The organism is Cellulomonas sp. SG140, from assembly GCF_025770785.1.
Taxonomy (GTDB): domain Bacteria; phylum Actinomycetota; class Actinomycetes; order Actinomycetales; family Cellulomonadaceae; genus Cellulomonas.
Genome location: NZ_JANZLA010000004.1, coordinates 1 through 57412, shown reverse-complemented (window position 1 = coordinate 57412; position 57412 = coordinate 1). Strand labels below are relative to the sequence as shown.

Here is a 57412-nt window from a genome sequence, read left to right as displayed (position 1 = left end):
CGCGTCGACCGCCGGCGGCTGCAACGTGCTGAACCTGCAGCTCGGCCCGCTGAACCTGAACCTGCTCGGCCTGAACGTGGCGCTGAACCAGGTGAACCTGGACATCACCGCGCAGCCCGGTCCGGGCAACCTGCTCGGCAACCTGCTGTGCTCGGTGACGCACCTGCTGGACGGTCCCGGCACCGGTGGCCTGGCCACGCTGCTGAACCACCTGCTGGGTCTGTGACCGTGACGCGCTGACGGCACCCGTCCGCGCGCAAGGAAGGAGCCGAGGGCCTACGGGTCCTCGGCTCCTTCGCGTTCCTGACCAGCTCGGACCCGAACCGCGCTCGCCACTTGATCACCGGGAATCTAGTGACGTGACATCATGTTGCGGTGAGCATGGACTTCTTCGACGTGCTGGTCCGCTACGAGACCACGCTCTGGAACCACCTCGACGACCGGCTCGCCGCCGCCGGCACCGTTCGGCTGGGGACCCTCTCGGCGCTCCGGGTGCTCCGTCGGCACCCGGGCACCGCGCGGGTCCAGGAGCTGCGCACCGAGCTCGGCATCACCGTGGGGGCGGCGAGCAAGCTCGTCGACCGCCTGGAGCGCGACGGCCTCGCCACGCGCTCCGCCCACCCCGAGGACCGCCGCTCTTCGCTGATCACCCTCACGGCCACGGGTGAGGCGGCGCTCGAGGAGGGGACGGCGGTCGTCGGCCGAGCGCTGCAGGAGCACCTGGGCGACGAGCCGGCCGCAGCCGCGGTCACGACGATCCTCGAGCACCTGCTCACCACGCTCGAGCGGGTCCCGGCGGCGACCCGATGAGCGGCACGATGCGCGCCGTCGTCGTCGACCAGCCCGGCGGCCCCGAGGTGCTCCAGGTCCGCGACGTTCCTCTGCCGCGCGCGGAGCCGGGGCAGGTGCTGACCCGGGTGCACGCCTTCGGCCTCAACCGCTCCGAGCTGCACTTCCGCAGCGGTCAGGCGTGGTCGGGGTCGTTCCCCCGCATCCCGGGACTCGAGGCGGCCGGCGTGGTCGAGGACGCCCCCGGCGGTGAGCTGGCCGTCGGCACGCAGGTGATGGCGATGATGGGCGGGATGGGCCGGACCTTCGACGGCGGCTACGCCGAGCAGGTCGTCGTCCCGGTCTCCCAGGTGGTGCCCTTCCGCAGCGACCTGCCGTGGGAGGTGCTCGGCGCCGTCCCGGAGATGCTGCAGACGGCGTACGGGTCGCTGGCCGTCGGCGTCCGGCCGTCCGCCGGGGACACCCTGCTGGTCCGCGGCGGCACGTCGTCCGTCGGACTCGCGCTGGCCGTCCTCGGCCGGCTGCAGGGCCTCACCGTCCTGTCCACCACGCGCTCACCCGCGCGCCGCACCCTGCTGGAGCAGGCCGGTGCCCACCACGCGCTGGTCGACGACGGTCACGTCGCCGAGCAGGTACGGGACCTGGTTCCCGGCGGCGTCGACGGAGCCGTCGAGCTGGTCGGTTCCGACGTGCTGCGCGACACCCTGCGCGCCGTCCGGCCCGGGGGCACGGTGTGCTTCACCGGCATGCTCTCCGACCGGTGGACGATCCCGGAGTTCTACCCGATGGACTGGCTGCCGAACGGCGTCCGCCTCACCGCCTACTCCGGCGACGCCGCCGACCTGCCGCCGGCCGTGCTGCAGGACTTCCTCGATGCGGTCGCGGCGGGCCGAGCCCGAGTCCCCGTCGGGAAGGTCTACGCGCTCGACGACATCGCCCGGGCGCACGCCGACATGGAGGCCGGCGTCGTGGGAGGCAAGGGAGTGGTGCTGCTGTCCGCCGGATGACCCGGCATCAGGCGCGCGGGCCGTGGACGGTCCACGAGAAGTCGAAGGACGCGCTCGCGCCGGGAGCGAGCTCGTGGAGCGGTGACAGGATCTCCAGCTCCACCAGCCGGGCCGACGGGTGCAGCCCCTCCAGCGAGCCGATCGGTGCAGCGGTGGGGTACTGCATCCACAGCTCCACCTGGCAGCCGCCGTCCGGGTACACCGCAGCCGGTTCCACGGGGAACACGAGGTCGATCCCGGCGCCGTCGGGGCGCCGGTAGCGGACGCAGCCTGTGGCGTCGGTGAACCCCACCTTGGCCACCACGTCGCTCACCTGCACGGCCCGGAACCCGTCCACCACGGGCCCGACGTCGATCGCGCCGTCCGACTCGACCATGGAGATCGGCGCCGCGCCGCCGGCCGAGCCGACCTCGACCGACCCCCCGGCCTGGTGCGCGAACGCCTCCGTGTCCACCTGGCACACCTCCCAGACGGACCACCGCACGGGTCGGTCGGACACGTTGGTGAACGTGTTGCGCTGCCGGACGGTGGTGCCCGAGCGGGGGACCACCAGCCGGCGCTCGACCCGCAAGCCGGTGCGCGCGTCGTCCGGGCTGGTCAGCCGCACCACGAGCCCGTCGAGCTCCTCCGACCACTCGTCGCTGACCGTCCACCGGCCGGAGTCGAGCACGCCGTCCGGCGGACCCGGCCACTCGTCCGGCGAGCCCCAGCCCTGCGGAGCGGGCCAGGTCTTCGAGCCGCCGACGTTCGCCCACGACCCCATGGCGTCAGTCAGCGGCGCCCAGGTGGTCCGGGGCCGCACCGTCGCCAGGTCGGCGTCCAGGTACTCCGGGTTGCGCCACAGCAGCTCGGCTCCGCCGCACCGCAGGGAGATCAGCCGGCCGCCGACGCCCGGCAGGAAGGCGAGCTCCAGCTCGTCGTTCGCCGCACGGATCACCTCGAGCCGGTCGTCGTCTCCCGTGGTCCGGGTGAGCTCGGGAACGCTGCCTCGTATCGACGCCGGCATCGATGATCACTGACCTCTCGTCGGAGTTCGCGTCGATGGTGGCAGATCGGCCGCTCGGTCAGCCGCGGTGGCTGACCCCGACGAGGGTGATGACCGGGGCCGCCACCAGCAGCACCAGGGGGAGGAACACCGCCCACATCGGACGCTCCAGGTCCGGCCGGTCCAGCAGCACCACGTCCGGCCGTCCGGGTGCCTGCACCACCGCGACCACCTGACCGGGCTGGTACTGGCCGTGCGGCACCTTCTGGTTCACCGGCACACCTCGCGGCATCGCCGCGGTGGCCACCACGACGGTGTCCGTCGGAGCCTCGGTGACCGACCGCTGCTGCCAGACCCCCGTCGGACGCACGTCCACCACCATCGCCGTGCCTCGCAGGCCGCGGGTGAACACGCGGTACCGCCGGTAGAACACGGCGAACGTGCCGACCAGCACACCGCAGAGGACCACCACGACCACCAGGACCAGGGCGGTGCCCGCCTGGCCGGCGAGCGGGCTGGGCGGCACCGTCAGCCCTCGAAGCGCAGCGTGCGCAGGATGGCGAACCCGGCGGAGCCGTCGAGCTGCCCGTGGGCGGCCTCCGCCGAGACGCCGACCGTCTTGGTGCCCTTGGCGTCCCGCACGGTGACCAGGATCGTGTCGCGCTTCGAGCCGTCGTCCTGGGTGAGGGTGGCGCGGATCGCCGTGGCGTAGGGCATGCCCTTCCAGGTCGCCGGCGAGAGGGAGACGTCGGACCAGCCGGGGGTGGCGGCGATCTGCGCCTCGGCCGTCTGCGACGACGCGTCCACCGCGGTGTCGTTCGCCCCGTGCCCCGGCGTCACCGTCACGGTGGCGACGGCGCGCTTCTGCGTCGGGTCGTGCACCACCAGCTGCTTGATGCCGTTGTCGAGGCTGCTCGTCGAGCTGGTGTCACCCGTGGGGACGTCCACCGTCACCCCGAGGACGGTCACGGGCGTGGTGCCCTGCGGGGTCGCCAGGCTGATGATGGTCACGCTGCGTCCCGTCGGCTGGACGCCGAACGCGGGCGAGCCGCCGGAGCTCGGGGCCTTGGGGGTCCCGGAGCAGCCCGCCAGGGCTCCCACCAGCACCACGACGACCGCAGCCGTCCGGGTCGTCGCACGCATCCTGGCAGCAGCTGGCAAAGCGAGCTCCCCCTGAAGTCGCTGACCAGTCAATCAACCGTCGCGGACTCTAGCAACGGCCGCAGGCGCCCGTCCGCGGGAGCTCACAGGTGCTCGACGCAGACAGCCAACAGGTGCACCCCTCCGGCCACTTCCGGCGGCAGGCGCCGCCGGTGCAGGGTGCTCCTGTGACGGTGCTGATCCTGCTGCGCAACGGAGAGAGCCACGCGGACGCCCGCCAGTCCTACGCGGGCCTGCTGGATCCCGGCCTGACGCCGACGGGGATCGCCGAGGCGCAGACGGTGGCCGACCTGCTCGCGAGCAGGGGAGTGCGCCCGGACGTCGTCGTGACGTCTCCGCAGGCCCGAGCCGTCGAGACGGCGGACGCCCTGCTGGCACGGCTGGGCCAGGCCGAGCTGCCGCGAGTGACGTCCTGGCGCCTGGCGGCCCGTGACCTCGGCTGCCTGACGGGCGTGGCGAAGCCGCGCGCCATCGACCTGTTCGGCGCCGAGTCGATGAGCGAATGGCGGTTCTCCCCCGGCGGCAAGCCACCGGCGGCCAGCCCCGAGCGGATCCGAGCACTGCCGTGGCGGCCGACGGCCGACCTCGTCCAGAGCCTGCCCTTCGGCGAGGGGGAGTCGCTGCGCGAGGTGGAGGACCGGCTGCGACCGTTCTGGGAGAGCCCGCTGCGCACGGCGCTCGCCGCCGGGCGGACCGTCCTGGTCGTCGCGCACACCGACTCGCTCCGAGCGCTGCGCCGCGTGATCGAGAGCTGCGGGCCCGACGAGGTCGACACCCTCCGCGTCGTGCCGGGGCAGCCGTTGGCCTACCGCACGGACACCTCCGGGAACGTCCGTCCACCGGCCCTGTACCTGGAGAACCACGCCGCCCTGTGAGCCGTTCCCGGCTCCGGCTCAGCCTGGCGTGCCGGCTCGTCGCGCGATGCGGCGGACCAGCCGCTCGACCGGTCCGGACGCGAACAGCAGGAGCAGCGCGTAGTAGTTGACCGCCGGCAGCAGCACCCCGACGGCGAACGCCACGAGGAGCACCACGCTCGCCGAGAGGGCCGCCCACGGCACCACGTCTGTCGCGGAGATCCCTTCCCGCCGGAGTGCGGGCCGGCGCCACACCAGGGCAGCGGCGGCGAAGAGGAACAGGGAGCCCGTGGCGAGGGTGCCCAGGTAGACGGCGAGCACGATGCGGTCGTGGCTCGGATAGGCGGAGGTCAGCTCCGTGGCGAACGGCAGGAAGACGACGGTGAGCACCCAGCCGAGGTTCACCATGACGAAGGCCCGGTCGTAGGAGCCGACCCGCTCGCTCATCCGGTGGTGCGCAAACCACAGCCGTGCGATCACCACGAAGCTGAGCAGGAAGGCGCCGAAGCGCGGAGCGTTCTGCGTGAAGACGTCGCTGACGCGCGCCGGCGGACGCGTCCCGTCGATCAGATCGGTGAGCGGCAGGACGAGCAGGGTCAGCGCGATCGCCACGACCGCGTCGAGGAACGTGATGAACCGGTCGAGGCCGCGGTCGCTGCGCATGGCGGGAGGCTAGACGCCGACCAGCACGCGACCCAGGCGAGAGCCACCACGGCCGACGAGACCGTCGCGCGCCACGCATACGGCGGAAGATCAGGGAACCCTGGTCGTGAACGTCCGAGGGAGGTGGCTCTGTCAACCTAGGTTGATATGACGACAATTGTCGAAAATGATCGCTGTGCGCGGACGGCGCGTCAGTTCTCGACTACTGCTGTTGCGCCGAAACGCGACGCAGAGGCCGACTGTGTGCGCGAGTCCAGTCCTTCGCCGCGGATTCGCCAGCGGCTGGCGACGGGGCCTCGCTCGGCCGTCTGAACTTGGGCGGTGGAGGACCGCAGGGTTGCGGCTTCATGTCCCATCCAAGTCAGGAGCTGCGCCCTGTCTCGTACATCAGGTGTCCAAGATCCTCGTGCTCCTGCAGGTATGCGGCCAGTTCTGCGGCGTGGCTGTGGTCCTTCGCGTCGATGGCGAGGAGGTTCGTCGACGACCACTCAATGAGCGCCCCGCGTGACTCCAGCTCCTGAGCCATAATGTCGCGCGGATAGTATGATTCGCCGAAGTAGGCGCGGAATACGTACCGGCCTGACGGCACGGACACCCTGGTTATCGTGAATCGCTCATCCGTTTCTACGATGTCTCCCAGCGCGATGTCGTAAGCGAAGAATGGTATGCAACATAGCTCGAAGCAGAGGTCATCTAGTCTCCGAGCCCACAACTGCTCGGAGTTGACCTTCGAGTTTGCAGAGTCGACGGCCACCGCGATGATGAAGTCCGAGCGCTCTCGCCATACTGGCTCACTGTGGATGGCTTCGTTCCTGCTCGTCATCACCAGTCGAGCCACCAGTCGGGCGGCCAGGGCCCACGGTATCCAGGGGCGGGATTCACAGGGAAATCCCTAGCGCCGTTGGAGGCATTACAGAAGGGACACGCACACAGCAGCATCGACACATCTCCCCCTGCTGGAATGCCTGCCCCAACATCAGCGGCGACCGCCAAGCGGTCGTCCCGGCGGACGCTACGCACCGGCAGAGCCCAGGAGGACGAGAACCGGTGCAGGTTCACCCGAACAGCCCTACGTCTCGAAGCCACGGAGGGGCCCGGGCCATCACGCTCCAGGTGCACCCCTCGGGCCGCGACCGGCCGCAGACGCCCCCGCGCGTCGTGCCTGGGCACCCTCGGGCCCAGCGGCCGACGCGTCGGGCAGTGTCGTCCCACGCGCGCGCTACCTCGAGAACCACGCCGTCACGTGAGCCGAGCGTCGGCTGCCCCTCGGGCCGGCGTCACGCCGCTGGCCCTCATCGTGAGCGACCCCCCGAGACGACGAAAGAGCCGGAGACCATCGGGTCTCCGGCTCTTCCCCTGTGCGCGAGGCGGGATTTGAACCCGCACGCCCTTTCGGACACTGGCACCTGAAGCCAGCGCGTCTGCCGTTCCGCCACTCGCGCGCGCCGGAGAACATTAGCACGGTGCCGGAGCCCTCCGACGCCACCGTCATGAGCCCCGGACGAGACCCGCGACTCCCCGCCGCGGGCGCCGCCGAGCGCTCCACACTGCCCCGTCCGGCGCCCGGAGCCGTCCCCGCGGACCCGGCACCAACGGCCCACACCAGCGCGCCGAGCAGCACCGACGCCGCGGCCCGGTGCCCACGCGGATACGATCGAGCCGGGTCGTCGCGCACCCACGCTCGCGCACACCCCCTCGCCTGGCCCCTCCGCCGGCGACGACCGGTGAAGGAGGTGGCGTGATGGGCATCCTCGACAAGTTCGAGAACGGGGTGGAGCGCGCGGTCAACAACGCCTTCACCCGGTTCGCCCGCAGCGAGGTCAAGCCGGTCGAGCTGGTCAGCGCGCTGCGCCGCGAGGTGGACGACCGGGCGGCGGTGGTGGACCGGGACCGGACCGTCGTGCCCAACGACTTCGTCATCGAGCTGTCCACGTCGGACTACGACCAGGTCGAGGCGTGGGGCGCCGAGACGCTGGCCGACGAGTTCGCGGCGAACGTCACGGACCACGCCGCCAGCCAGCGGTACGCCTTCGTCGGGCCGGTGACCGTGTCCTTCGCCGAGGACCCGGACCTGGAGACGGGCCGGTTCACGGTGAAGAGCTCGACGGTGCGCGGTGCGGTCGCCCCGGCCACCACGGCCGCGCCGAGCCCGCGGCACCCGCTGCTGGACATCGACGGTCAGCGGTACCTGCTGACCGGCCCGGTGACGGTGATCGGCCGCGGCTCGGAGGCGGACATCATCGTCGACGACCCCGGCGTCTCCCGTCGGCACCTGGAGATCCGCGTCACGCCGGACGGTGTGATCGCCACGGACCTCGGCTCCACCAACGGACTGTTCGTCGAGGGCCACCAGGTCCCCGCCGCCACCCTGCTCGACGGCAACACGCTCACCATCGGCCGCACCCGGATCCTGTTCTGGACCGGTGGCGAGCCGGAAGCGGACGGGTGACCCCGGCGCATGAGCGAGGTCACGGTCACTCTGCTGCGCTGGGGATACCTGGCGCTGCTGTGGGTCCTGGTGCTGTCCGCCATCTCGGTGCTCCGCCGGGACCTGTACGGCACCCGGATCGTCGACCGCCGACGCGCCGCGCAGGCTGCCCGCAGCCGGAACGCCCAGCCGGTACCCGCGTCCACCATCCCGGAACCGCCCGGCCCCGCGGCACCGGAAGCCGCCGCACCGGCCCGGCAGCCGCGTCGCTCGCGCTCCACCGGCGGCCCCACCCGCCTGGTGGTCACCGAGGGTGCGCTGCGCGGCACCATCCTCCCGCTGGGCTCGTCGTCCGTGCTCGTCGGCCGCTCGCCCAGCTGCACCCTGGTGCTGGACGACGACTACTCGTCCTCCCGCCACGCCCGCCTGTTCCAGCAGGGCGACCAGTGGTTCGTCGAGGACCTCGGCTCCACCAACGGCACGTTCGTCGGTGAGCGTCGCGTCGAGTCACCCACCCCCGTCCCCACCGGCACGCCGGTGCGGGTGGGCCGCAGCGTCCTCGAGCTGCAGAGGTAACCGGGTGAGCATCGGCCTGCGGTACGCGGCCCGGTCCGACGTGGGGCTGGTCCGCGCCAACAACCAGGACTCGGCCTACGCCGGTCCGCACCTGCTGATGGTCGCGGACGGCATGGGTGGGCACGCCGGCGGCGACGTCGCGTCGTCGGTCGCGGTGGCGGCGTTCGCGCCGCTGGACGACGAGGCGCACGGCCCGGACGACGCGCTCGCCGAGCTGGAGCAGGCGATGGAGTCCGCGCGCGAGGAGATCATCGCCCGCTCCGAGGCCGAGCCGGACCTGACGGGCATGGGCACGACCGTGACGGCGATCCTGCGCACCGGCAACAAGCTGGCGATGGCCCACATCGGAGACTCCCGCGGCTACCTGCTGCGCGACGGCGAGCTGACGCAGGTCACCACCGACCACACATTCGTCCAGCACCTGGTGGACACCGGCAAGATCACGCCTGAGGAGGCCGTGCACCACCCGCAGCGGTCGGTGGTGATGCGGGTGCTCGGCGACTTCGACACCGACGTCACCCCGGACCTGTCGGTGCGCGAGGCGCGCCGCGGCGACCGCTGGCTGCTGTGCTCCGACGGGCTGTCCGGGTTCGTCAGCGCGGACACGCTCGCCGAGACGCTGCGCGAGATCCCGGACGTGGACGCCTGTGCCGACCGCCTGGTGCAGCTGGCGCTGCGCGCCGGAGGCGGGGACAACATCACGGTGATCGTCGCGGACGTGGTCGAGCTGGACGACCTGCGGGACGGCACCGCCCCGGGCACCGCGACCACGGTGGTCGGCGCCGCCGCGAGCTCGCGCAACCGGCCCACCTCCGCGGCCGACGGTCCCGCGGCACGTGCGGCGAACCTGACCAAGCGGGCCGCCCGCGCCGTCGGGCTGGGTGGTGCGGCGCACGAGGCGGAGGACGACGACAACCACGCGGCCGCGGTGGACGACGAGGAGGCGGCCGACGAGCGCGCCGCGGAGTCGGGCCCGACGCGCCGGAGCCTGCTGGTGGTGTGGTCCGCGGCGCTCGGCCTGGTGCTGGTGCTGCTCGGTGCCGGCTACGCGTGGAGCCAGACGCAGTACTTCGTCGGCGACGACGGCGGCCGGGTCGGGGTGTTCCGCGGCGTGCCGTCGTCCGTCGGACCGCTGCAGCTCTCGTCGGTGGTGGAGCACAGCGACGTGCAGGTCAGCACGCTGCCGGACTACCTGCAGCAGCGGGTGCGGGCCACCATCCGGGCGACCTCTCTCGCCTCGGCGCGTGACCAGGTGTCGGCCCTGGCGCAGGCGGTGCCGACCCCCGAGCCGTCCGTCAGCCCGACGCCGACGGCATCGGCCACGCCGAGCCCGAGCGCGACGAGCCCGGACGCCACGTTCACCGCCTCACCGCTCCCGGCCCCGGTCCCCACCGTCGTCGGCCCGTGATGGCGACCGTCCAGCCCCTGCGGGTCCGCTCCGGCCGTGGCGTCGAGCTCGGCCTGCTCGTGCTCGCCCTGGTGCTCGGGGTGGCCGCGTACGCCCTGGTCGGCCTCGGGGTGAAGGACAAGGTCCCGTCGAACGTGCTCTGGTACGGCGTCGGCATGGCGGTGATGGCCGTCGGCATGCACCTGGTGCTGCGGTGGCGGGCGCCCTACGCCGACCCGGTGATCCTGCCCATCGTCGTCGCGCTGAACGGCATCGGCCTGGCGATGATCTACCGGCTGGACCTCGCCGCCGAGTCCAAGGGCCACCCCACCGACTTCGCCGGCAAGCAGCTGGTGTGGACGGCGATCTCCGTGGTGCTGGCCGCGGTCGTGCTGATCTGGCTGCGCGACCACCGCACCCTGCGCCGGTACACGTACACCGCGGGCGTCGCCGCGCTGGTGCTGATGGCCTCCCCGATGCTGCCGGTGATCGGCAAGGACGTGAACGGTGCCCGGATCTGGGTCCGGGTGGGCGGCGTCGGCCTGCAGCCGGCGGAGCTGGCCAAGATCGCGCTGGCGATCTTCTTCGCCGGCTACCTCGTCACGAACCGGGACACGCTCACGCTCGCCGGGCCCAAGGTGCTCGGGCTGCAGCTGCCGCGCGTCCGGGACCTGGGCCCGATCCTCGTCGTCTGGGGCGTCTCGCTCGCGATCCTGGTGCTGCAGAGCGACCTCGGCACGTCCCTGCTGTTCTTCGGGCTGTTCGTCGCGGTGCTCTACCTGGCCACCGAGCGGATCTCCTGGGTGGCGATCGGCCTGGTGCTGTTCGCGGGCGGCGCCGCCGCGGCGGTCGCGACGATCCCGCACGTCGCCGTCCGCTTCTCGGCCTGGTCGAACGCCCTGTCGAACGCCGAGTTCAACCGGCCCTTCGGCGGCTCCGGCCAGCTGGTGCGCGGCCTGTTCGGCATGGCCAGCGGCGGGCTGTTCGGCACCGGCTGGGGCCAGGGCCGGCCCGACCTGGTGCCGTTCGCCGAGTCCGACTTCATCGTCCCGTCGCTCGGCGAGGAGCTGGGGCTGACCGGCCTGCTGGCGATCCTCGTCCTCTACGCGGTGCTGACCGAGCGCGGGCTGCGCACGGCGATCGGCGTGCGGGACGGGTTCGGCAAGCTGCTGGCCGGCGGCCTGGCGTTCGTCATGGCGTTCCAGGTGTTCGTCGTCGTCGGCGGCGTGACGCGGCTGATCCCGCTGACCGGCCTGACCACCCCGTTCCTGGCGTACGGCGGCTCGTCGCTGCTGGCCAACTGGGTGATCGTCGCGCTGCTGCTGCGGGTGTCCGACGACGCCCGGCGGCCGGCCCCCGCCATGCGGGCGGTCGCCACACCCTCCGGCGGCACGCCCGCGGTCGGCAACCCGGCCGTCGGCGGCCCCGTGGTCCGGCGTCCCGCACCGCGCGGCGCCGAGCCGGACGAGAACCCGACGGAGCGGATCGGGGGACTGCCGTGAACACCCCGCTGCGCCGCCTCGCGACCATGATGCTGGTGATGTTCGTCGCCCTGATGGGCAGCGCCACCTGGGTGCAGTTCGTCCAGGCCAGCAAGCTGAACAACGACCCGCGCAACGTCCGCACCCTGTACCGCGAGTTCGGCAACCCGCGCGGGCCCATCGTCGCCGGCGGCACGGCGATCGCCTCGAGCACCAAGGTGAACGACGCCTTCGGCTACCAGCGGCAGTACGCCGCGGGCGACCTGTACTCGGCGGTCACCGGCTACTACTCGGTGGCCAACGGCCGCTCGCAGCTCGAGCTGGCGGCGAACTCCCAGCTGACCGGTCGCAGCGACCAGCTGTTCTTCACGCGCATCCGTGACCTGCTGACCGGCAAGGCGACCGAGGGCGCAGCGGTGGAGACGACGATCCTCCCGGCCGCTCAGCAGGCCGCACGCACCGCCCTCGGAAACCAGCGAGGGGCCGTCGTGGCCATCGAGCCGTCCACCGGCAAGATCCTCGCGATGGTGTCCACCCCCGGGTTCGACCCCAACGCCCTGGCCGTCCACGACACCGCCGCCGCCAACGCCGCCTTCCAGCAGCTGAACAAGGCGGACGGCAACCCGCTGCTGAACAAGGCGATCAGCGACCGGTTCGCCCCCGGCTCCACGTTCAAGCTGGTCACCGCGGCGGCGGCGCTGGCGAGCGGGAAGTACACCGCGCAGACGCAGGTGCCCGCACCCCTCCAGCTGACGCTGCCGAACACCACTGCCACCCTGAGCAACTTCGGTGGCGAGAGCTGCGGCGGTGCGACGGTCAGCCTCGCGGACGCCCTGCGGGTCTCCTGCAACACCGCGTTCGCGCAGGTCGGGCTCGACCTCGGCGCCGCGGCGATCAAGGCGCAGGCGGACAAGTTCGGCTTCGACGACCCGTCGCTGACCGTCCCGATGCCGGTCGTGCAGTCGGTGGTGCCGACCGGGCTGGACGCACCCGAGACGGCGCAGTCGGCCATCGGCCAGCGCGACGTGCAGGCGACGCCCCTGCAGATGGCGATGGTGGCGGCCGCGATCGCCAACGGTGGCGTGCTGATGCGCCCCTACCTGGTCCAGACGGTGCGCGCCGCCGACCTGACGGTGGTCAGCCAGGCGCAGCCCAGCACCTACTCCCAGGCCATGTCGTCCGCCGACGCCGCCACGCTGCGCGACATGATGCTCGGCGTCGTCAACAACGGCACCGGCACCGCGGCGCAGATCCCGGGCATGCAGGTGGCGGGCAAGACGGGCACGGCGGAGACGGCCGCCGGTCAGGCGCCGCACGCGTGGTTCGCCGCGTTCGCCCCGGCCGACGCGCCGAAGGTGGCCGTGGCGGTGTTCGTCGAGCACGGCGGCAGCCTCGGCAACGACGCCACCGGCGGTGCCGTCGCGGCGCCGATCGCCAAGGCCGTGATCAAGGCGGTGACCGGGAAGTGAGGACGGCACCCGGGGTCGCGCTCGGCGGTCGGTACCGGCTGGCCCGCCGCATCGCGGTGGGCGGCATGGGTGAGGTGTGGGAGGCGCAGGACGAGGCCCTCGGTCGGCCGGTCGCGGTCAAGGTGCTGCGCGAGGAGTTCGCGGGCGACCGCGGCTTCCTCGAGCGGTTCCGGACGGAGGCCCGCAACTCCGCGGCCCTGTCCCACGGCAACATCGCCGCGCTGTACGACTACGGCGAGCAGGACGGTTCGGCGTACCTGGTCCAGGAGCTGGTCGTCGGCGAACCCCTCTCCGACCTGCTGGAACGCGAGCCGGTGCTCGAGCCGCGTCGCCTGCTGCCGATCCTCGCCCAGACGGCCCGCGCGCTGCACGCCGCGCACGAGGCCGGGGTGGTGCACCGGGACGTCAAGCCGGGCAACATCCTGATCGGCCGCGGCAACCGCGTGAAGATCACCGACTTCGGCGTCTCGTTGGCGCAGGACCAGCCGACCATGACCGCCACCGGCATGGTGATGGGCACCGCGCAGTACCTGTCCCCGGAGCAGGCCGTCGGCCGGCCCGCCACGCGCCTGTCGGACCTGTACTCCCTGGGCGTGGTGGCCTACGAGGCGCTGGCGGGCAAGCGGCCGTTCACCGGGCCGACCGCGGTGGACATCGCGGTCGCGCACGTCAACGACCCGGTGCCGCCGCTGCCGTCGTCGGTCGACCGCAACCTCGCGGACCTCGTGATCCGGCTGCTGTCGAAGGACCCGGCCAAGCGGCCGCAGTCCGGCGAGGAGCTCGCCGTCACCCTCGACCGGCTGCTGCCGCACACGCCGGTGTCCGGCGTCCCGATGGTGGTCACCGCACCGGAGCCGCCGGTCCGGGTGCCGACGGGCACGGCGACGGGCAGGGCGGCAGGTACGGCGACGGGCACAGCGACGGGCACGGCGGTCGGCGCCGCGGCGGGCGCAACGGCCGGCGGCGGCGCGGGCACGTCGACCACCGGCACGTCGGACGCTCGCACCGCGACCTCCGCCGCTCGTTCCGCCGACGCCGTCCCCCCGTCCTTCCCGCCCCGCCACCGGGTGCGGCCGACGGAGACCACGGCCGGCCGGCACACCGCCCGCCGCACGGCTCCCGCCCCCACCGGCACCCGCTCCACCCGCTCGGGACCGGCGGCACCGTCCGCCCCGGGCTGGGTGACCGAGGTGACCACGCGCGGACCGGCCCGGTGGCGCTGGATCGTGGTGATCGCGGTGCTGATCGTGGTGGCGCTGCTGGGGGCGGCCCTGGCCAGCAGCCTGACCAGGGCGGACGCGGTGCCGGGCACGACGGCACCGGGCGTGGTGCTCGCAGCCACGCCGGAAGGCACCGGTCCGGCCGGCGTCGTGGATGGGATGATCGGGCAGGACGGCCGGTGGCAGACCACCGCCGACGGACGACGCTGAAGGGCACCTACGTGGTGGATGAGGGGACCCGCATCCTCGCCGGCCGGTACGAGGTCGGTGAGCTGATCGGGCGCGGCGGCATGGCCGAGGTGCACATCGGTCACGACCGGCGGCTCGGCCGCACGGTGGCGATCAAGATCCTGCGCTCCGACCTGGCCCGTGACCCGTCGTTCCAGAACCGGTTCCGCCGCGAGGCCCAGGCCGCCGCGTCGCTGAACCACCCGGCGATCGTCGCCGTCTACGACACCGGCGAGGACGTGGTGACGGAGCCGACCGGCCTGGTCGCGCACGTGCCGTTCATCGTCATGGAGTACGTCGAGGGCCACACCGTGCGGGACATCCTGCGCGACGGCGCCGCGGTGCCCATCGAGGAGGCGGTGGAGATCACCGCCGGCGTCCTCTCGGCGCTGGAGTACTCGCACCACGCCGGGATCGTGCACCGCGACATCAAGCCGGCCAACGTCATGCTGACCCCCACGGGGGCGGTCAAGGTGATGGACTTCGGCATCGCGCGCGCCGTGGCGGACTCGGCCGCGACGATGACGCAGACCCAGGCCGTCATCGGCACCGCGCAGTACCTGTCCCCGGAGCAGGCCCGCGGCGAGCAGGTGGACACCCGCTCCGACCTGTACTCCACCGGCTGCCTGCTGTTCGAGCTGCTCACCGGTCGCCCGCCGTTCACGGGCGACTCCCCGGTCGCGGTGGCCTACCAGCACGTCCGAGAGAACCCGCCGGCACCGAGCGACATCGCCTCGGACGTGCCGGAGACCCTGGACCGCATCACGTTGAAGGCGCTGGCCAAGGAGCGGGACGACCGCTACCAGACGGCCGGCGAGTTCCGGGCGGACCTCGAAGCGGTGCTGCGAGGCGGTGCGGTGGGCGCACCGCCGGTCGGCGCCTTCGCGGTGGCCGGTGCCGCCGGTGCCCTCGCCGCAGGCGAGGCCACGCAGGTGATGGCGCCGGCCACCGCGGCCACCCAGGCGTTCACGCCCGGCTCGGCGGCGTGGGGCGCGACGGGCATCACCACGCCGGGCTCCGGCGTGGTGGAGGACGACGAGCGCGGCCGGAGCTGGCTCGTCTGGCTGCTGGTCGGCATCGCGGTGCTCGCCGTCGGCGGGCTCGTGTGGCTGCTGCTGTCGCAGCGTGGGCCCTCCACGCCCCAGACCGCGGCGGTGCCGAACGTGGTCGGCAAGTCCGAGCAGGACGCCCGGGACCTGCTGACCACCGACAAGTTCAAGATCGGCGGCACCCAGCAGGAGAACTCCGACTCGGTGCCGGCCGGCAGCGCCACGCGAACCGACCCGCCCGCCGACAGCCAGCAGCCGATCGGCAGCTCCGTCGTGCTGTACATCTCCAAGGGCCCGGCGAACCTCGCGGTCCCGGACGTCACCGGCAAGACGGTCGCGGACGCCACCACCGAGCTGAAGGGTGCGGGCTTCGTCGTCGACCCCACGCAGACGTCCGACGACAACCCGAACTTCCCGCAGGGCCAGGTGACCAAGACGGACCCCATCGCCGGCCAGACGGTCGCCGCGGGTTCCACCATCAAGCTGTCCGTCTCCTCGGGCAACGTGGTGCTCGGCAACCTGGTCGGTCAGAAGCAGGCCGACGCGGTGGCGGCGCTGACGGCCCTCAAGCTGGGGAACAACGTGCAGACGCAGCCGGTCACCGACCCGAAGCAGGTCGGCGTCGTGATCGCTCAGGACCGGCCCGACAAGTCGATCCTGAAGCAGGGCACCGTCGTCACCATCACGGTGGGCGCCGCGCCGACCACGGCCACCATCCCGTCGGGGATCACCGGCCCGACGGTGACCGAGAAGGCGGCGCGTGACGCGCTGACCGCGGCCGGTCTGACCAACATCCAGACGACGACGCTCGACCCGAAGAAGAACCCGTCCGACCAGCCGGCCGGCACGGTGATCAGCGTCAGCCCGCCGTCGGGCACCAACGTGGCGATCAACCAGCAGATCACGCTGACGGTCTCCGGTGGCCCGGGTCCGAGCCCGAGCCCGTCGGCCTCCTGACCGATCAGCTCACGACGACGGCCGCTCACCGAACCCGGTGGGCGGCCGTTCTCGTCGTCGGACCAGCCGAGCCGGCCGATCAGCAGCACATGGTCAGGCGCGCACCAGCGGGTGCAGCCCCTCGGACCGCCCCACGGCACCCTCGTCCCCGCACATCGCCAGCCAGTTCGCCAGCAGCCGGTGACCCCCCTGCGTCAGCACCGACTCGGGGTGGAACTGCACGCCGTGCAGCGGCAGCGTCCGGTGCTGCAGCCCCATGATGATGCCGTTCGCCGTGGCGGTGACCTCGAGCTCGTCGGAGAACGTCCCGTCCACCACGGCCAGCGAGTGGTACCGCGTGGCGGTGAACGGTGACGGCAGCCCGGCCAGCACGCCGCGGCCGTCGTGCTGAACCTCGCTCGTCTTGCCGTGCATCAGCTCCGGTGCGTGCGTCACCACCCCGCCGTACACCTCGCCGAGCGCCTGGTGCCCCAGGCAGACGCCGAGCATCGGCGTCCCCGTCTCGGCACAGTCCCGGATCACCTGCATCGACGAGCCGGCGGCCGACGGCGTCCCCGGTCCCGGTGACACCAGCACCCCGTCGAACGCGGCGCGGTCGGACACCGGCGGGACGGTGTCGTTGCGCACCACCACCGTGTCGGCACCGAGCTGGTTGAGGTACCCGACGATCGTGTAGACGAACGAGTCGTAGTTGTCGACCACCAAGATCTTCGTCATCACTCACCCACGGTCGTCTGGTTGAAGGGCATGTGCGGGGCGATCGCCGGGTACACCCACTCGAAGCACACCGCCAGCACCGCAGCGGCCAGCACCACGCTGATCAGCACGCGCACCCACACCGGCCCCGGCAGGTGGCGCCACAGCCACGCGTACATCATGCGCTCCCGAGCAGCTCGGCCGGCACCCCGTCGGAGGCCGGCGCCCAGTAGTCCAGCACGCCGTGCACCACGTAGCGCTGGGCGGCGGAGTACATCGGCGTGCAGGTGGTCATGGTGATCGACCGGGCCGTCGGGGTCGCACCCGGCTTGTCCGGCACCGGCGCGATGACCTCGGTCTGGTGCGGGTACACGATCTCCGTGGACGCGACCTTGTACACGTACCAGGCGTCCTTGGTGCGCACGACGAGCGCGTCGCCCACCTGCAGCTCGGCGATCCGGTTGAACGGCTTGCCGAACGTGGTGCGGTGGCCGGCGACGGCGAAGTTCCCGACGGCACCCGGCATCGCGGTCCCCTGGTAGTGCCCGATGCCGAGCACGTCGAGCACGGTGGCGCGGTCGGTGCCCTCGCTGATCGGGCGTTCCGGCTCACCGGCCCACCGGGGCACCTGCAGCGTGGCGAACGTCGTCGCGTGCCCCGGTTCGGCCAGCACGGGCGGGTCGTCGTGCCGCGGCGTCGCCACCTTCGGCCCCACGACCGCCGTCGCACCCGCCGCTGCGCTGGGAGCGCTGGTCGGCACGGGCGTGGCCCACGCCAGCGACTGCACCACACGCGCCTGTCCCGCGTTCCCCTGCACGTCGGTCCACCACAGCTGCCACGCGAGGAACCCGAGCAGCAGCACGCCGACCGTCAGCAGCACCTCGCCGAGCACGCCGACGGCGCCCCACACCAGCCCGTGCCGACGGGCGGCTCGACGGGCTGTGCGCCGGGGGACGACGTCGGTGGTCATGCGCTCGCCCCGGCCGTCATCCGGCAGCCCCACGGCGGCTGGCCGTCCCGCTCGTCGCGGACGGCTCCGGCAGGCCGGGCAGCACCTGCACCCCGGCCGGCACCGAGGCGTACGTCAGGTCCGTGGCGGAGTAGGCGGGCAGCTGCAGCCAGGACGACTCGTTGACCTGCCACCCGAGGCCCACCTGGATGGAGTCGCGGACGTAGGCGCGTACGGCCGGCGCCTGGTCGAGCGCCGCCTGGAGCTTGTGCGGGTCGCCGATCGCCCGGACGGTGTACGGCGGTGAGTAGACGCGACCGTGCAGCCGCAGCACGTTGCCGACGCAGCGGAAGGCGCTGGTCGACACGACCCGCTGGTCCTGCAGCTCCATCGCCTCGGCGCCACCCGCCCACAGCGCGTTCATCACGGCCTGCAGGTCCTGCTGGTGCACCACCAGCACGTCGGGGCTGACGTTGCCGCGCCGGGGGGAGTCCGCCGGGGCGTCGTTCAGCTGGACCGTCAGCCCGGTGCCGCTGACCGGCACACCACCGCCGGCCACCAGGTAGCCCGTCCCCACGGCGTCCGCCGACACCCCGGGCAGGGCGCTCTGCGCCGTCAGCACGTCCACCTCGGAGCGCAGCTCGTCCACCTGCGCCGACAGCCGCGCGACCTTGTCCGACTCCGCCTGCGTCAGACCCCGCAGGTCCGTGGGGTGCCGTGAGATCGACCCCGCCGCGCTGCGTGCCGACATGGAGAACAGCACCGCAGAGAGCATCAGCACCACGCCGACGGACACGCTGCCGCGCGGCAGGCGCAGGCGGTGCGGGCGGTCGCTCACGCAACGCTCCTGGTGACGGGCCGGGTGCACGCGGTCCGGCGGCGTGCACCGTCTAGGCTAGGTCACGTTGCGCCCGGTCTGTGCGGCTCTCCTCGAGCACGGCAGCACGGGCGACGGCCCCCGGTTCCGCCTCGGCCACCGGCCTGCGACGGCCACGGGCGCGGCGGGCACCCATCGCCTGAAGGAGCACCCGGACGTGCCTGAGTCGAGGTCGCGGAAGAAGGTCGCGTACACGCCGCCCCCCGGGAAGGCTGTCCCGCGCAAGCCGAACCCGCCGTGGTTCGTGCCGGTGATGCTCGGGCTGATGGTGGTCGGGCTGGCCTGGATCGTGGTGACGTACCTGACCGCGCAGAGCGGCCACACGTACCCGATCCCCGCGATCGGCCAGTGGAACCTCGCGTGCGGCTTCGGGCTGATCCTGGTCGGCTTCGGGATGACCACCCGCTGGCGCTGAGCGACCCGCTGAGTGCGGCGGTCCGTCGGGTCGGTTGTCCCCAGTGGTGAACAACCCTGTGGAAAACTACACCGATGTCATTCCGCAGGTCACAGCCTGTGGACGGCTCAGAGCAGACCGACCGCCCGGTAGGTGAGGACGGTCGACGCGACCAGCAGGACACCGACCACGACCGGGGCCACCACGGCGACGAGCCGCCGACGCGGTGCGGGGGCGTGCGCGTAGGCGAAGGCCAGGACCAGCCCGACGACGAGGCCGCCGACGTGCGCCTGCCAGGCGATCCCGAGCCCGGGGATGAAGCTGATCACCAGGTTGACCACGATGACGCCGAGGATCCCGCGGGCGTCCGCGCCCACCCGCCGCAGCACCACGAGGATCGCGCCGAACAGCCCGAACACCGCTCCTGACGCGCCGACCATGGCCACGTTCCAGCTGTGCGTCACCGGCGCCAGCAGCACCGCGCCGACGGACCCGCCAACCGCCGCCATCAGGTACAACGTCAGGTACCGGGCGCGGCCGAGCAGCTGCTCGAGCAGCGGTCCGACCGTCCACAGGGCCACCATGTTGAACACGATGTGCAGGAAGCTCGTCGGCGAGTGCAGGAACGCCGCGGTCAGGAACCGGTAGGGCTGCGACGCACCGAGCACCGGCGCGAACCACCACCGCCCCGTCCAGCCGGGCGTCGTCAGCTGCAGCAGGTAGCTGAGCGCGTTCAGCCCGATCAGCGTGAACGTGACCAGCGGTCGCCCGTCCCGCACCCGACCCCCGAGCACCGTCCGGCGGGCCGGCACCGCGCGGTTCGCTTCCGCGACGCAGTCCACGCAGTGCACCCCGACCGCCGCCGGTCGCTGGCACTGCGGGCACACGGGGCGCCCGCAGCGCTGGCAGCGCACGTAGCTGATCCGGTCGGGGTGCCGCGGGCACACCGGGGGCGCCGCGGTTCCGGCGCCTGTCGGGTCGGGAGTGGTGATGGTCAGTCCTCGACGGTGATGGAGTCGATCACCACGTCCTGCACGGGACGGTCGCCCGGTCGGGTCGGGGTGGTGGCGATGGCGTCGACCACGGCCTTGCTCGCGTCGTCGGCCACCTTGCCGAAGATGGTGTGCTTGCCGTTCAGCCAGGGCGTCGGCGCGACAGAGATGAAGAACTGCGAGCCGTTGGTGCCACCCATCTTCCCGGTGACCGGGTCGAGGCGCTTGCCCGCGTTGGCCATCGCCAGCACGTACGGCTCGGAGAAGGTCAGCTCGGGGTGGATCTCGTCGTCGAAGTTGTAGCCCGGGCCGCCGCGGCCGGTGCCCTGCGGGTCACCGCCCTGGATCATGAAGCCCGGGATGACGCGGTGGAAGATCACGCCCTTGTACAGGGGATCGGTGCGCGTGACGCCGCTCGGGTCCGTCCACTCCTGGGAGCCGGTGGACAGCCCGGTGAAGTTCGCCACGGTGCGCGGTGCGTGGTTGGGGAACAGCTCGACACGGATGTCGCCGGCGGTGGTGTGCAGGGTCGCAAACATGGCCCCAGTCTCGCACGGAGCCCTCCTGCGCAGCGGGGCCCGCGGTGGCAGAGTGGGAGGTCACAGCCTCGAGACCAGCAACGACGTCCGGGAGTGGCAGATGACGAAGCACAGCAAGCTCGACGTTGACCCCGACAAGCTGAAGGAGCAGGCAGCCGACCTCGGCGCCACGCTGACGGGCGCCGCCGTGCACGCCAAGGAGTGGACGACGCCTCGGGTGGAGGCCTTCATCGACTGGCTGATGCCGCGCCTCGAGAACGCCTACAACGAGAGCGTCAAGGCCGCGGCACCGCGCGTGGAGAAGGCTGCCGAGAAGGCGGCGCCGGCGATCGACACCGCGCACGACAAGCTGGTGGACGAGCTGATCCCGCGCCTGGTCACCGCCCTGAACGAGGCGGCGGAGAAGGCGGGTGCGGCGGCGGTCAAGGCTGCCGACACCGCGGCGGAGGTCGCCAAGGCGAACGCGGCCGAGCTGAAGAAGCAGGTCCACGTGACACCGCCGAAGAAGTCGCACAAGGGTCTGAGCACGTTCATGGTGGTCGGCCTGCTCGTCGGTGCCGGTGCGGCCGGTGCGGCCTGGTTCCGGTCCCGGTCGACCGTAGACCCCTGGGCCGAGCCGTGGGAGCCCACCGACCCGACCGGGGGCACCGGGGCGGACGCGCTGCACACCCACACGCACGACGTGCGCGCCTCCGTGACCGATGCCGTGGGGGACGCCGCCGACGCCGTGGGTGAGGCGGCCGGCTCGGCGGTGGCGAAGAGCCGCGAGGCGACGCGCAAGGCGGCAGAGAAGCTCGACGAGGCCCGCGCCTCCGCCGAGGAGGCGGCCAAGAAGGTCACCCGCCGCACGGCCAGCAAGGCGGAGGACGTCGCCGACGCGACCGAGGACGCGGTGGAGAAGGACAACCCCTCGGGCGACATCTGATCGCTCGCCCCGAAGGCAGCACGACGAAACGGCGGGGTCCCGGGTGTCCGGGGCCCCGCCGTTCGTCGCAGATGTGGGCATCTCCTGACCGTCCTTTTGCCATCTGCGGACATCTGCGTGGACAACCCACCAGATGCCGGACGTCCGCGCGGTACCGTCTGGCCATGCAGCTGGGAGACCTTCAGGCACGCGTGCGCATCGCGCTGACCAACACGATCGCCAACGAGTGGACGCTGTTCACCCCGTCGAGCGGCACCAGCAGCGCCTCGGAACGCACCATCGCCTTCCACCTCGGCTGGTACCTGCGGCCGATGATCGAGAACGCCTGGGACATCGACGCGGAGTACGACCGGTCGGCGATGGCCCTGGAGAAGGCGGTCCGGCTCGAGGACGCGGACTCCGAGGGTCGGCGCATCCCCGACCTGATCGTGCACCGCCGCGGCCACCTCGGCCCGGAGGAGAACCTGCTGATCCTCGAGCTCACCGCCGACCACGCCACCCGCGGGTCGACCGCCGGCGACTTCGGCCGCGCGACGGCGATCCAGCGGCGGTTCGGGTACCGCTACGCGGTGCTGCTCGACCTGCGCCTCGGGCTGGAGGGCGGCCAGCCGACCGTCCAGCCGACGTGGCACTGGGCCACGCTGGAGGAGGGTCCGGTCACCATCGAGCCCGAGGACGTGTACCCGGCAGAGGTGCTCGCGGACATCACCGCGCGCGGGGCGGCGTACCGCCGCGGCTGATCGCCGGACCGCGGGCTCAGTCGGCCCGGCGGTAGTTCAGCAGCCGCTGCACCACCACGACCGTGACCAGGAACGCCCCGCTGACCACGTTGTTCCAAGTCGAGTCGAGCTGCAGCTCGCGGATGAACGCGTTGATCGTGCCCAGCAGCAGCACGCCGGCGGCCGTACCGATCAGCGAGCCGGCACCTCCGGTCAGCAGCGTCCCGCCGATCACCACCGCGGCGATCGCCTGCAGCTCGTACCCGGTGGCGATGATCGGGCTGGCGGACACCAGCTGGGCGGCCTGCAGCATCCCGGCCACGCCCGCGAGCGCCGCGGAGACGACGTAGAGGCTGACCTTGGTGCGGCGCACCTTCAGCCCCATCAGCACGGCGGCGTCCTCACCACCGCCGATGGCCAGGGTGGTCAGGCCGAACGGTGTCCGCTCGAGCACCACGTGGAACACCACGTACAGCGCGATCGCGATCAGCACCGGGTAGCCGATCGTCAGGAACACCCCGGTGCCCAGGTGCGCGAAGAAGGAGTCGCTCGGCACCGAGTACGTCCGGGCACCGGCCCCGGTCAGCTGGTACACCAGCCCGCGGACCCCGAACAGCGTCGCGAGCGTGACGATGAAGGGCGCCATCCGGGCGTAGCCGATCAGCATGCCGTTGATCAGGCCGATCAGCCCGCACGCCACCACCGTCGCCAGCACGGCGGCGGCCGGTCCCGCCTGGTTGCTGACGTACACGCCGACCACGCCGCCGAGGGCGAAGACGGAGCCGACCGACAGGTCGATCCCGCCGGTGATGATCACGAGTGTCATGCCGATGGCGACGATCCCGATGTACGAGTTGCCCAGGACCGTGTTCCGCAGGTTGTCCAGGGTGTGGAAGCTCGGCCAGATCACCGAGCCGACCAGCACCAGCAGCGCCAGCGCGGCGAAGGCCGCCACCCCGTTGCGCTGCAGCGCCGCCGCGACGCGGGACCCGGTGGCGGCGACGGGTTCCACCGGGCGCGCCGCCAGGCCGGTGCCGGCGGTGGCGGGGCCGTCGGGGACGCCCGTCGGTGCGGTGGTGCTCATGCGCGTGCCCTCACTCGCTGGATGTAGACGGCGCCGACGATGACGACGGCGGTGACCATCTGGGACACCGCGTCCGTCGCCGAGTGGAAGATCAGCGTGCTGCGCAGCAGCTGCATGAGGATCGCGGCGGCCACCGTGCCGACCACCCTGACCCGTCCGCCGGTGAGCGGCGTCCCGCCCACCACGACCGCGGTGATGGCGAACAGCTCGTAGTTCAGCCCGCTGGACAGGGCGTTCGCCGAGGTGATCGACGCGGTGTCCATCACGCCGGCCCACGCCGCCAGCACCCCGCTGAGCACGTAGACGCCGATCAGCGTGCGTCGCACGGGAACCCCCGACAGGTACGACGCCCGAGCGTTGTCCCCGACGGCCAGCAGCTGCCGGCCGAAGCTGGTCCGCCGGACGGTGAACGCGACGAGCCCGACGGCGACCAGCGCCGCGATGATCAGGCCGTTCACCCCGAGCACGTGGCCGGAGGAGATGCCCAGGATCACCTTGTCGTGGATGCTCGGGTTCTTGCCGGCCAGCAGCAGCTGCGCGATGCTCCGGCCGGCGAACAGGAACGCCAGGGTCGCCACGATCGGCTGGATCCCGACGACGCCGACCAGGAACCCGTTCAGCACCCCGACCAGGCCGCCGATCACCAGCGCCAGGGCGATCGCCCCGACCCCCGGCACGCCGCTGAACTGCACCAGCAGCGCGCCGGACAGGGCCATCACGGCGCCGACGGACAGGTCGATGCCTGCCGTCCCGATCACCATCGCCATGCCGAGGGCCACCACGACGATCCGGGTGCACAGCACCAGCTGCACGTCGAGGTTGTCCCAGGTGATGAAGCGTGGGGTGAACAGCACGTTGTAGACGACGATCAGCACCAGGGCGACGTACACGCCGTTGTCCCTGGTCCAGCGCAGCACGGTGGCGCGGTCGGCCTTCGCCGCCGTCCCGGCGACCGCGGTGGACAGGCTAGTCACGGGTGGGGTCCTCCTCAGGGGACGGGACTGCGGCGATCGCCTGCACCAGGTCGTGCTCGCTGATGTCGTCGCCGTCGAGCACCGCGACGACGGCCCCGTCCTTGAGCACCACGATCCGGTCGCTCTCGTCGACCAGCTCCTCGGTCTCGGACGAGATCAGCAGCACCGCGAGACCTTCTGCGGCGAGCTCGTCGATCGTCTGACGCACCTCGAACTTCGCCCCGACGTCGATGCCGCGCGTCGGCTCGTCGAGCACCAGCACGCGCGGGCTCAGGCACAGCCACCGCGCCAGCATCACCTTCTGCTGGTTGCCGCCGGACAACGTGCTGACCTTCTGGCCGGGCCCGGTCGCCCGGATGTGCAGCCGGGCCATGAAGTGCCCGACGAGCTGGTCGATCCGCTTGTCGGACACCAGGCCGAGGCGGGACATCCGGGGCAGTGCCGCGATGGCGATGTTGTCGCGGATGGACAGGTTCGGCAGGATCCCCTCGAGCTTGCGGTCCTCCGGCAGCAGCGCGACGCCGGCCTCGATCGCCGCTCCCGGCGACCCGGTACGGATCGGCTTGCCCTCCACGAGCACGGCGCCGGAGTCGAGCTCCTGCGCACCGAGCACGGCCATGCCGGTCTCGCTGCGGCCGGCGCCGAGCAGGCCGCCGAGCCCGACGACCTCGCCGCGGTGCACCTCGAACGAGACGTCGTGCAGACGGTTGCGACGGGTCAGCCCGCGCAGCTCCAGCACGGGCGGGCCGGCGACGATGCGGTCGCCGCCCCCCGGCGCCGAGCGGTGCAGCGCCGTCTGCAGCTCCCGGCCGAGCATCGTCGCGACCAGCTGCACCCGCGGCAGCTCCGCCATCGGACCGGTGTGCACCAGCCGGCCGTCCCGCAGCACGGACACCGTGTCGCAGATCCGGTACAGCTCGTCCAGCCGGTGGCTGACGTAGACGATCGCCACGCCCTCCGACCGCAGCCGCCGGATGATCCCGAACAGCGTCTCCACCTCGCGGGACTCCAACGAGGAGGTGGGCTCGTCCATGATCACGACGTTCGCGCGCAGCGCGACCGCCCGGGCCACCGAGATCATCTGCTGCGTGCCCAGGCCCAGGGTGTTCAGCGGCACGTCGACGTCGGCGCGGATCTGGTAGTCGTCGAGCAGGGCGTTCGCCTCGCGCCGCATCCGCGCGAAGTCGACCAGCCGCAACCGGGTGCGCGGCTCGCGGCCGAGATACAGGTTGCGCGCCGCGCTCTGCATCGGCACCAGGTCCAGCTCCTGGTAGATGGTGCTGATGCCGGCCGCCTGCGCCGCCCGCGGGTCCGCGAACGTCACCGGCTCGCCGCGGTGCCGCAGCTCCCCGCTGTCGCACTGGTACACGCCGGTGAGGATCTTGATCAGCGTCGACTTGCCGGCACCGTTCTCGCCGACCAGCGCGTGCACCTCGCCGGCGCGCACCGTGAGGCTGACGTCGCTGAGTGCCTTGACGCCCGGGAACGACTTGCTCACGCCCCGGGCCTCCAGCACGGGGGGCGCCCCGGCCGTGGTGAGCTCCGCCATCGAGTGCTCTCCCTGGTTGTGCTGGGTCTGGACATCCTGCACCCGCCGCCGTCCGGGCCGACGGCGCCGGGCGGGCGGCGGGTGCAGGTGGGTCGCTCGGGTCAGAACGACTTGGAGAGGTTCGCCGAGGCGTTGTCCGGCGTGTACTCGTTGTCCGAGATGATGATCTTCGCGGGCACCGGGGTGTCGTTCTCGAAGTCGGCGAGCGCCTTGAAGGCGAGCGGGCCGAACCGCGGGTTGGACTCGATCACGCCGTTGTACTTGCCGTCCACCAGCAGCTGCACGGCGTCGTGCGTGCCGTCGACCGACACGATCTTGATGTCCTTGCCGGGCGTCTTGCCGGCAGCGGCGATCGCGGTCTCCGCGCCGATGCCCATCTCGTCGTTCTCGGCGTACACGGCGGTGATGTCCGGGTGGGCCTGCAGCAGCGAGGCCATCACCGTCTGACCGTCGGTCCGCGCGAAGTTGGCGGTCTGCTGCGCGACCACCTGGATGCCGGGCGCCGTCTTGATCTCGTCGACGAAGCCGCTGGTCCGGTCGGTGGTGACGCCGTTGCCCGACGAGCCGAGCAGGATGGCGACCTTGCCGGTGCCACCGGTCTGCTTGATCATCGCGTCGGCGGCGCGCTTGCCCTGGGACACGAAGTCGGAGCCGATGAAGGTCAGGTAGTCGGTACAGGCCTTGGAGTTCACCAGGCGGTCGACGGTGACCACGGGGATCTTCTTGGCACGGGCCGCGTCGAAGGCCGGCTGCAGGCCGTCCGAGTTCAGCGGCGCCACGATCAGCAGCTGCACGCCCTGGTTGATCATCCCCTGGATGTCCGTGACCTGCTTGGCGATCTCGCTGTTCGCGTTCGTCTTGATCAGCGTGGCGCCCTGCGCGGCAGCCTCGTCGACCATCGACTTGGTCTCGGCGATGCGGAACGCGGCGGTCTCCGGCTCCGACTGGGAGAAGCCGACCTTGGCGCCCTTGAGGCTGATCTTCGGGTAGCCGAGCGCGCTCGCCGTGCAGCCGTCACCGGACGCGGACGCCGCGCCGGATGACGCCACGGTCGGGTTGGCAGCAGCGGCGGCGGTCCCGCCGGAGGTGGATCCGGCGGACGACGACGAGCATCCGGCGGCGGCGAGGCCGACCGCCAGCGCGAGGGCGGTGACGGTCGTGCGCCGCGAGGTCTTCATCGACATGGGTGTGTGGCTCCTTGGACGAGGTGGAACGAGCACCTGCGGGCGGGCCGGGCCGGACGGCGTCCCCTTCGACGTCCGGTGCGAACCCGCGGCGTCCCGCGGTGTCGCACCCTTGCGACGACGCCGGCGGAACGTGTGTGTGATCGATATTGACGAAGTTCTGATCGGACCGTCAACCACTCGTCCATCACGTGATCAAATCGTGACCTGGCTCGTTCGCACTGGCCAAGTCCCTGGCCATGAGCGATCGAGCTCGGAAGCGCCGGAGCACCCGCGAACGCTACCCTTGGGCTGACCAGGCCGCTCGTCCCGGCCTGACGGTGGAGGGGCAAGGAGGGACATGTTCGGCGCCGAGCGTCGCCAGCTGATCCTCGAGCTCGTCCGGGCCCAGGGTGCGGTGTCGATCCGTGACCTCGCCATGGCGGTCAACGCGTCCGAGGTCACGGTGCGGCGCGACGTCACCACCCTCGAGAGCCGAGGGCTGCTCGACCGCAGTCACGGCGGGGCGCTGCTGCCGGACGGGGAGCTCGGCGGGACGCTGCGGCAGAACCGCGAGCCGGGCGGCGCGCCGCAGCAGGACGGGGAGCGGGGCGAGACGCTCGTGCTCGGCGAGGCGGCCGGCCCCGCTCGCACGACGATGTTCGGCGCCGAACGCCGCCGTCTGATCTGCGAGTACGTGCGGGCCAACCGTGTCGTCTCGCTGCGCGACCTCGCCGCGGCCGTCAACGCGTCCGAGGTCACCGTCCGCCGCGACCTCGTCACGCTCGAGCGGCAGGGGCTGATCGAGCGTGCCCACGGCGGCGCGCAGCTGCCGGACGCCCTGATCATCGAGCCCTGGCCGACGGCGCCGCCCGACCCCGAGACGACCGCGAAGTCGGCCATCGCCGCGCTCGCCGCGACCCTGGTCGGCGACGCGACGGCCATCATGCTGGGAGCCGGCACCACGGTGTACGAGCTGGCCAGGAGGCTGGCGCCCCGCTCACCGCTGACGGTGCTGACCAACTCGATGCTCGTCGCGCGCGCGCTCGCGCGGACGCCCAACGTCGAGCTGGTGATGACCCGCGGCTCGCTGGACAACTCGACGCTTGCGCTGGTCGGCAGCGCCGCGGAGCACTGGATCGCAGGTCAGCGTGTCACCCGGGCCTTCGTCTCGGGCGGTGGACTGACCACGGAACGCGGGCTGTCCAGCACGCACCTCGCGGTGTCCGAGGTGGAGCGGGCGATCGTCGGCAGCGCCAAGGAGCTGGTGGTGCTGGCGGACCACACGAAGCTCGGCGTGGAGAGCACGTACCCCGTGGCTCCGGTGACCAGGATCGACCACCTGGTCACGGACACCTCCGGCGACACCTCGGTGCTCGAGTCGCTCTCGTCCCGCGGCGTGCACGTGCACGTCGCCCCGTCCGACCTGGCGGGCGCCACCGCCTGACCCCGGCACGACGGGCGCGGCCGACGACGCAGTGAGCCCTCCGAGCCGGCACGCCGCCTGACCGCTTCCGACCGGACGGGATCGGTGCGCGACCGTTCCGGCGGCAATCCGACTGGCGCACCGATCCCGTCCAGTACCGTGAGCCCGTGTTCGCGACGGAGCGGCGGCGCCGGATCCTCGAGCACGTGCGCCGTCACGGCACGGCCGACCTGCGCGAGCTGGCCCAGGCGGTCGACGCCTCCGAGGTCACGATCCGTCGGGACCTGCGCGCGCTCGAGCAGCAGGGGCTGATCGCCCGGCACCGCGGCGGCGCGGCGGCGCTGCAGGACCCCGCGGCGGGGAACCGGTCGACCGAGGGGTCCGACCCGGCCGCCCGGCCGGAGCAGGTGGCGATCGCGCGGCTCGCGGCCACCTTGGTGCAGGACGGAGACGCCGTGGCGATCGGCGCGGGGACCACCGCCCAGCAGCTGGCCGCGACCCTGGTCGAGGCCTCGGACCTCACGGTGGTGACCAACTCGTTGCTGGTCGGCGAGGTCCTCGGCCAGGCCCGCGGGGTGTCGGTGGTGATGACGGGTGGCTCGCTGCGCGGCGCGACGTACGGCCTGGTCGGCAGCGGTGCCGAGCAGTCGTTCGCCGACCTGCGCGTGCGCCGCGCGTTCCTCTCCGGCGACGGGCTGACCGCCGGCTGGGGGCTGTCCACCTCCGACCTCGCGGAGGCCGGTGTCGACCGGGCCGTCGCCGACGCGGCGCAGGAGGTGGTGGTGCTCGCCGACCACACGAAGCTCGGCACCGACGCGCCGTTCCAGAGCGTGCCGGTCGACCGCATCGCACACGTCGTCACGGACGACGGTGCCGACGCCGGCACGCTCGCCGCCCTGCGTGCGGTGGGCGTCCAGGTGCACGTCGCCGGCACCCGGGACGACGGGTGACCACCCTCAGGTCCACCACCGGGGAACGCCATCCGCGCGGGGGTCGCCTAGTGTGGGGCGCCAGCACGCCCGACGAGGGGAAGGAGGCGCCCACCGTGCCCGCCTCTGCCCCCGGACCGTCCTCGTCCGCCGTCCTGGAGGCGCGTGCCGTCACCAAGTCGTTCCCCGGCGTCACGGCGCTGCAGGACGTCGACCTGGTGCTGCGCCGCGGGGAGGTCCATGCGCTGGTGGGGGAGAACGGCGCCGGCAAGTCCACGCTGATCAAGGTGCTCACCGGTGTCTACCCGCCGGACGCGGGCCAGGTGCTCCACCGCGGCCGGCCGGCGACGTTCCGCAGCCCGGGCGCGGCGCAGGCGGCGGGCATCAGCACGATCTACCAGGAGGTGAACCTGGTCCCCACGCTCACCGCCGCGCGCAACCTGTTCCTGGGCCGCGAGCCTCGAACCCGCCTCGGCCTGATCGACTTCCGCGCCATGAACGGCCAGGCACGCGAGGTGCTGGAGCGCTACGGGGTCGATGTCGACGTCGAGGCGCCCCTCGGCTCGCTCGGTCTCGGCACCCAGCAGATGGTCGCCGTCGCGCGTGCCGTCGCGGCGCGTGCGGACGTGGTGATCATGGACGAGCCGACGTCGTCGCTCGAGGCCCGTGAGGTCGAGACGCTGTTCGCCGCGATCGACCGCCTGGCGTCCGAGGGTGTGGCCGTGCTCTACGTCAGCCACCGGCTCGACGAGCTGTACCGCATCTGCGACACCGTCACCGTCCTGCGGGACGGGCGGCTGGTGCACACCGGACCGCTCGGGGAGCTGCCCCGGCTCCAGCTGGTCGCGGCGATGCTCGGCCGTGAGCTGCTCGCCGAGACGCGCCGCCGTTCCGAGGTGGAGCCGAACGACGGGCTCGACGACGAGGTGCTGACGGAGCCGGTGCTCACGGTCGACGGGTTGACGCGGCGCGGCGTGCTGGACGGCGTCTCGTTCACGGTGCGTCCCGGCGAGATCGTCGGCCTCGGGGGTCTGCTGGGTGCCGGCCGCAGCGAGACCGGCATGGCCGTGCTCGGTGCACAGCGGATCGACTCGGGCACGGTCACGGTCGACGGTGAGCCCGTCCGCGCCGGCTCACCGGGGGCGTCCATCGCGGCCGGCGTCGCGCTGCTGCCGGAGGACCGCAAGCTCGAGGGGATCCTGCCCAACCTCTCGATCCGCGACAACATCATCCTCGGCGCCCTGCCGCGGCTGTCCCGAGCCGGCCTGATCTCGAACGGCCGGATCGACGCCATCGTTGACGGCTTCATGAAGCAGCTGAAGATCCAGGCGTCCGGCCCGGACCAGAAGGTCGGCACCCTGTCCGGCGGCAACCAGCAGAAGGTGCTGCTGGCGCGCCTGCTGTGCCTCGACCCGAAGGTGCTGATCCTCGACGAACCGACGCGCGGCATCGACGTCGGCGCCAAGATCGAGGTACGGGTGGCCATCGACGCGCTGGCGGCGGACGGTCTCGCGGTGCTGCTCATCTCGTCGGAGACCGAGGAGCTGATCGACGGGTCGGACCGCATCGTCGTGCTTCGCGAGGGCAAGGTGACCGACGTGCTGGGCGGGGACCGCCTGACGGAGGAGGACCTGATCCACGCCATCGCCGGAGAGAGCGGGGACCGCCCGCAGCCCGCGTGAACGGGCACGTCACAGGCGGGCGGAGCCGAGGGTGGAGCCAACGGGACTCGAACCCGTAACCCCCTGCTTGCAAAGCAGGTGCGCTACCAATTGCGCCATGGCCCCCGGGGAACCGGACCGGTCACGGTCCGGAGCGGCGGGTCACTCGAAGGTGTCGGTGACCTCGGCCCACAGGTCCCGCTCGTCGCGGTCCTGCACGTACCTCTGGTAGACGACGTAGCCGACGGCGGCAGCGGCGGCGAGGACCAGCAGCTTCTTCATCGGTACCTCCTCGAGTGGGCCTAACAGGACTTGAACCTGTGACCTCTTCCTTATCAGGGAAGCGCTCTAACCGTCTGAGCTATAGGCCCCGGGCGCGGTGACCGGGAGCCGGGCTGCGCGCGCCGGTCGAGACTACCCCAGCGACGCTTCCCGGCCCAAAACGCAAGGATGCTGCGGCTACTCGTCCGTCATCGTGACGTGCACGCCGCCCACCAGCGCCGCCACGATGTTGTACAGGAACGCGCCGATCGTGGACATCGCCGTCAGCAGGAACACGTCGATCACCGCGACGAGAGTCGCGCCGGAGATCACCTTGCGGAAGCTGATCACGTCGGTCACGTTGACGGCGCTCTCCGGGCCGACCACCTGCTTGACCAGGTCGTTGATGCTGGCGAACACGTGCAGGCCGTCGAGCGTCAGCCACACCACCGCGGTCGCGACCACCAGGATGATGCCGAGCGCGAAGGACAGCAGCAGCGACAGCTTCATCACCGACCACGGGTCCAGCCGGGAGATCGCCAGCCGGACCCGCCGAGGTGCGCCCGGTGCGGGCGCGCGGCCCGTCGCCGGGTGCGGCGGGGGCACCGGTGCCGGCCGCGCGGACGCGGCGGGAGCGGTCGGGTTGGCGGTCATGGGCTCTTCCTGGGGCCGAGGGCGTGTCAACGAAGCGTACGCGGCGCTCAGGCCCGCGCCAGCGGCACCCGCCGTCTTCTTCAGCCAGACGGTCGAACGGTCGACCGCCTCCAGCAGCGGCGACGGCGAGGGTTCCTCGTCGCGCGGACCCGTCGCGGCACCGGCCTCGGGAGCTGTGGCGCCCGCCTTCGGACCGGCGGCAGACGCGGCGGCGGCGCCGACCGCGGAAGCGCCGGCGGTGGCCCTCACGGGGCCGCCGTCCTGCGGGGACCGTGCCCCTGCTCCGTCAGCGGTGCTGGCGTCCGTCGCGGCCTGTCGCCGCTCGGGTGCGTCCGCTCGGGAGACCGGAGCGCTCGCCGCACCGTCGCCGTCCCTCACCGACGCGACGGACGCCGGGTCCTGGCCGATCGGCCCGGTGACCCGCGTGGTGCGCGGGTTGGTGCGGGACCCGCGCTTGCCGGCCGGGCGGGCGGTCTCGCCGCTGACCGGCCGCGTCACGGGCCGCGGCGTCCGGGTCGGAGGCACGCTCGCCGGCAGGCCACCGTCGGTCGTGCCGGGCACGACGGCCGACGCCCGCGGGCCGGTCTCGACGCGCATGGTGTCGTCGGCCGGTCCGCCCTGGCCTGGGACCCCGCCGACAGTCCGGACGTCGCCCTGACCTGCAGGGGACGGTCGCTTGCGCGGTGGGATCGAAGGCGGTGGGGCGTCGGTCATGCGTCCTCCGCGGGCTCACCGTCGGCCGGTGGCTGGGCGCCGTCCGACGCGGGTCCCGGGTTGGGTCCGATGGCCACGGCGGTGCTGTCCGGCAGGTCTGATCCGTCCGGTCCGCGGCCGTTGTCCGAACCCACGCTACCGGCATCCTCGCCGAGGTGTCGCTCGGTGTTCCGTGCGACGGCGATGATCCGGTCGCCGGAGTCGGGCTTCGCGAAGATCACGCCCTGCGTGCTGCGGCCGGTCGCGTTCACCTCCGACGTGGCCGAGCGGACGACCTTGCCGCGCTCCATGATCACCAGCACCTCGTCGTCGGCGTCCGTGACCAGGGCGCCGACCAGGTCGCCGTTGGCCTCCGGCAGGTTGGCCACCTTGATGCCCAGGCCTCCACGGCCCTGCTGCCGGTAGTTCTCGACCGTGAGCGCGGTCCGCTTGGCGATGCCGCCCTCGGTGACCGTGAACAGGTAGGCGTCCTCGCGCACGACGTCCATCGCCAGCAGCTCGTCGTCGCCCCGGAACTTCATGCCGGTGACGCCGCTCGTCGCCCGGCCCATCGGACGCAGCGCCTCGTCGGACGCCGTGAACCGCACCGACTGACCCTTGCGCGACACCAGGATCAGGTCCTGGTCGGCGTTCACCAGCCGCGCCGACACCAGCGCGTCCGGGTTCCCGTCCTCGTCCTCGCGCAGGTTGATGGCGATCACGCCGCCGGAGCGGTTCGAGTCGTACTCGGACAGCGCCGTCTTCTTCACCAGGCCGCGCTGCGTGGCCAGCACCAGGTACTCCGCCTGGCCGTAGTCGCGCAGGTCGAGCACCTGGGCGATGCGCTCGTCCGGCTGGAAGGCCAGGAGGTTGGCGACGTGCTGACCCTTGGCGTCGCGGCCGCCCTCCGGCAGCTCGTACGCCTTGGCCCGGTAGACGCGGCCGAGGTTGGTGAAGAACAGCAGCCAGTGGTGCGTCGTCGTGACGAAGAAGTGGTCGACGATGTCGTCCTCGCGCAGCTGCGCGCCGCGCACGCCCTTGCCGCCGCGGCGCTGCGCCCGATAGTTGTCGCTGCGCGTCCGCTTCGCGTAGCCGCCGCGGGTGATGGTGACCACCATCTCCTCCTCGGCGATGAGGTCCTCCACCGAGACCTCGCCGTCGAAGGGCAGGATGCGCGTGCGGCGCTCGTCGCCGTACTTCTCGACGATCTCACCGAGCTCGGTCGAGACGATGTCCCGCTGCCGCTGCGGCGACGCGAGGATCGAGTTGTACTCGGCGATCTTGGCCTCGAGCTCGGCGTACCGGTCGAGGATCTGCTGCCGCTCCAGGGCGGCCAGCTGACGCAGCTGCATCCGCAGGATCGCGGTCGCCTGCTCCTCGTCGATCTCGAGCAGCTCCATCAGGCCGTCACGGGCCGCCTCGGCGCTGGACGACGCCCTGATCAGGGCGATCACGGCGTCCATCTGGTCGAGGGCCTTGAGGTACCCGCGGTAGATGTGGATCTGGCGCTCGGCTTCCGCGAGCCGGTGCCGGGTGCGCCGGACGACGACGTCCAGCTGGTGCGTGGTCCAGTGCCGGATGAAGGCGTCGATGCTGAGCGTCCGGGGCACGCCGTCGACCAGCGCCAGCATGTTGGCGCCGAACGTGTCCTGCAGCTGGGTGTGCTTGTAGAGGTTGTTCAGCACCACCTTGGCGACGGCGTCGCGCTTGAGGACGATCACCAGGCGCTGGCCCGTCCGGCCGGAGGTCTCGTCGCGGATGTCGGCGATGCCGCCCACCCGGTTCTCGCGCACCAGCTCGGCGATCTTCTTCGCCAGCGAGTCGGGGTTCACCTGGTACGGCAGCTCGGTGACCACCAGGCACTGCCGGCCCTGGATCTCCTCGACCTCCACCACCGCGCGCATGGTGATCGAGCCGCGGCCGGTGCGGTACGCCTCCTCGATCGCCTTGTGGCCCAGGATCGTCGCGCCCGTGGGGAAGTCCGGGCCCTTGATCAGCCCGAGCAGCGCCGCGAGCAGCTCCTCACGCGTGGCGTCAGGATGGTCGAGGTGCCACTGCACGCCGGCCGCGACCTCGCGCAGGTTGTGCGGCGGGATGTTCGTCGCCATGCCGACGGCGATGCCGGCCGAGCCGTTGACCAGGAGGTTCGGGAAGCGGCTGGGCAGGACCAGGGGCTCCTGCGTGCGACCGTCGTAGTTGTCGCCGAAGTCGACGGCGTCCTCGTCGATGTCCCGCACCATCTCCATGGCGAGCGGGGCCATCTTGCACTCGGTGTACCGCGGGGCCGCGGCCGGGTCGTCACCCGGCGAGCCGAAGTTGCCCTGGCCGGCGACCAGCGGGTACCGCATCGACCAGTCCTGCACCAGGCGGACCAGTGCGTCGTAGATCGCGGTGTCGCCGTGCGGGTGGAACTTGCCCATCACGTCGCCGACCACGCGGCTGCACTTGGAGAACTGCCGGTCCGGGCGGTAGCCACCGTCGTACATCGCGTAGAGCACGCGGCGGTGGACGGGCTTCAGGCCGTCACGCACGTCCGGGAGCGCACGTCCGACGATGACCGCCATCGCGTAGTCCAGGTACGACCGCTGCATCTCCAGCTGCAGGTCGACCTGGTCGATGCGGCCGTGCTCGATCCCGTCGGGACCGGTTGTCTCGCTCATGATGCCCTTCGTCCGTCGTGCGGCTGCCGCGGTGCACGTCGGGGGCGCTCGCCCCCGACCGTCTGGCCGCCTAGATGTCGAGGAACCGCACGTCCTTGGCGTTGCGCTGGATGAACGAGCGCCGGGACTCGACGTCCTCGCCCATCAGCACGGTGAAGATCTCGTCGGCCGCAGCCGCCTCGTCGAGCGTGACCTGCAGCAACGTCCGGTGCTCGGGCGACATCGTGGTCTCCCACAGCTCCGAGTAGTCCATCTCGCCCAGACCCTTGTAGCGCTGGATCGCGTTCTCCTTGGGCAGGCGCTTGCCGCTCGCCTGACCGTCGGCGAGCATCACGTCCCGCTCCCGGTCGGAGTAGACGTAGTCGTGCTCGGCGTTGGTCCACTTGATCCGGTACAGGGGCGGCTGCGCCATGTACACGTGGCCCTGCTTGATCAGCTCGGGCATGTACCGGAACAGCAGCGTCAGCAGCAGGGTGCGGATGTGCTGGCCGTCCACGTCGGCATCCGCCATCAGCACGATCTTGTGGTACCGGAGCTTCGACAGGTCGAAGTCCTCGCCGATTCCGGTGCCGAACGCCGTGATCAGCGACTGAACCTCCTGGTTGCCGAGCGCCCGGTCCAGCCGTGCCCGCTCGACGTTGAGGATCTTGCCGCGGATCGGGAGGATCGCCTGCGTCCGCGGGTTGCGGCCGCGGACCGCCGAACCGCCGGCGGAGTCGCCCTCGACGATGAACACCTCGCACTCGGCGGGGTTGTTGCTCTGGCAGTCCTTGAGCTTGCCCGGCATCGAGTTCGACTCGAGCAGGCCCTTGCGGCGGGTCGCCTCGCGCGCCTTGCGGGCAGCCATGCGGGCGGCTGAGGCCTGGATCGACTTGCGGATGATGTCCCGCGCGTCGTTCGGGTGGGAGTCCAGCCAGTCGCCGAGGCGCTCGTTCACCACGCGCTGCACGAAGGTCTTCGCCTCGGTGTTGCCGAGCTTCGTCTTCGTCTGGCCCTCGAACTGCGGCTCGCCGAGCTTGACGGAGACGACGGCCGTCAGACCCTCACGGATGTCGTCGCCCGTGAGGTTGTCGTCCTTCTCCTTCAGCAGACCCTTGTCCCGCGCGTACCGGTTGATCAGGGAGGTCATCGCCGCACGGAACCCCTCCTCGTGCGTGCCGCCCTCGGTGGTGGAGATGGTGTTCGCGTAGGTGTGCACCGACTCGGAGTAGGCACCGGTCCACTGCATGGCGATCTCCACCGAGATGCGCCGCTCGGTGTCCTCCGCCTCGAAGTCGATCACCTCGGGGTGCACCACCTCGTACTTCTTCGCGGCGTTGAGGTGCTTGACGTAGTCGATCAGGCCGCCCTCGTACCGGTACGAGACGGTGTGCAGGTGGTCGGCGTCCTCGCCCGGGGTCGGCTCGGCGACCTCGTCCTCGGTGTCGCGGTGGTGGGCGCGCTCGTCCGTCAGCGAGATGCGCAGCCCCCTGTTGAGGAACGCCATCTGCTGGAAGCGGCTGCGCAGCGTCTCGAAGTCGTAGTCCGTCGTCTCGAAGATCTCGTCGTCCGCCCAGAACGTGACGGTGGTCCCGGTGCGGTCCGTCTCCTCGTCGCGGGACAGTGGCGCGGTGGGGACGCCGCGCAGGTACGACTGCCGCCACACGTACCCCTGGGTCCGGACCTCCACCTCGACCCGGGTCGACAGCGCGTTGACGACGGAGACGCCGACGCCGTGCAGACCGCCGGAGACCGCGTAACCGCCACCGCCGAACTTGCCGCCGGCGTGCAGCACCGTCAGCACGACCTCCACGGCCGGCTTGCCCTCGGACTCAACGATGCCGACGGGGATGCCGCGGCCGTCGTCGGCCACCCGGACACCGCCGTCCGGCAGGACCGTCACCTGGATGTCGGTGGCGTAGCCGGCCAGCGCCTCGTCGACGGAGTTGTCGACCACCTCGTACACCAGGTGGTGCAGCCCGCGCTCGCCGGTGGAGCCGATGTACATGCCGGGACGCTTGCGGACCGCCTCGAGACCCTCGAGGACGGTGATCGCGCTGGCGTCGTACCCCCCGTTCCCTTCCGGGTGCCGGGGGGCTGGGTCGTTCGTCGTGCCGTCCTGATCCTGCGGGGTGGTCTCGTCAGCCACGGGCGGCGCGTCTCCTCAAGGTTTCACACGCCGCGGAGCGCGCCGCCCGACGACGGACAGGGCGGATCAGTCCACGGTGTTGGAGTTCTCGTCTCAGGACCGGCACGGAACGCGCCAGAAAGACCCTCTCAGTCTACCCTCTGGACGCCTTCGAGCCCGGTCGCCGGCGCGGACGGGTGCCACGTGGGCCCGGCGCGGGTCCTGTGGGCGGGTCGGCGGGCGACCGCGGGTCAGCCCCAGGTGTCGCGTGCGCCCCGGCCCCGCACCGTGCGCGGGCCCCGGTTGAACGTCGGCGTGCTGGGACCGAGCACCCGGACCTCGAGCACGACGTCCTCGCCGAGCCGTGCGGCGAAGGCCCGGAGCAGCTCCTGCTCCATGCCCACCAGCTGGGTGCGCCAGGACGTCGACGACGCCTGCGCGACGAGCAGCCCGGCCTCGAACGACACGAACCGCAGGTTCTCGGCGACCATCGGCCCGACCAGCTCGGCCCACCGGTTCTGCAGCTGACCGGCGACCAGCCCGCCCTGCCAGCCGTGCTCGTTGACCAGCCGGCCGACGATGCGGCCGAGCGGCTGGGGGTCACGGCCGTCCGGGCCGGCGGCGGTGGGCGGTGCGATCAACGGGGCACGAGACCGCTGACCTGGGCGGACACCGCGGGAGCGAGCGGCCTGGACGGCCCGGGCCAGCGCGCGACGGGCGACCTCGGCCGGAGGGGTCGGCGTCCAGGTCGCGGGTGCGTCGAGTGCCGTGTCGGACGGTGCGGATGCCGTAGGCCGCGGCTCGCCGGCGGCCGGTCGGCGTCGGCCGGTCGCCTGGGACGGTGCCACCGTCCGGCGCCGTGGGGACGGACCGTCCCGGTCAGACGTGTCAGAGGACACGGGCGACCTCGCCACCCATCACGTCGACCCGCCCCCCGGACAGCGCCTCGGGCACGTCGCCGGGGACCGCGGCGGTGATCAGCACCTGACCGGCGGGGGCGACGAGCTGCGCGAGACGGTCACGGCGGCGCGCGTCGAGCTCGGCGAACACGTCGTCCAGCACCAGCACCGGGTCGCCGTCCGGACCCCAGTCCGCCGACCAGCCCTCGTCGTCGTGGATGCCCGTGCGCAGCAACGAGGCCGACCCCAGCCGCAGGGCGAGCGCGAACGACCACGACTCGCCGTGGCTCGCGTAGCCCTTGGCCGGCAGCTCGCCGAGGGTCAGCACCAGCTCGTCGCGGTGCGGTCCGACCAGGCTGACGCCGCGCTCGATCTCCTTGCTGCGCAGCCGGCCCATCGCCTCGAGCAGCTGCGCCTCGACGAGGTGCGCCTGCGCCGGCTGGCCGGACTGCTGCCCGTCGGCTCCGCTCGGGTCTGCGGTCTCCGCCGAGGACCGGTCCGGGGCGCCGGACGACGCGAGGCTCTGCAGCGACGAGCGGTAGACGATCCGCGCGGCACCCTGTCCCGCGCTGACCTGCTCGTACGCCGCCGCGACCGGGCCGGCGAGGGCGGCCACCAGCCGCCGGCGCGCCACCGTGATCCGTGCGCCCGTCTCGGCGAGCTTCCCGTCCCACACGTCCAGCGTCCGCAGGTCGGCCCCGCGGGACGAGCGCAGCGCGGCACCGGCGGACTTCAGCAGCGCGGACCGTTGCCGCAGCACCCGCTCGTACTCCGCGACCACCGCCGCCATCCGGGGGCTCAGCTGGACCAGCAGCTCGTCGAGGAACCGGCGGCGACCGTCGGGGTCGCCCTTGACCAGCGACAGGTCCTCCGGGGCGAACTGAACGGTGCGCAGGATGCCGAGCACGTCCCGTGCCCGGACCGGCGAGCCGCCGTTGACCCGTGCGCGGTTCGCGCGACCGGGAGTGATCTCGAGCTCGACGGTGGTGGCCCGGCCGTCGCGTACCACGCGCGTCCGCACCACGGCGCGCTGTGCGCCGGACCGGACGAGTGCGGCATCCGTCGGCACCCGGTGGCTGGACAGCGTCGCGACGTAGCCGATCGCCTCGACCAGGTTCGTCTTGCCCTGACCGTTGGGCCCGACCAGCGCCGTCACACCGGGCTCGAGCGGCAGCTCGACGGTGGCGTAGGAGCGGAAGTCGGTCAGCGACAGGTGCGAGACGAACACTCAGGCCTCGGACGAGGGCGGTGCCGTCGGCGTGACGGTGTCGGCACCGGCGGCGCGGACGGCGTGGCCGCCGAACTGCTGGCGCAGGGCGGCGACGGCCTTGAGCGCCGGCGACTCCTCCTGCCGCGAGGCGAACCGTGCGAACAGCGACGCGGCGATCACGGGGGCCGGCACAGCGAGCTCGATCGCCTCGTCGACGGTCCACCGGCCCTCACCGGAGTCCTCGACCCAGTCGTCGATCTGCGCGAGCCCCGGGTCCTGCTCCAGTGCCTGCACCAGCAGGTCGAGCAGCCAGGACCGCACGACGGTGCCGCGGGTCCAGGCCTTGACGGTGCCGTGCACGTCCGTGACCAGGTCCTTCGCCGCGAGCAGCTCGTACCCCTCGGCGTACGCCTGCATCAGGCCGTACTCGACGCCGTTGTGCACCATCTTCGAGAAGTGCCCCGCGCCCACCGCACCGGCGTGCACGAAGCTCTCGGCGCGCGGGCCCTCGGGTCGCAGGGCGTCGAACACGGGCATCGCGCGGGCGACGAGCTCGGGGTCGCCACCAACCATCAGGCCGTAGCCGTTCTCGAGTCCCCACACACCACCGGAGACGCCGGCGTCGAGGAACCCGATGCCGCGTTCGGCGAGCAGGTCGGCGTGCGGCTTGTCGTCCTGGTAGTACGAGTTGCCGCCGTCGATGACGGCGTCGCCCTCGGTCAGCAGGTCGGCGAGCTGGTGCACCACCGCGTCGGTGATCGGCCCGCTCGGCACCATCACCCAGACGAGCCGCTCGCCGGCCGGCAGCGCCTGGACCAGCGCCTCCAGCGACGGGACGTCGCTGACGTCCTGGTTGCGGTCGTACCCCGTGACCTCCACGCCGCCGCGCCGCAGGCGCTCGCGCATGTTGGCACCCATCTTGCCCAGACCCACCAACCCGATATGCATGGGCCCCACTGTGCCCTACGCGCGGTGCAGGTGCAGACGCCGGTCAGCCGGCGAAGCGGATCGGGACCAGCAGGTAGCGGTAGGCCTGGGAGTCCTCGCCGTTCAGCTCCGCCTGCCCGGTGAACTCGACCGGCTTGTTCGGGTGCGTGAACGACAGCCGGACGAACGGGGAGTCCAGCGCGCCCAGGCCGTCGAGCAGGAACTGCGGGTTGAACGCCACCGAGATCGGCTCGCCCACCAGCACCGCCTCGAGCGCCTCGGACGCCTGCGCGTCGTCGCCCTGACCTGCCTCGAGCACCACCTGACCGTCGGTGAAGCTCAGCCGGATCGGGGTGTTGCGCTCGGCGACCAGCGCGACGCGCTTCGCGGCCTCGGTCAGCGCCGGCTTGTCGATGACGGCGTGGATCGGCGTCTCGTCCGGGAACAGTCGGCGGACGGCGGGGTAGTCGCCGTCCACCAGCAGGGAGGTGCTGTGCCGGCCACCCGCCTCGAAGCCGATCAGGTCGACGCCACCGCCTGTCGAGAGCGCAACGGTGACGGATCCGGACCCACCGAGGGACTTCGCGGCGTCGGACAGGGTGCGGGCCCGGACCAGGGCGACGCTCGAGTACCCCGGCGACGCCGGCTTCCACGACAGCTCGCGCAGCGCGAGGCGGTAGCGGTCGGTCGCGAGCAGCGTGACCTTCTCCCCGTCGATCTCCATGCGCACGCCCGTGAGCAGCGGCAACGTGTCGTCACGGCTCGCCGCGACGGACACCTGGGCGACGGCGTGGGTCAGCTCCTCGCCGTCGACGACACCGGCGACGGGGGGCATCGCGGGCAGCGTCGGGTAGTCCTCGACCGGCATCGTGAGCAGGGTGAAGCGGCTCGCACCGCACGTGACCTGCACCTTCGTGCCATCGAGCACGACGTCGACCGGCTTGGCCGGCAGCGCGCGGGAGATCTCGGCGAGCAGCCGGCCGGAGACCAGCACCGTGCCCGGCTCGGTGACGTCGGCGGGGATCTGGGAGCGCGCCGACACCTCGTAGTCGAAGCTCGACAGCTGCAGCGTGCCGGTGGTGTCCGCCTCGATGCGAACCCCGGCGAGGACCGGGACCGGAGGGCGGGTCGGCAGGCTCCGCGCGGTCCACGTCACCGCGTCCGCCAGGACGTCACGGTCGACCCGGAACCTCATGCGCCACTCCTCGTCGTCGGACCTCGTACCACCCTGTGCGCGGTGGGCCCGCGACCATGCCGGTGCATCGGTCGGGGTGGGGCACGGGTTGAGCGGAACACTACGCGACGGCCGTCGGCCCGACAGGAGGCGCCCCGGTCCCGACGGAGGGACGCCGGGGGTGTGGGCGGCTCGGCCGGCGGGGGCCGTTCAAGGGCGGGTCGGCAGGTGTCGGTGCGGTGCGTGTCAGACGTTGGTGTGCACCGGATCTGGATGACAAGAAGTGTCGTCATCGTCATCGCACCTGTGGGCGATGTGGACGAAGTGGTTCCGTCGCAGGTCGGATGCCACGTCGGCGTGTGGACGCCACCTGTGGGTGACCGGTGCGCGGCGGGGACGCCGGTGGACGTGTGATTCGTCGTCCACGTCGACGCACAGCCGTGTCTGATTCGGTCCACATGATTCGGCAGCTCATCCACCGTCATCCACAGCTGTGTACACAGGTGTTGACGATTCGTCCCATGCAAGTTTCAGGGAGTGGATGAAGGTTGTCGGGCCGGGTCCGCGGCGCGCCCCGTCGGGCGACTGCTCGCACCCGGGGAGCCTGTACGAAAGTCGCGCAGTGTGGGAAGGAGGGAACGTCTTCGCAGGTCAGCGCAGTGTTGGGGTCCGGTCGGCGTGATCACGCTCGGCGGGGGGCGAGGCTTCCCTGCGGCCCTCGAGGGTTATCCCCAGCCTGGGCTCAACCCTGTGGACAACGGAGGGGACGATCGTCCCGTCAGCCCCGGTTCTGCTGCTTGATGCGGTTGGTGAGCTCGGTCACCTGGTTGTAGATCGACCGGCGCTCAGCCATCAGCTCGCGGATCTTGCGGTTGGCGTGCATGACTGTCGTGTGGTCGCGGCCGCCGAACGCCTGGCCGATCTTCGGCAGGGAGAGGTCGGTCAGCTCGCGGCAGAGGTACATCGCGATCTGCCGCGCGGTGACGAGCACACGGGAGCGGCTGGAGCCGCAGATGTCCTCGATGGTCAGCCCGAAGTAGGCGGCCGTCTGGCCGATCACCGCGGTGGCGGTGATCTCCGCGGAGTCGTCGTCCGTGATCAGGTCCTTGAGGACGATCTCCGCGACGGTGAGGTCGACGGGCTGACGGTTCAGGTTGGCGAACGCCGTGACGCGGATGAGTGCGCCCTCGAGCTCACGGATGTTGCTGGAGATCTTCGAGGCGATGTACTCGAGCACGTCGTCGGGCGCGAGGAGGCGCTCCGACCCGGCCTTCTTGCGGAGGATCGCGATGCGCGTCTCGAGGTCCGGGGGCTGGACGTCGGTGATCAGGCCCCACTCGAAGCGGGACCGCATGCGGTCCTCGAAGCCGTTGAGCTGCTTCGGCGGCAGGTCGGAGGTCAGCACCACCTGCTTGTTCGCGTTGTGCAGGGTGTTGAACGTGTGGAAGAACTCCTCCATCGTCTGTTCCTTGCCCTGCAGGAACTGGATGTCGTCGACGAGGAGCACGTCGACTTCCCGGTAGCGGCGCTGGAAGGCGCCCGCCTTGCCCTCGGAGATCGAGTTGATGAAGTCGTTGGTGAACTCCTCCGAGTTCACGTAGCGCACCCGGATCGCCGGGTAGAGGTTCTGCGCGTAGTGACCGATGGCGTGCAGCAGGTGCGTCTTGCCCAGGCCCGAGCCGCCGTAGATGAACAGCGGGTTGTAGGCCTTGGCCGGCGCCTCGGCGACTGCGACGGCGGCGGCGTGCGCGAACCGGTTGGACGACCCGATGACGAAGGTCTCGAACAGGTACTTCGGGTTCAGCCGCGCGTGCTCTACCGGCGGTCGGCGGTGCGCCGCCGAGGGCAGGTCGTCCGACGAGGGCGTCGGGGTCGGCGGTACGACGGTCAGCGGTGGCCGCGCGGCGCCGTCGGGACCGAGCGCATCCGGCGTGAGGGAGGTGGTGGTGCCCACCCCCGTCACCGCACCGACGGAGGTGAGCCCGTCGCCGGAGCCCGAGGCGCTCTGCTCCACGGACGGGTCGACCGTGATGGCGAACCGTGCCTCGCGCTGGAGGGACTCGCGGAGGGCGTCGGTCACCTCGGACCGCACCCGGGTCTCGAGATACTCCTTGGTCAGCTCGTTGCCGACAGCGAGGAGGAGGGTGCCGTCGACCAGGGCGAGCGGACGGGCGAGGCGGACGAACGCGAGCTGACGGGGCGTGATGTCGGGGCTCTGCTCGAGGTTCGCGACCACGTGACCCCACACTGCGGCCAGCTCGTCGTCCTGTGTCACGTCCCGCCCTCGTACTCGATCGCCAAGGTCGCCGAGTCTGGCACGCGCGCCACCGTCCACACGGTTGTCCACACCTGTGTGCGAAGCGCAGAGGGGTGCCGCGAGGGGTGCGTGGGGCGATGACGGCGGCTCGTTCGACCGCGCGACGACGACAGATGCTAAACCGTTCGCCGGTGTCGCGGGAGTGTCTGAAAGGGTGAGGTCGGTGAGTCGTCGGTGTGTCGACTGGACACGACCAGGCCCGAGCCTCCGGGCACCCCGGCCCATTTGACCCTTCTCCGGGCTCCGGCGTACCGTGGTCCAGCCTTCTGAAGGCTCCTGCTGGCGCGCCCAGACGCCATCGCGCACCAGTGGCGCGACACCAGGGAGCCGTCCAGCCCGGCACCGGACCTGCACCACCACCTGGTGCGCGTGGCACGCGCGCCGAATGCCCTTTGGAGACCGACGTGACCAAGCGCACCTTCCAGCCGAACAACCGGCGTCGTGCGAAGACCCACGGCTTCCGCCTGCGGATGCGTACCCGCGCCGGGCGCGCCATCCTCTCCGCACGGCGCCGCAAGGGCCGCGCGGAGCTGTCCGCCTGACAGCTGCGCCGGTGCTGCCAGCAGCGCACCGGATGCGCCGTTCCGCGGACTTCGAGCGGGCGGTGCGAAGGGGTGCGCGTGGCGGGCGCGAGTCGTTGGTGGTCCACCTGACGTTCGAGACCGACCTCGGGCCTGCGAGCCCGGTGGTCGGTCTCGTCGTGTCCAAGGCGGTGGGCAACGCGGTGACGCGCAACCGGGTCAAGCGGCGGCTGCGTGAGCTGGTGCGGGCTCGACTCGAGGTCCTGCCGCAACGGTCGTGCGTCGTGGTCCGGGCACTACCACCGTCGGCTCAGCTGCCGTACGCCCAGCTGGGGGCAGACCTCGACGGCGCGATCCGAACGGCCGTGCGCCGCGCTGGTCGGGCAGCCGCGGCATGACCACCACAGGTTCGCGCGTCCCCTGGTCGCCTGCGCGGGTGGCCCGGCTGGTCGTGGGCATCCCCCGGGCTGTGCTGCTCGGTGCGCTGCGGCTGTATCAGCTCTACGTCTCGCCGATGCGTCCCCCGACGTGCCGGTTCTACCCGTCCTGCTCCCAGTACGCCGTCATCGCCGTGACGCGTCACGGGGCGCTGCGGGGCAGCTGGCTGGCCGCGCGCCGGCTGCTGCGGTGCAACCCCTGGAACCCGGGCGGGGTTGACGACGTTCCTCCCCCCGGTGCCGTGCACCGGCACCATCACGTGGCCCCGGCCACCCGCTGAGTCTCGAGGAGACCCACCGCATGAGCTGGTTCGACGGTCTGCTGTGGCCGATCATGGTCGCGGTCGCGTGGATCATGGTGCAGTTCCACAAGCTGTTCACCGCCCTCGGTCTGCAGGAGGCCGGCGGCGCCGCCTGGACGCTGTCCATCGTCGGCCTGGTGATCGTCATCCGCGTCGCGCTGATCCCGCTGTTCGTGCGGCAGATCAAGGCGTCCCGCGGGATGCAGCTGATCCAGCCGGAGATGCAGGCGATCCAGAAGAAGTACAAGGGCAAGACGGACCCGGCGTCCCGCGAGGCGATGAGCCGCGAGACGATGGAGCTGTACCGCAAGCACAACACGAACCCGTTCTCGTCGTGCCTGCCGATCCTGGCCCAGTCGCCGATCTTCTTCGCCCTGTTCCGGGTGCTGAACTCCCTCACGCTGCTGTCGCAGGGCAAGTACGCGGGTGGCAAGACGCACATCGGCCCGCTGACGCAGGAGCTCGCGCGGCAGGCCGAGTCGGCGACGCTCTTCGGTGCGCCGCTGTCCGGCACGTTCATGCGCGCCGCTGGGAACACGCACGTGCAGGTGGTGACGATCATCCTGATCGTCGCGATGTCACTGACCACGTTCACCACGCAGCGTCAGCTGACGATGAAGAACATGCCGAAGGCCGCGCTCGAGGGGCCCATGGCTCAGCAGCAGAAGATGCTGCTCTACCTGATGCCGCTGATCTTCGCGTTCTCCGGCGTGAACTTCCCCATCGGTGTGCTGATCTACTGGACCACCACCAACCTGTGGTCGATGGGCCAGCAGTTCTACACGATCCGGCGGATGCCAGCCCCGGGCTCGCAGGCCGAGGCGCAGCTGAAGGAGCGTCAGGCGCGTCGAGCCGCCCACCATGGTGGTGGCGCCGCGGACACGGCGCCGTTGCTCGAGATGGACGAGAAGCCGCGGGTGAGCGGTCAGCGTCAGCAGCCGAAGCGCAAGGACCGGGCGAAGTCTCGTCCGGGGACGGGTGAGGCCCAGGCTGCTTCCACCACGTCTGCGTCCGGCGCCGCACCGTCCACCGAGGACTCGGCCGCCGAGGTCGCGCGCGCGCCGAAGGTGGCGTCCAAGCATGCCGGCGATGGCGCGGTGCAGCCGCAGAAGCGCAGCTCGAGCGCTCGGACCGCTCCGGGTGCGGGCGACACGGACGCAGCGCCGGAGAGCGGCACGGCGGCCAAGCCGGTGCGGAAGAAGAAGTCTGACGGCGGGTCGACGACGTCCCGTCCGGAGATGTGACGACGTGGCTGGAGCACAGGAGACCATGAACGACGTGACGACCACACCCGACGTGTCCGGCGGGGCCGACCAGATCAAGCGCCTCGAGGAAGAGGGTGAGATCGCAGCCGACTACCTCGAGGAGCTGCTCGACATCGCGGATCTCGGTGGGGACATCGACATCGACGTGGAGCACGGACGAGCCGCAGTCGAGATCGTTGCCGAGGACAGTGCCGACCGGTCGCTCGGGCGGCTCGTCGGTCGGGACGGAGAGGTGCTCGAGGCGCTGCAGGAGCTCACGCGGCTGGCCGTCCAGACGAAGACCGGCGATCGCAGCCGGCTGATGCTGGACATCGCGGGATACCGGGCCGGTCGACGCGCTGAGCTCGTCGCCATCGCCGAGGAGGCCATCGGCCGGGTTCACGCGAGCGGGGCGCCGGTGGCGCTGGAGCCCATGAATCCCTTCGAGCGGAAGGTGGTGCACGACGCCGTGGCGGCCGCAGGGCTCATGAGCGACTCCGACGGCGAGGAGCCCAATCGGTTCGTGGTGGTGCGGCCCGCGTAGCGCGGTCTCGGCCGCCGGTCGGTGGCGGGAGACAGAGGCTCCGGTTTCACGTGAAACCGGAGCCTCTGCGTTTGGGCGCGCTGGGTTGGGACGACGAGGGCGGCCGGGGCCGACTGTGTCGCGCCCTGCATCTCTGAGGGTTTGGCGCGGACTTCCGGGTCGGTCGCGATGCCGTGTTTCACGTGAAACGGCGGAGGTCGAGGCGCCGTTCCTGCGTGGTGTACGGCACAGCAGAGTTTGCGGATGCTGCCGCCTCTCAGCTCACGCCGCCGGGTGCACCTCTCCTCGAGGACCTCACTTCACCTGCGCGATAGTGGCTCGGACGCCTGGTTGCGCCCGTCGGTGGTGCTGCGACGCCGAGCCGTCCGCTATCACGTGGAGTGCTGCCGTTCGGCGTTGGCGTGCCGCGGTCCGGTTGTCGGCGACACCGGTCCGGATGTCGCGCCTTCTTGGTAGGCCGGCGTGGATTCCGCAGTTCGGCGGGACGTCGCACGGCCGGCGGGTTAGTGGTGGTCGGCGCGCTGACGGGCGTTGTTCGGGCGGGGCCTGCGCGACCTCACGCCGTGCGCTCTGGGCGAGGGCAGCGCGTAGCGCAGGGCGCCGGCGTGCGGCGCGGCTGGCCCTTGGTCTGGAGCGCACATCGTGCACGGGGTGGTGAGCGGGCGCCGCCGAGGGCTGTGCGCTGGTTGGAGCGCTGGGCACAGCAGTGCCGTCGACGTCGCAGTGAAGGGCTGCCCCGACGCCGCGGCCCGGCGGCGACGGCGTGACGTGCAGGCGGCTTGCTGGCTGCGGCCACCGCGCCTCTCGTCGGGAGGGACGCCGCGGCATCTCCCGGGGATCGGAGCGCCGCGATCGGGGTCCGCCCACCGCTCGGCTGCATCGGCGGAGTCGGTCCCGGTCCGCTCAGTGTTCAGTGGACGCGGGCTTCAGCGTCCTACCTCTCGATCCGGACGGGATGTTTCACGTGAAACAGCAGGTTCAGGTCGGCGGCGGCTGCCAGTGTCGCCGGTCGTACGCCGTCTCAAGCGGCGTCGCCGAGGCGCGCTCTCTCGGGGCCGAGTGACCGGCGGAGCTCTGCCCGACTCGGTGCAGCTGGCGCCTATGCCGCACCACGGGATGCGTCGCGTGAGAGGGGGAAAGGCATGCATGAGACGAGGGCAGCCGGGGCACTCGGGGGCGAGGCTCGACCTGAGCATCATGGGGAGGGGGCCATCAGCCGGTGAGCGCAGGCCGCGGCGCCACACACCGCACGGCGGCGACCCCGCGGTTTCACGTGAAACAGCGTCGGCAGCGCCGCGGGCCCATCCGAGCTCGTGCGGCAATCTCGAGCGAGTGGTGGACCCCGGGCCGTCTCCCAGGTGTGAGGCATCCACCGGGGTGCCGACCGGGTACCGTGGGCCGGTCCGGTCGCCGACCGTGGAAGCCGGACCTGAGCGGCGACAGGTGGAGCGGGGTGCGGGTGGGCGCGGATCAGGACCTGGCAGTCACCGACCCGCTGGACGGGGACGCACGCCTTCCCGATGTGTTCGGTTCCGCGTGGCCGTCCGTCCAGCGCTTTCGCCGGCTCCTGGTCGACGAGGGGCCCGTCCGTGGGTTGATCGGTCCGCGCGAGACGGCACGGCTGTGGGAGCGGCACCTGCTGAACTCAGGGGCGGTGGTCGACCAGCTCGGTGGCGTGGCCACGCTCATCGATCTGGGAAGCGGCGCTGGTCTCCCGGGTGTGGTCATCGCTGCGATGGCACCAGCCGTCCACGTCACCCTGCTCGAGCCGATGGCCCGAAGAGTCGCCTGGCTGGAACACGTGGTCACGGAGCTGGGTCTCTCGAACGTGGAGATCATGCGCGGACGGGCCGAGGAGGTCGCGGACCGGCTGCGAGCAGACGCGCTCACAGCGCGGGCCGTCGCACCGCTCGAGAAGCTCTACGGGTGGGCAGCGCCGCTCGTGGTGCCAGGCGGTCTGCTGCTGGCGCTCAAGGGAAGCCGCGCTGGTGACGAGATCGCGTCCGCCAGGGAGAGCGCCGCGCGATTCGGCTGGGAGGACCCGGTGATCGTCGCCTCGTCGCTGCTGGACGGCGTTGAGCCGACCACCATCGTGAGAGCAGTACGAGCAGTGGGGGCGCGGCGTGTTCGGTAGGAAGCGCAAGCGGACGGATCCGGTGCCGGCCCAGCCGATAAGCACGTCGCCCGATGCTTTGGCGTGGCTCTCACCGGGTGCCACGAACAGTCCGCAGGGTGACCGCCGCGACGGTGATCGTTCCGAGCCAGCGCCAGGCCGGCGAGGGGTGGAGACAGACCCCGGCGGCAGTGCCGACATGAACCAGGACGCGTCAGTGGACCACAGGTCGGCCGCCCCGGACGCCGAGCCGACACCAGCCCCGGACGCGCGCGGATCGGCGACCGACACGCAGGCCGCCCAGGGCTTCGCGGCGGCGGGCGAGTCGAGTGTGTCGTTGGCGGCCGGTCCTGTTTCACGTGAAACCATCAGCGTCGTACCGACGACAGTCCCGGTCGATGTCGAGACACCACCTGATGTCCTGACCGACGGACCCGATGGTCTGGACGAGGTTTCACGTGAAACGCGGCGGCACACAGAGGGCGGAGACCGCGCGGGGCAACCGCCGCAGCGAGTGGGCGACAGCAGCACGACGAGAGGGCTCAGCACCGGCATGGAGACGCCAGCGACAGTCGACACGGCGACGGCCGCGCCGGGTACCGACCTGCCGAAATCGACGAGCGCTCCCGTGCCGGACGGTCGGGCGACGTCGTCCGGGTGCGCCACCGTCTGGTCCGAGCGCATGCCGACGTCGCCGCAGCGGTCCGATGAACCCGCGTCGAACCGACACGTCGATGCACCGGCGCCTGAGTCGGACGAGCAGCGGCGCGCAGCTCTCGTGAAGAGCCTGCCGTCCGTCTCGGCCGACACCCCACTCATGGCGGAGCTCCACGAGGACGCACGACGCCGGATCGAGCTGCGTGGGCGGCGATTCCCGCGGCCGGCTGCGACCCGGGTGATCACCGTCGCCAACCAGAAGGGTGGCGTCGGCAAGACCACCACGGCGGTGAACCTGGCCGCCGCCCTGGCGCAGTCCGGACTGACGGTGCTGGTGCTCGACAACGACCCGCAGGGCAACGCGTCGACGGCGCTGGGCGTCGAGCACCGCGCAGGCACGCCGTCGATCTACGAGGTGCTGATCGAGGACCTCCCGATGGAGAAGGCCGTTCAGGAGAGCCCGGAGATCCCCGGGCTCTGGTGCCTGCCGGCGACCATCGACCTCTCGGGAGCGGAGATCGAGCTGGTCTCGATGGTCGCGCGAGAGACGCGCCTGCGCACCGCCCTCGACCGCTACCTGGGTTGGCGGCAGGCCAGTGGGCTGTCGGACGTGGACTACGTCCTGGTGGACTGTCCGCCCAGCCTGGGGCTGCTGACGGTGAACGCCTTCGTCGTCGCGAGGGAGGTGCTCATCCCGATCCAGTGCGAGTACTACGCACTCGAGGGGCTGAGCCAGCTGCTCAAGACCATCCAGCTGATCCAGGCGCACCTGAACCCGACGCTGCACGTCTCCACGATCCTGCTCACCATGTACGACGCCCGGACCAACCTGGCGCAGCAGGTGGCCGCCGAGGTGCGTCAGCACTTCCCGGACCGGACGCTGCGCACCACCGTGCCCCGGTCTGTCCGCATCTCCGAGGCACCCAGCTATGGCCAGACGGTGATGACCTATGACGCCGGGTCGTCCGGCGCGCTCGCGTATCTCGAAGCGGCCCGCGAGGTGGCGGAGCGCGGGGCGGCTCCGACGAACGGTTCCAGCACGGGGATGCCGGCCATGGCGGCCGGTCAGGAGGAGGAACGGTGAGCGAGAAGCGACGCGGTCTGGGACGAGGACTCGGTGCCCTGATCCCGACGAGCCTGGACGGCGCCCGCTCCACCCGGGAGCGACCGGTCGACGTCTTCTTCCCGGATGCGCGCCCGCAGGCTGCCGCCGACGGCCCCAGCGACACCCTCGTGGCGACGATCGACCCGGACGACGTGGCCATGGAGGGCGACGCCCTCGGGACGGCGCCCGAGCCGGCTGTGAGCGCGACCGAGGCCGACGAGGTCGCGGAGGTCACACCCGCGAGCAGCGGGGACAGCCTGGAGTCGAACCCTGAGGGCGACGACCAGGACTCACGGGGTCCGGTGATCGAGCCCGAGGGCCCGTCCACGGCGGCCGCCGTCTTCGACGGGCTGCACGGCGAGCTCTCCGCCGTACCCGCGCCTCGTGCATCCGGCGAGCCCGCCTCCGACAGGGCGGCCGAAGGAACCGAGCTGGTCCCTGTGCCGGGCGCCGTGTTCGCAGAGCTGCCGCTCGACGAGATCCGGCCCAACCCGCGGCAGCCGCGGACGGTGTTCGACGAGGACGCTCTCGACGAGCTGGTCGGCTCCATCCGTGAGATCGGTGTGCTGCAGCCCGTCGTCGTGCGGCGAGCCGGCGACTGCTACGAGCTGATCATGGGCGAGCGGCGCTGGCGCGCGGCCGGTGCCGCCGGTCTCGAGGCGATCCCGGCCATCATCCGGGAGACGGGCGACGAGGACCTGCTCCGGGACGCCCTCCTGGAGAACCTGCACCGATCGCAGCTGAACCCGCTCGAGGAGGCGGCGGCCTACCAGCAGCTGCTCGACGACTTCGGGTGCACCCACGACGAGCTGGCGTCCCGCCTGCACCGGTCGCGGCCGCAGATCTCCAACACGCTGCGACTGCTCAAGCTGCCGCCGCTCGTCCAGCGCCGGGTCGCGGCGGGGGTGCTGTCGGCCGGTCACGCACGAGCACTCCTCGGACTGGCAGACGGCGGAGCGATCGAGCGTCTGGCGCAGCGGATCGTCGCCGAGGGGCTGTCGGTCCGCGCGGTCGAGGAGATCGTGGCGCTCGGCGGGGACGGACTCGTGGCCAAGCGCCGGACGGCGCCGCGTGCCGGGGTGCGGAACGAGGCGCTGGACGCGTTGGCGACCCGGCTCTCCGACCGGTTCGAGACCCGCGTCAAGGTCGCCCTCGGCAAGAGCCGTGGGCGGCTGACGGTCGAGTTCGCCTCGGTCCAGGACCTGAACCGCATCCTCAACACGCTCGCCCCCGAGGACCCCGGCTTGTTCCACGGGTGAGGCGCGGGCTCGCTCAGGCGCCGTTTCGGCCCCACGCCGCGGCGGCGCTGTGCCGCGGCTCGGCCTGGCGCCGAGCCGTCCGAGCCGGGCTGGAGCACGCGGCGTCGAACTGGCGTGCGATATCAGCCGCTACTCGAATAGATGGTTGAGCGCGGAACCGGCCCCGAGCGGGGGGTCGCGGGACACGGGAGAGCCGACCGAGTCGCCTCGGCGCTGTCGGAGCCGCGGGACGTGTGCGGCGCGGCGCCGTGGCGATGGCACGCTCGTGCCGGTGCTCGCACCCGGTGCGCGCGGGCGAGCCCGGTCGCGATCAGGCGTCGGTGGTGACCCGGGTGTCCAGGTGGTCGGTGGCCGCTCCGCTGTCGTAGGCGGCGATCGCGGCGTCGACGAGCGACCGGTACAGCGGCCCGAGCCCGAATCCGGCCGCCTCGGCCGCCTGCGGGAGCAGCGACGTCTCGGTCATCCCGGGCGCCACGTTCACCTCGAGGAACCAGGGCGTCCCGTCCGCGTCGACGATGAGGTCGGTGCGGGAGATGCGGGCGAGGCCGAGCGCCTGGTGCGCGGCGACGGCCACGGCGCCGACCCGCTCGGCGAGCTCGTCGGACAACCGGGCGGGGGCGAAGTACTCGGTGCGGCCCGGGTTGTAGCGGGCGTCGTAGTCGTACGGACCGTCGGTGACGATCTCGACCGCCGGCAGTGCGAACGGGCCGTCCCCGGTGTCGAGGACGCTGACGGCCAGCTCGGTACCGATCACGGCGCGCTCGATCAGGGCGGTGTCCGAGTAGGAGAAGCACTCGACCATCGCGCGTGGCAGCTGGTCCGCCGAGGTCACGAGGGTCATGCCGAGTGCCGAACCCCCGCGGGACGGCTTGACCACCAGGGGCAGGCCGAGGCGGCGCACCACCGCGTCGAGGATCCTGGCGGCGCCCAGCTCGCGGAAGAGCGACTGGGGCAGGGTGACGAACTCCGGTGTGGCGATGCCGGCGCGCGAGGCCACGGTCTTGGCGATCGGCTTGCTCCAGGCGACCCGGCTGGCGCGCGGGCCGGTGCCGAGCACCCGGAGGCCGAGCAGGGCGAGAACGTCGCGCACGGAGCCGTCCTCACCGCTGGCTCCGTGCAGCAGCGGCCACACCAGGTCGGGGGCGAGGTCGGAGAGCACAGGGACCAGGTCGGCGTCGACGTCGTGCACCGTGACGTCCGCACCCGTCGAGCGCAGCGCCTCCGCGACGCGACGTCCGGAACGGAGGGAGACGTCCCGCTCGTGGGAGAGGCCCCCGGCGAGCACGACGATCCGAGGGGAGGACGGGGTGGGGTTCACGCTGCTGCGCTCCAGTCGAACGGTCCGTCGAGGGGCGGACGGGGAACAAGCGGTGGTGCAGGGAGGACCGATGTGGCGAGGGCGGGGCCGGTCGCCGGCGTCCGCACCCGTGCGGTGGGCCCGGGAGCCGCCCTCAGGCGACGTCCGGACCCGGCGACTGCACCACGTCGTCGGACACGCCGGCGGCGGTGCCGAACAGCTCGACCAGCTCCGACTCGCCGGACACGACGGTCGCCAGGCGGCGGACACCCTCGCGGATGCGCTCGGGCGTCGGGTAGCAGAACGACAGTCGCATGTGGTCGGCGCCCTGGCCGTCGTAGTAGAAGGCGGTGCCGGGCACGTAGGCCACCCGCGCGGTGACGGCGCGGGGCAGCATCTCCTTGGCGTCGAGGCCGTCGGGCAGCTTCACCCAGGTGTAGAAACCACCGTCCGGCACGGTCCAGCTGCAGTCCGGCAGGTGCTCGGCGAGCGCCCCGACCATCGCGTCGCGACGCTCGCGGTACATCTCGCGGTACTTCTTGATCTGCCCGCGCCAGTCGCAGGTGGACAGGTAGGCGGAGATCGCCAGCTGGGAGGCGTTCGACGGGCACAGGATGGCCGACTCGCTGGCGAGCACCAGCTTCTCGCGCACCGCGTGCGGGGCCACCACCCAGCCGACCCGGTAGCCGGGGGCGAACGTCTTGGAGAAGGACCCGAGGTACAGCACGCCCTCGTCGTCCAGGCCACGCATCGCCGTCAGCGGCTCGCTGTCGAAGCCGAGCAGCCCGTAGGGGTTGTCCTCGAGCACCAGCACACCGTGCCGACGGGCGATCTCCAGTACTTGGGGCCGCCGCTCGGCGGACAGCGACACACCGGCGGGGTTGTGGAAGTTGGGGACCGTGTAGAGGAACTTGACGCGGCGGCCCGCGGCCTCGAGGCGGACCAGCGTCTCCTCGAGCGCGGCCGGCATCAGCCCGTGCTCGTCGATCGGCGTGTGCACCACGTCGGCCTGGTAGGCGCGGAACACGCCGAGCGCACCGACGTACGACGGCGCCTCCGCGACGACGACGTCGCCCGGGTTGATGAAGATGCGCGTGACCAGGTCCAACGCCTGCTGCGAGCCGGTGGTGACCACCACGTCGTCCGGGTGCGCGTCGATGCCCTCGAGGCGCATCACCTCGAGGATCTGCTCCCGCAGCGTCTCGTCGCCCTGGCCGGAGCCGTACTGCAGCGCCGTCAGCCCGCGGGTGGCCACCACCCGGGCCGTCATGTCGGAGAGCACGTCCAGCGGGAGGCCGTCGAGGAACGGCATGCCACCGGCGAGCGAGACGACCTCAGGCCGGTTCGCGACGGCGAACAGGGCTCGGATCTCGGAGGCCCGCATGCCGTGCGTGCGGTCGGCGTAGGAGCCGAGCCACTGGTCCAGGCGGGTGCCGGTGCCGGCGGCAGCGGACGACGGGGGACGGCCCGGCGTCTCGCGGTCGGGCACAGGCGAAGGAGTCATGCGCGTCAGTGTCGCACGTCACCTGTGCGGGACGGCGGCAGGGATCGGTGGACGGCTCGTCCGGGGGTGGTGACCGGTGGGCTCGAGCGGCGAGCCGGTGAGGCGCGGCGGTGCCGCGACGGGTCAGACTGCAGCCAGCAGCTTGCGCACCTGCTCGTTCAGGACGGCCTTGGGCCGGGCGCCGTACAGCACGTCGACCAGCTCACCGCCGGAGACGAACTGCAGCGTGGGCAGGGAGACGATCCCGTACCGCGCGACGAGGCCGGGGTTGCTGTCCGCGTCGACCGTGACGAACCGCACCGTGCCGGCGTAGGTCTCGGCGAGCTCGTCGAGCACGGGTCCGACCAGACGGCACGGTCCGCACCACTCCGCCGTGAAGTCGACCACGACGGGCAGGGGCGAGGCCAGAACCTGCTCGTCGAAGGTCGCGTCGGTGACGGGCTGGGCGCCGCTCACGCGGTCGCCTCGCCGCCCGGCACGGTGACCAGCGCCTCGCCGGCGGGCACCGGGTCGACCACCTGCGGCTCCTCGACCAGACCAGCCAGGTAGTGCTGCGCGTCGAGCGCGGCCGAGCAGCCCGAGCCGGCGGCGGTGATGGCCTGCCGATAGGTGTGGTCCACGACGTCGCCGCAGGCGAACACACCGGTCAGGTTGGTGGCCGTGGTGCGGCCCGCGACCTTGATGTAGCCGTTCTCGTCCAGGTCCACCTGGCCGACCAGCAGCTCGGTGCGGGGCACGTGGCCGATGGCGACGAACAGCCCGCCGGCCGGCAGCTGCCGCGTCTCACCGGTGAGCGTGTCGCGCAGCACCACGCCGATCACCTTGTCGGCGCCCTCGATGCCGACGACCTCCGAGTTCCACGCGAAGCGGATCTTCGGGTCGTTCTGGGCGCGGTCCGCCATGATCTTCGAGGCCCGCAGCTGGTCACGGCGGTGCACCATCGTCACGGTCCGGCCGAACCGGGTGAGGAACGTCGCCTCCTCGACGGCCGAGTCGCCGCCGCCGACCACGACGATGTCCTGGTCACGGAAGAAGAACCCGTCGCAGGTGGCGCACCAGCTGACGCCGCGGCCGGACAGCCGCTTCTCGTCCGGCAGGCCCAGCTCGCGGTAGGCAGAGCCGGTCGACAGGATGACGGCGCGCGCGCGGTACGTGTCGCCGCCGCCGGTGACGATCGTCTTCACCGGTCCGGCCAGGTCCAGCGAGGTGGCGTCGTCCCAGACGACCTCCGCACCGAACTTCTCGGCCTGCTTCTGCATGGCCTCCATCAGCTCGGGGCCCTGGATGCCCTCGGGGAAGCCGGGGAAGTTCTCCACCTCGGTGGTGTTCATCAGCGCGCCGCCGGCGGTCACCGACCCGGCGATGACGACGGGGGCCAGGCCGGCGCGAGCGGCGTAGATCGCCGCGGTGTAGCCGGCGGGTCCGGATCCGACGACGACGACGTCACGGATATCGGTGGTGTCGCTCACGGGTGCATCCCTCGACTGTCGGAGTTCTGTGGCGCCGGCCGTCGGGGGTGTCTCCCGCCGGCCCGTGCGCACGCGTCAACCGATCGTAGGGCGCATCTGTTCCCGTCCCGAGCGTCCGCTCAGCCGAGCTGGACCTCGGTCAGCTCGACGCGGAACGAGCCGTCCGGCATGCTCGGCAGCTCCGTGAACCACAGGCTCAGGGTGCTGGTCGCCGTCGGCGGCTTCAGCGTGAAGGCGGCGTTGCCCGAGAGCGGGCCGGAGGCGAGCACCGTGCCACCTCCCGGGTTCGAGGCATCGGTCGCGCGGATCTCCACCGTGCCGCCGGTGCCGTTGGTGTGCAGCGTCACGGAGGAGACGGTGGTCGACTGCTTCAGCGTGATCACGTAGCCGATGCCCTGCTTGAGGCCGCCGAAGTTCGCCGACTTGTAGGTGCGCGAGACCCAGAAGGTCGAGGGGTCGCCGTCGAACGCCTTGGTGACCGTCTCGGGGTGGTCACCCTCGGTGCCGTTCGCGTCGACGGAGGCGCCCGAGGCGATCACCGGGGCCCCGCCGGTGGGAGGGGTCGAGGCGCCGGAGGAGGCGGACGGGGTGCCCGACCTGGAGCTGCTCGCGCTCGCGCTCGCGGAGTGCAAGTGGGACGCCGTACCGCTGCCGCCGTGCGCCGACGGGCCGCTGAGCAGGGACTTCGCCGCGAAGGCGACGCCGATGACCACCAGGAGGACGACGACGGCGAGCACGATCACGGTCGGGTCGAACCGGCGCCGTCCGACCGGCTCCTCGCGGACACGTCCGAAGTCGAAAGGGTCGTCGTCCTGGCTCTCCGGCTCCCGCAGCACGGCGGGCGGCACCGCGGCGGGTGCGACCGCGGGCGGCACGGCGGGAGGCAGCGGCGCGGTGCCGCCACCGCTGGCGGGGCCGGTCGCGGCT

53 protein-coding genes, 3 tRNA genes and 1 pseudogene (1 of these 57 cut by a window edge) are annotated in these 57412 nt (G+C 72.0%); 25 read left to right on the top strand and 32 right to left on the bottom strand.

Features of this window, described 5'->3' with window-relative positions; translation table 11 throughout:
- From N0B34_RS08985 to N0B34_RS08975, 3 genes are all read left to right on the top strand, one after another.
- On the top strand, positions 1 to 226 hold the 3' portion of the coding sequence (locus N0B34_RS08985) for an ABC transporter substrate-binding protein (protein WP_263731034.1). The gene continues 329 nt to the left of window position 1, outside the view; only the last 226 of its 555 coding nucleotides appear in the window; the start codon falls outside the window, past its left edge; it ends in the stop codon at positions 224 to 226.
- Positions 227 to 381: 155 nt separating this feature from the next.
- The gene (locus tag N0B34_RS08980) at positions 382 to 810 is read left to right on the top strand and encodes a MarR family winged helix-turn-helix transcriptional regulator (protein WP_263731295.1); all 429 of its coding nucleotides are present in this window, start codon (positions 382 to 384) and stop codon (positions 808 to 810) included.
- Entirely contained in the window at positions 807 to 1796 is a 990-nt protein-coding gene (locus N0B34_RS08975; protein ID WP_263731033.1) for a zinc-binding dehydrogenase, read from the top strand. The genes N0B34_RS08980 and N0B34_RS08975 overlap by 4 nt, the downstream gene beginning before the upstream one ends.
- Positions 1797 to 1803: 7 nt before the next feature.
- On the opposite strand, the gene N0B34_RS08970 is transcribed toward N0B34_RS08975, so the two are convergent.
- The 3 genes from N0B34_RS08970 to N0B34_RS08960 are packed head-to-tail and all read right to left on the bottom strand — an operon-like array spanning position 1804 to position 3924.
- Positions 1804 to 2802 (bottom strand): DUF4380 domain-containing protein, encoded by a 999-nt coding sequence (locus N0B34_RS08970; RefSeq protein WP_263731032.1) that lies wholly within the window; start codon positions 2800 to 2802, stop codon positions 1804 to 1806.
- A gap of 58 nt (positions 2803 to 2860) precedes the next feature.
- Complete coding sequence (locus tag N0B34_RS08965) at positions 2861 to 3307, bottom strand: hypothetical protein (protein WP_263731031.1); 447 nt, start codon at positions 3305 to 3307, stop codon at positions 2861 to 2863.
- Positions 3308 to 3309: 2 nt separating this feature from the next.
- Positions 3310 to 3924, bottom strand: coding sequence for a hypothetical protein (locus N0B34_RS08960; RefSeq protein ID WP_263731030.1), 615 nt, complete (start codon positions 3922 to 3924; stop codon positions 3310 to 3312).
- A gap of 185 nt (positions 3925 to 4109) precedes the next feature.
- Between N0B34_RS08960 and N0B34_RS08955 the strand changes: the two genes are divergently transcribed.
- Positions 4110 to 4817 (top strand): 2,3-bisphosphoglycerate-dependent phosphoglycerate mutase, encoded by a 708-nt coding sequence (locus tag N0B34_RS08955; RefSeq protein ID WP_263731029.1) that lies wholly within the window; start codon positions 4110 to 4112, stop codon positions 4815 to 4817.
- 18 nt (positions 4818 to 4835) lie between these two features.
- Here N0B34_RS08955 and N0B34_RS08950 read toward each other — a convergent pair whose 3' ends face one another.
- The 3 genes from N0B34_RS08950 to N0B34_RS08940 all read right to left on the bottom strand — a co-directional run bounded on the left by N0B34_RS08950 (position 4836) and on the right by N0B34_RS08940 (position 6901).
- On the bottom strand, positions 4836 to 5459 hold the full coding sequence (locus N0B34_RS08950; protein ID WP_263731028.1) for a TMEM175 family protein: 624 nt from the start codon (positions 5457 to 5459) through the stop codon (positions 4836 to 4838).
- A 361-nt stretch (positions 5460 to 5820) separates the two neighbouring features.
- Positions 5821 to 6213 (bottom strand): DUF4265 domain-containing protein, encoded by a 393-nt coding sequence (locus N0B34_RS08945; protein WP_263731027.1) that lies wholly within the window; start codon positions 6211 to 6213, stop codon positions 5821 to 5823.
- Between the two features lie 605 nt (positions 6214 to 6818).
- Positions 6819 to 6901: transfer RNA gene (locus tag N0B34_RS08940), tRNA-Leu, on the bottom strand.
- A 299-nt stretch (positions 6902 to 7200) separates the two neighbouring features.
- Here N0B34_RS08940 and N0B34_RS08935 point away from each other — a divergent pair.
- Genes N0B34_RS08935 through pknB form a run of 7 tightly spaced genes read left to right on the top strand, consistent with a single transcriptional unit; the run spans position 7201 to position 16254 of the window.
- Positions 7201 to 7908, top strand: a complete 708-nt coding sequence (locus N0B34_RS08935; protein WP_263731025.1) for an FhaA domain-containing protein — start codon at positions 7201 to 7203, stop codon at positions 7906 to 7908.
- A 9-nt stretch (positions 7909 to 7917) separates the two neighbouring features.
- A complete protein-coding gene (locus tag N0B34_RS08930; RefSeq protein WP_263731024.1) occupies positions 7918 to 8463 on the top strand; it encodes an FHA domain-containing protein in 546 nt (181 codons plus the stop codon).
- Positions 8464 to 8467: 4 nt separating this feature from the next.
- Positions 8468 to 9871: a Stp1/IreP family PP2C-type Ser/Thr phosphatase gene (locus N0B34_RS08925; protein WP_263731023.1), complete on the top strand. Its 1404-nt coding sequence runs from the start codon at positions 8468 to 8470 to the stop codon at positions 9869 to 9871.
- Positions 9871 to 11352: an FtsW/RodA/SpoVE family cell cycle protein gene (locus tag N0B34_RS08920; protein ID WP_263731022.1), complete on the top strand. Its 1482-nt coding sequence runs from the start codon at positions 9871 to 9873 to the stop codon at positions 11350 to 11352. Before N0B34_RS08925 ends, N0B34_RS08920 begins: the two co-directional genes overlap by 1 nt.
- Positions 11349 to 12800: a peptidoglycan D,D-transpeptidase FtsI family protein gene (locus N0B34_RS08915; RefSeq protein WP_263731021.1), complete on the top strand. Its 1452-nt coding sequence runs from the start codon at positions 11349 to 11351 to the stop codon at positions 12798 to 12800. Before N0B34_RS08920 ends, N0B34_RS08915 begins: the two co-directional genes overlap by 4 nt.
- The gene (locus tag N0B34_RS08910; protein ID WP_263731020.1) at positions 12797 to 14230 is read left to right on the top strand and encodes a serine/threonine-protein kinase; all 1434 of its coding nucleotides are present in this window, start codon (positions 12797 to 12799) and stop codon (positions 14228 to 14230) included. The genes N0B34_RS08915 and N0B34_RS08910 overlap by 4 nt, the downstream gene beginning before the upstream one ends.
- 11 nt (positions 14231 to 14241) lie before the next feature.
- The gene (pknB, locus tag N0B34_RS08905; protein WP_412175727.1) at positions 14242 to 16254 is read left to right on the top strand and encodes a Stk1 family PASTA domain-containing Ser/Thr kinase; all 2013 of its coding nucleotides are present in this window, start codon (positions 14242 to 14244) and stop codon (positions 16252 to 16254) included.
- Positions 16255 to 16347: 93 nt separating this feature from the next.
- Here the strand turns inward: pknB and N0B34_RS08900 are convergent, their stop codons facing one another.
- From N0B34_RS08900 to N0B34_RS08885, 4 genes are read right to left on the bottom strand one after another with little or no spacing between them, the layout of a single operon-like run.
- Positions 16348 to 16971: an aminodeoxychorismate/anthranilate synthase component II gene (locus N0B34_RS08900; RefSeq protein WP_263731018.1), complete on the bottom strand. Its 624-nt coding sequence runs from the start codon at positions 16969 to 16971 to the stop codon at positions 16348 to 16350.
- Complete coding sequence (locus N0B34_RS08895) at positions 16971 to 17129, bottom strand: hypothetical protein (RefSeq protein ID WP_263731017.1); 159 nt, start codon at positions 17127 to 17129, stop codon at positions 16971 to 16973. Before N0B34_RS08895 ends, N0B34_RS08900 begins: the two co-directional genes overlap by 1 nt.
- On the bottom strand, positions 17129 to 17920 hold the full coding sequence (locus N0B34_RS08890; protein ID WP_263731016.1) for a class E sortase: 792 nt from the start codon (positions 17918 to 17920) through the stop codon (positions 17129 to 17131). Before N0B34_RS08890 ends, N0B34_RS08895 begins: the two co-directional genes overlap by 1 nt.
- Before the next feature lie 16 nt (positions 17921 to 17936).
- Complete coding sequence (locus N0B34_RS08885; RefSeq protein WP_263731015.1) at positions 17937 to 18737, bottom strand: DUF881 domain-containing protein; 801 nt, start codon at positions 18735 to 18737, stop codon at positions 17937 to 17939.
- Positions 18738 to 18933: 196 nt separating this feature from the next.
- On the opposite strand from N0B34_RS08885, the gene N0B34_RS08880 reads away from it, so the two are divergent.
- Positions 18934 to 19191, top strand: a complete 258-nt coding sequence (locus N0B34_RS08880; RefSeq protein ID WP_263731014.1) for a cell division protein CrgA — start codon at positions 18934 to 18936, stop codon at positions 19189 to 19191.
- Between the two features lie 107 nt (positions 19192 to 19298).
- On the opposite strand, the gene N0B34_RS08875 is transcribed toward N0B34_RS08880, so the two are convergent.
- Both N0B34_RS08875 and N0B34_RS08870 read right to left on the bottom strand, forming a co-directional pair.
- A complete protein-coding gene (locus N0B34_RS08875; RefSeq protein ID WP_318529976.1) occupies positions 19299 to 20012 on the bottom strand; it encodes a rhomboid family intramembrane serine protease in 714 nt (237 codons plus the stop codon).
- A gap of 152 nt (positions 20013 to 20164) precedes the next feature.
- A complete protein-coding gene (locus N0B34_RS08870; protein ID WP_263731013.1) occupies positions 20165 to 20701 on the bottom strand; it encodes a peptidylprolyl isomerase in 537 nt (178 codons plus the stop codon).
- Positions 20702 to 20801: 100 nt separating this feature from the next.
- On the opposite strand from N0B34_RS08870, the gene N0B34_RS08865 reads away from it, so the two are divergent.
- Positions 20802 to 21626, top strand: coding sequence for a hypothetical protein (locus N0B34_RS08865; protein ID WP_263731012.1), 825 nt, complete (start codon positions 20802 to 20804; stop codon positions 21624 to 21626).
- A 164-nt stretch (positions 21627 to 21790) separates the two neighbouring features.
- Positions 21791 to 22366 carry a hypothetical protein gene (locus N0B34_RS08860; RefSeq protein WP_263731011.1) on the top strand — a complete coding sequence of 192 codons (576 nt, stop codon included), beginning with the start codon at positions 21791 to 21793 and terminating at the stop codon, positions 22364 to 22366.
- 16 nt (positions 22367 to 22382) lie between these two features.
- Here the strand turns inward: N0B34_RS08860 and N0B34_RS08855 are convergent, their stop codons facing one another.
- The 4 genes from N0B34_RS08855 to N0B34_RS08840 all read right to left on the bottom strand — a co-directional run bounded on the left by N0B34_RS08855 (position 22383) and on the right by N0B34_RS08840 (position 27136).
- Entirely contained in the window at positions 22383 to 23429 is a 1047-nt protein-coding gene (locus tag N0B34_RS08855) for an ABC transporter permease (RefSeq protein WP_263731010.1), read from the bottom strand.
- Positions 23426 to 24403, bottom strand: a complete 978-nt coding sequence (locus N0B34_RS08850; RefSeq protein WP_263731009.1) for an ABC transporter permease — start codon at positions 24401 to 24403, stop codon at positions 23426 to 23428. The genes N0B34_RS08855 and N0B34_RS08850 overlap by 4 nt, the downstream gene beginning before the upstream one ends.
- Positions 24396 to 25952: a sugar ABC transporter ATP-binding protein gene (locus N0B34_RS08845; protein WP_263731008.1), complete on the bottom strand. Its 1557-nt coding sequence runs from the start codon at positions 25950 to 25952 to the stop codon at positions 24396 to 24398. Before N0B34_RS08845 ends, N0B34_RS08850 begins: the two co-directional genes overlap by 8 nt.
- A gap of 101 nt (positions 25953 to 26053) precedes the next feature.
- Positions 26054 to 27136, bottom strand: coding sequence for an ABC transporter substrate-binding protein (locus tag N0B34_RS08840; RefSeq protein ID WP_263731006.1), 1083 nt, complete (start codon positions 27134 to 27136; stop codon positions 26054 to 26056).
- A gap of 340 nt (positions 27137 to 27476) precedes the next feature.
- Between N0B34_RS08840 and N0B34_RS08835 the strand changes: the two genes are divergently transcribed.
- The 3 genes from N0B34_RS08835 (at position 27477) to N0B34_RS08825 (ending at position 31152) form a co-directional block, all read left to right on the top strand.
- Positions 27477 to 28562 carry a DeoR family transcriptional regulator gene (locus N0B34_RS08835; protein WP_263731005.1) on the top strand — a complete coding sequence of 362 codons (1086 nt, stop codon included), beginning with the start codon at positions 27477 to 27479 and terminating at the stop codon, positions 28560 to 28562.
- Between the two features lie 146 nt (positions 28563 to 28708).
- Positions 28709 to 29491: a DeoR/GlpR family DNA-binding transcription regulator gene (locus N0B34_RS08830; protein ID WP_263731004.1), complete on the top strand. Its 783-nt coding sequence runs from the start codon at positions 28709 to 28711 to the stop codon at positions 29489 to 29491.
- A gap of 95 nt (positions 29492 to 29586) precedes the next feature.
- Complete coding sequence (locus N0B34_RS08825; protein ID WP_263731003.1) at positions 29587 to 31152, top strand: sugar ABC transporter ATP-binding protein; 1566 nt, start codon at positions 29587 to 29589, stop codon at positions 31150 to 31152.
- A 32-nt stretch (positions 31153 to 31184) separates the two neighbouring features.
- On the opposite strand, the gene N0B34_RS08820 is transcribed toward N0B34_RS08825, so the two are convergent.
- From N0B34_RS08820 to dnaA, 11 genes are all read right to left on the bottom strand, one after another.
- Positions 31185 to 31257, bottom strand: a tRNA-Ala gene (locus tag N0B34_RS08820).
- Between the two features lie 36 nt (positions 31258 to 31293).
- A complete protein-coding gene (locus N0B34_RS08815) occupies positions 31294 to 31413 on the bottom strand; it encodes a DLW-39 family protein (protein ID WP_263731002.1) in 120 nt (39 codons plus the stop codon).
- Positions 31414 to 31428: 15 nt separating this feature from the next.
- A tRNA-Ile gene (locus N0B34_RS08810) sits at positions 31429 to 31502 on the bottom strand.
- An 88-nt stretch (positions 31503 to 31590) separates the two neighbouring features.
- A complete protein-coding gene (locus N0B34_RS08805) occupies positions 31591 to 32046 on the bottom strand; it encodes a DUF3566 domain-containing protein (RefSeq protein ID WP_263731001.1) in 456 nt (151 codons plus the stop codon).
- A gap of 710 nt (positions 32047 to 32756) precedes the next feature.
- On the bottom strand, positions 32757 to 35399 hold the full coding sequence (gene gyrA / locus N0B34_RS08800; protein WP_263731000.1) for a DNA gyrase subunit A: 2643 nt from the start codon (positions 35397 to 35399) through the stop codon (positions 32757 to 32759).
- A gap of 70 nt (positions 35400 to 35469) precedes the next feature.
- Positions 35470 to 37527: a DNA topoisomerase (ATP-hydrolyzing) subunit B gene (gyrB, locus tag N0B34_RS08795; protein WP_263730999.1), complete on the bottom strand. Its 2058-nt coding sequence runs from the start codon at positions 37525 to 37527 to the stop codon at positions 35470 to 35472.
- A gap of 230 nt (positions 37528 to 37757) precedes the next feature.
- Positions 37758 to 38147: a DUF721 domain-containing protein gene (locus tag N0B34_RS08790; protein ID WP_263730998.1), complete on the bottom strand. Its 390-nt coding sequence runs from the start codon at positions 38145 to 38147 to the stop codon at positions 37758 to 37760.
- A gap of 247 nt (positions 38148 to 38394) precedes the next feature.
- Positions 38395 to 39633, bottom strand: a complete 1239-nt coding sequence (recF, locus tag N0B34_RS08785) for a DNA replication/repair protein RecF (protein WP_263730997.1) — start codon at positions 39631 to 39633, stop codon at positions 38395 to 38397.
- Positions 39634 to 40563 (bottom strand): phosphogluconate dehydrogenase (NAD(+)-dependent, decarboxylating), encoded by a 930-nt coding sequence (gene gnd / locus N0B34_RS08780; RefSeq protein ID WP_263730996.1) that lies wholly within the window; start codon positions 40561 to 40563, stop codon positions 39634 to 39636. It abuts the gene before it with no gap.
- 43 nt (positions 40564 to 40606) lie between these two features.
- On the bottom strand, positions 40607 to 41737 hold the full coding sequence (gene dnaN / locus N0B34_RS08775; protein WP_263730995.1) for a DNA polymerase III subunit beta: 1131 nt from the start codon (positions 41735 to 41737) through the stop codon (positions 40607 to 40609).
- A 757-nt stretch (positions 41738 to 42494) separates the two neighbouring features.
- Positions 42495 to 43991, bottom strand: coding sequence for a chromosomal replication initiator protein DnaA (gene dnaA / locus N0B34_RS08770; RefSeq protein ID WP_263730994.1), 1497 nt, complete (start codon positions 43989 to 43991; stop codon positions 42495 to 42497).
- 446 nt (positions 43992 to 44437) lie between these two features.
- Here dnaA and rpmH point away from each other — a divergent pair, with 446 nt between their 5' ends.
- From rpmH to N0B34_RS08730, 8 genes are all read left to right on the top strand, one after another.
- On the top strand, positions 44438 to 44575 hold the full coding sequence (gene rpmH / locus N0B34_RS08765; protein WP_263730993.1) for a 50S ribosomal protein L34: 138 nt from the start codon (positions 44438 to 44440) through the stop codon (positions 44573 to 44575).
- An 11-nt stretch (positions 44576 to 44586) separates the two neighbouring features.
- Entirely contained in the window at positions 44587 to 44952 is a 366-nt protein-coding gene (gene rnpA / locus N0B34_RS08760; RefSeq protein WP_263730992.1) for a ribonuclease P protein component, read from the top strand.
- The gene (gene yidD, locus N0B34_RS08755; RefSeq protein WP_263730991.1) at positions 44949 to 45272 is read left to right on the top strand and encodes a membrane protein insertion efficiency factor YidD; all 324 of its coding nucleotides are present in this window, start codon (positions 44949 to 44951) and stop codon (positions 45270 to 45272) included. The genes rnpA and yidD overlap by 4 nt, the downstream gene beginning before the upstream one ends.
- 20 nt (positions 45273 to 45292) lie before the next feature.
- Complete coding sequence (gene yidC, locus N0B34_RS08750; protein WP_263730990.1) at positions 45293 to 46537, top strand: membrane protein insertase YidC; 1245 nt, start codon at positions 45293 to 45295, stop codon at positions 46535 to 46537.
- Between the two features lie 25 nt (positions 46538 to 46562).
- Positions 46563 to 47081: a protein jag gene (locus tag N0B34_RS08745; RefSeq protein ID WP_263730989.1), complete on the top strand. Its 519-nt coding sequence runs from the start codon at positions 46563 to 46565 to the stop codon at positions 47079 to 47081.
- Positions 47082 to 48534: 1453 nt separating this feature from the next.
- Positions 48535 to 49215, top strand: coding sequence for a 16S rRNA (guanine(527)-N(7))-methyltransferase RsmG (rsmG, locus tag N0B34_RS08740; RefSeq protein WP_263730987.1), 681 nt, complete (start codon positions 48535 to 48537; stop codon positions 49213 to 49215).
- 796 nt (positions 49216 to 50011) lie between these two features.
- Positions 50012 to 50935, top strand: a complete 924-nt coding sequence (locus tag N0B34_RS08735) for a ParA family protein (RefSeq protein ID WP_263730986.1) — start codon at positions 50012 to 50014, stop codon at positions 50933 to 50935.
- Positions 50932 to 52215 carry a ParB/RepB/Spo0J family partition protein gene (locus N0B34_RS08730; RefSeq protein ID WP_263730985.1) on the top strand — a complete coding sequence of 428 codons (1284 nt, stop codon included), beginning with the start codon at positions 50932 to 50934 and terminating at the stop codon, positions 52213 to 52215. Before N0B34_RS08735 ends, N0B34_RS08730 begins: the two co-directional genes overlap by 4 nt.
- Before the next feature lie 310 nt (positions 52216 to 52525).
- On the opposite strand, the gene N0B34_RS08725 is transcribed toward N0B34_RS08730, so the two are convergent.
- The 5 genes and pseudogenes from N0B34_RS08725 to N0B34_RS08705 form a co-directional block, all read right to left on the bottom strand.
- Entirely contained in the window at positions 52526 to 53533 is a 1008-nt protein-coding gene (locus tag N0B34_RS08725) for a D-alanine--D-alanine ligase (protein WP_263730984.1), read from the bottom strand.
- 133 nt (positions 53534 to 53666) lie between these two features.
- Positions 53667 to 55016, bottom strand: a complete 1350-nt coding sequence (locus N0B34_RS08720) for a PLP-dependent aminotransferase family protein (protein WP_263730983.1) — start codon at positions 55014 to 55016, stop codon at positions 53667 to 53669.
- Positions 55017 to 55139: 123 nt separating this feature from the next.
- Entirely contained in the window at positions 55140 to 55472 is a 333-nt protein-coding gene (trxA, locus tag N0B34_RS08715; RefSeq protein WP_263730982.1) for a thioredoxin, read from the bottom strand.
- Complete coding sequence (trxB, locus tag N0B34_RS08710; RefSeq protein ID WP_263730981.1) at positions 55469 to 56485, bottom strand: thioredoxin-disulfide reductase; 1017 nt, start codon at positions 56483 to 56485, stop codon at positions 55469 to 55471. The genes trxA and trxB overlap by 4 nt, the downstream gene beginning before the upstream one ends.
- Positions 56486 to 56604: 119 nt before the next feature.
- Positions 56605 to 57412, bottom strand: a pseudogene (locus N0B34_RS08705) (hypothetical protein); the annotation flags it as partial.

Coding starts and splice junctions, on each gene's coding strand:
- N0B34_RS08835 (WP_263731005.1), top strand. CDS start 27,477: ATGTTCGGCGCCGAGCGTCGCCAGCTGATCCTCGAGCTCGTCCGGGCC.
- N0B34_RS08720 (WP_263730983.1), bottom strand. CDS start 55,016: ATGACTCCTTCGCCTGTGCCCGACCGCGAGACGCCGGGCCGTCCCCCG.
- N0B34_RS08815 (WP_263731002.1), bottom strand. CDS start 31,413: ATGAAGAAGCTGCTGGTCCTCGCCGCCGCTGCCGCCGTCGGCTACGTC.
- N0B34_RS08980 (WP_263731295.1), top strand. CDS start 382: ATGGACTTCTTCGACGTGCTGGTCCGCTACGAGACCACGCTCTGGAAC.
- N0B34_RS08960 (WP_263731030.1), bottom strand. CDS start 3,924: ATGCGTGCGACGACCCGGACGGCTGCGGTCGTCGTGGTGCTGGTGGGA.
- N0B34_RS08920 (WP_263731022.1), top strand. CDS start 9,871: ATGGCGACCGTCCAGCCCCTGCGGGTCCGCTCCGGCCGTGGCGTCGAG.
- N0B34_RS08805 (WP_263731001.1), bottom strand. CDS start 32,046: ATGACCGCCAACCCGACCGCTCCCGCCGCGTCCGCGCGGCCGGCACCG.
- N0B34_RS08970 (WP_263731032.1), bottom strand. CDS start 2,802: ATGCCGGCGTCGATACGAGGCAGCGTTCCCGAGCTCACCCGGACCACG.
- N0B34_RS08840 (WP_263731006.1), bottom strand. CDS start 27,136: ATGTCGATGAAGACCTCGCGGCGCACGACCGTCACCGCCCTCGCGCTG.
- yidC (WP_263730990.1), top strand. CDS start 45,293: ATGAGCTGGTTCGACGGTCTGCTGTGGCCGATCATGGTCGCGGTCGCG.
- N0B34_RS08895 (WP_263731017.1), bottom strand. CDS start 17,129: ATGTACGCGTGGCTGTGGCGCCACCTGCCGGGGCCGGTGTGGGTGCGC.
- N0B34_RS08845 (WP_263731008.1), bottom strand. CDS start 25,952: ATGGCGGAGCTCACCACGGCCGGGGCGCCCCCCGTGCTGGAGGCCCGG.
- dnaN (WP_263730995.1), bottom strand. CDS start 41,737: ATGAGGTTCCGGGTCGACCGTGACGTCCTGGCGGACGCGGTGACGTGG.
- N0B34_RS08900 (WP_263731018.1), bottom strand. CDS start 16,971: ATGACGAAGATCTTGGTGGTCGACAACTACGACTCGTTCGTCTACACG.
- gnd (WP_263730996.1), bottom strand. CDS start 40,563: ATGCATATCGGGTTGGTGGGTCTGGGCAAGATGGGTGCCAACATGCGC.
- yidD (WP_263730991.1), top strand. CDS start 44,949: ATGACCACCACAGGTTCGCGCGTCCCCTGGTCGCCTGCGCGGGTGGCC.
- N0B34_RS08860 (WP_263731011.1), top strand. CDS start 21,791: ATGCAGCTGGGAGACCTTCAGGCACGCGTGCGCATCGCGCTGACCAAC.
- N0B34_RS08870 (WP_263731013.1), bottom strand. CDS start 20,701: ATGTTTGCGACCCTGCACACCACCGCCGGCGACATCCGTGTCGAGCTG.
- N0B34_RS08745 (WP_263730989.1), top strand. CDS start 46,563: ATGAACGACGTGACGACCACACCCGACGTGTCCGGCGGGGCCGACCAG.
- N0B34_RS08930 (WP_263731024.1), top strand. CDS start 7,918: ATGAGCGAGGTCACGGTCACTCTGCTGCGCTGGGGATACCTGGCGCTG.
- N0B34_RS08855 (WP_263731010.1), bottom strand. CDS start 23,429: ATGAGCACCACCGCACCGACGGGCGTCCCCGACGGCCCCGCCACCGCC.
- N0B34_RS08935 (WP_263731025.1), top strand. CDS start 7,201: ATGGGCATCCTCGACAAGTTCGAGAACGGGGTGGAGCGCGCGGTCAAC.
- N0B34_RS08735 (WP_263730986.1), top strand. CDS start 50,012: ATGGCGGAGCTCCACGAGGACGCACGACGCCGGATCGAGCTGCGTGGG.
- N0B34_RS08950 (WP_263731028.1), bottom strand. CDS start 5,459: ATGCGCAGCGACCGCGGCCTCGACCGGTTCATCACGTTCCTCGACGCG.
- gyrA (WP_263731000.1), bottom strand. CDS start 35,399: ATGAGCGAGACAACCGGTCCCGACGGGATCGAGCACGGCCGCATCGAC.
- N0B34_RS08890 (WP_263731016.1), bottom strand. CDS start 17,920: ATGACCACCGACGTCGTCCCCCGGCGCACAGCCCGTCGAGCCGCCCGT.
- N0B34_RS08865 (WP_263731012.1), top strand. CDS start 20,802: ATGACGAAGCACAGCAAGCTCGACGTTGACCCCGACAAGCTGAAGGAG.
- N0B34_RS08975 (WP_263731033.1), top strand. CDS start 807: ATGAGCGGCACGATGCGCGCCGTCGTCGTCGACCAGCCCGGCGGCCCC.